Origin of the sequence: Catellatospora chokoriensis (assembly GCF_011297315.1) — a bacterium.
GTDB lineage: Bacteria > Actinomycetota > Actinomycetes > Mycobacteriales > Micromonosporaceae > Catellatospora > Catellatospora citrea.
Genome location: NZ_JAAOTI010000011.1, coordinates 1 through 54,500, shown reverse-complemented (window position 1 = coordinate 54,500; position 54,500 = coordinate 1). Strand labels below are relative to the sequence as shown.

The window sequence follows — 54,500 nt, the reverse complement described above, 5'->3', positions numbered from 1 at the left end:
GGCGCGCTGGATCCTCACCCAGGGCGCGGTGCCGATCTACCTGCACGACCCGGCGAACACCGCGTCGGACCGCACCGCGCGCAGCGCCGGCTTCCCGGACCTCGGCTGGCACATCATCGGCGTCGGCGGCCGCCCGCTGGGCGAACCCCGCGCGGCGCGGTCCACGCCCGACTAGGCCGTTTTTCACAAGTGAGTGGCCGGGCCGGTGTTAGTGGCTTTCGATCAGGTGCGGTGGGTGTTCGGGGTTCGTGCAGGTGGTGGGTTTGTGTCGGTGGTGTGTGGCAGGGTGTGCTGCCGTGGCCCGTTTCACCACGTTCCGGTTCACCGTGAACCCGACCGCCGAGCAGGAGACTGTGCTGCGCCGGCATGCGGGTGCGGCCCGGTTCGGCTACAACCAGTGCCTGCGGCTGGTCAAGCAGGCCCTGGACGGCAAGCAGTGCGGGGTGGGCGGCAAGGTTCCGTGGTCGGGCTTCGACCTGATCAACGCGTTCAACGCGTGGAAGCATTCGGCTGACGCGGGCAGGTTGATGGTCGCCAGCGCCGACGGGACGATCACGGTGGCCGTCACTGGTCTGGCGTGGCGGTCCCAGGTGCATCAGCAGGTGTTCGAAGAGGCCGCGGTCGATCTGGGCCGTGGACTGGCCGCTTACACGGCCTCGCGTAGCGGTGCCCGCAAGGGCCAGCGGGCGGGCTTTCCGAGGTTCAAATCGAAGAAGCGCGCACCGCTGTCGTTTCGTATCCGCTGCAAGACCTCGGCCACGGGCCGGGCCAACATCCGCGTCGGCGAACACACGCCGCGCACCGTGACCATGCCCGCCCTCGGCACCCTGGCGGTCCGTGAGGACACCCGCCGCCTACGGCGGATGCTCGCCAAAGGACGGGCGAAGATCGTATCGGCAACGGTCGGTCACCACGCCGGCCGGTGGGCGGTGTCGCTGACCTGCGAAGCCGCCGAGTTGAACGACGCCGCCCGTCACCAGCCCGCCACCAGCGGGACCGGCTGGGTCGGCATCGACCGCGGCCTGACGGCGTTCATCGTGGCCGCCCGCGCCGACGGCACCGAAGCCGGGCGAGTCGACGACTGGCCGCGGCCTTCCCGGGCGGGCATGGCACGGCAGCGGCGCCTGGCCCGTGACGTCACCCGCAAACAACGCGGCTCGAACAACCGCGCCAAGGCAGCAGCCCGGCTGGGCCGCCACCACGCCCGGGTCGCCGCGACCAGGCGCCGTTTCCTGCACAAGGTCTCCAACGAGCTGGTCAAGACCCACGACCGGCTCGCGATCGAGACCCTCACCATCACCGGCATGATGCGCAACCGGCGCCTGGCCGCGGCGGTCGCCGACGCCGCCTGGGGCGAACTCGGCCGACTATTGACGTACAAGCAGCAGTGGCGAGGCGGACACCTCACCCCGGTCGACCGCTGGTACCCGTCGACCAAGACCTGCGCCCGCTGCCGGACCGTGGCCCCGGCCATGCCCCTGGACCAGCGCACGTTCGTCTGCGGAGCGTGCGGGTATCAGGCCGACCGGGACCACAATGCCGCGGTCAACCTCGCCATCTGGGCCGAGCAGCACCACGCTCAGATCCGGGACCTCCACGCAGGGGGCCCGGTCATCAACGCCCGCCGAGGGGAAGGCTCTGGCCCGCGCACACGCGCAGGCGAAACCAGCCCCGATGACGCGGGAACCGCACCCAACCCACCCGGGGCCAGGCGCGGACGCCCGAGAAGGGCGCTGTCTCACAACTCCACCGAGTTATGAAACAGGCCGTAGAACGTCTTGACGTAGCGGGCGTAGCGGTGCTCGACGGTGAACCCGGCCGACTGGTACAACCCCAGCGCGCCGGTCGGGCCGGCCACGTCGACACCTAGTCCGGCCTGGGCGAACCCGGCCAGCTGGGCATGCCGCAGCGCCGACGCCAGCAGCGTGCCCGCGACACCGCGGCCGCGGTGCTCGCGACGGGTGCCGATGACGGCGATCCAGGCCTCGGCACGGCCGGTCGCCTGCGTGTCGGCCTCGTAGTGATGCGTCAGCAGGATCGCGGCCAGCGCGTCGCCCGCGCCTGTCACCGGGCTGTCGGCGCGGGCGACGAACGACAGGTCGGGGCGGAACGTGCGGGTGCCGGTGAACCAGTGCTGCCACGCGTCGGGCGTCTTCTCGGAGGCGCCCCAGTGGTCGGCGAACGCCGCGTTGCGGACCAGGCGTGCCGCCTCGTCGTGGCGATCCAGGTCGAACCGCTCGATGCGATACCCGTCAGGCACGGCGATCTCCGGCAGGTCGCCGGCCAGCGGGCGGCGCATCGCGAAGAACCAGCGCTGCGGCGCGAAACCCGCGCGGGTGAACAGGGCCTGCTTGCCCTCATTGGTGTCGCTGACGTCGGCATGCAGCTCGCACGGCGCGTCAGGGTGCCGGGCGGCGGCCACCGCCGCGGTCGCCTCGATCGCCCACTCCACGAGCTGCCCGCCCAGGCCCCGCCGCCGGTACGCCGGCCGTACGAAGCCGTCGAAGAAGACGCGGTGCACGGGCGCCGGTGAACCGTTGGACCCCAGCACGCCGTAGGCGGCCAAGCGGTCGCCGTCCCACACCCCGACGGACGCGGCGGCCAGGTCGAGGCCCGAGTCCGCCAGCTGCTCGGCGACGTCGTCGGCGTCGTAGTGCTCACCGATCTGGTCGGCCAGCTCCGCGTCGGCGATCACCTCGGCGCAGTCGGCGGCGTCGCTCACACGCAGCGGTTCCCATCGCATCGCGCGAGCCTACGAACGGGCCGGGGTCGTCGCGAGTGATTTTCGTACCACTTGCTCCCCAGGGCCGGAAGGCGCGTGGAATCATTCGAGCCGACCCGCAGGAGCAGACCATGACTTATGTCGTACGCAGGACCGAGCCGGGGGAGTGGCCGCAGCTGCGCGCCCTGCGCCTGGAGGCGCTGCAGGATTCGCCGGGTGCCTTCGGCACCACGTACGCCGACGCCGCCGCGCTCGCCGACGAGGCCTGGCAGCAGCAGGCGGAGCAGGACGCGAACTCGCCGACCTCGGCGACGTTCATCGCGGCCACCCCGGACGGCCACTGGGTGGGGATGGCCGGCTCGGCTCCGGTGGAGGTCGTCCCCGGCACCTACTGCATCCAGGGCGTCTACGTGACGCCCGCACACCGCGGCAGCCCGGGCGGACTGGCGGCCCGGCTGGTCGAGGTCGCCATCGCGTGGGCCCGCGACAACACCGACGCGTCCTGGCTCACGCTGGGTGTGCACGAGGACAACCAGCGAGCGCAGGCCTTCTACCGGCGGATCGGGTTCACCGAGACCGGCAAGGTCGTGCCCTGCCGCCTCGACCCGTGCCGGAAGGTCACCATCCTGGGCTACGAGAAGTTCCGCCCGATCACCGCCCGCTAGTCTGGCGATCATGGCAGATTGGGGTACCCGCCCGGCTTCGACGGCGGACGTCGAGCCGGTGGCGGAGTTGCGCGCCGTGGTGCTGCGGGCGGACCTGGAACGGCTCGGACGCTACGACGAGCACCGGGTGCGGCAGCGGCTGCGGGACAAGTTCGCCCCGGAGCACACCCGGGTGATCGAGGTCGGCGGCGAGTTCGCGGGCTGTGTCACGCTGCGCCCGGCCGACGACGCCCACTGGCTGGAGAACTTCCTGCTGGACCCGCAGCTGCACGGCGGCGGCATCGGCACGGCCGTGCTGGCCGGGCTGCTGGAGCAGTGCGACCGTGCCGGCACCCGGGTCCGGCTGCAGGTGCTGCAGGGTAGCGCGGCGCGGCGGCTGTACGAGCGGCACGGGTTCGCGGTCGAGACCGAGGACCCGGTGGACGTGTTCATGATCCGCGAGCCGGTCCCGGCCGACAGCGACGAATGACCGCCGACCGGGGTTCGGCCCGGTCACCGGGTCAGTGGTGCGGTGCGGCCGGACGGTCGGCATGCCGCAGGTGGGCCCGCACCGCGTCGAGGAAGGCCTCGGGGGCGTCGCGGTGGATGCAGTGGCCCACCGGGATCGTCACCAGGCGGCCGTGCGGGAAGCGAGCGGCCATCGCGGCGATGCGGTCCTGGGGCAGGAAGCTGCTCGGGCCGCCGCGCAGCGTCAGCACCGGGCAGGTGACCGCGTCGACCGCGTCCCACCAGGCCGGATCGGGTGCGTTGAGCTGGCCCACGATGTGCCGGCGGATCTCGTGGCGGGGCACTTTGAGACCCATCGGGTCCGGCGGCGGCGTCTCCTCCAGCACCAGGCCCGACACCCGCTCCGGCCGGGCGTACGCGACCAGGTAGGCCGCCACGCCGCCCATCGAGTGCCCGACGAGTGTCACGTCGCGCAGGTCGAGCACGTCCAGGAACCCGACGACGTCGTCACGCAGCAGCTCGAACGAATACCGGTCGGTCCGCTCGCTGGCCCCGTGCCCGCGCAGGTCCACGGCGTACACCCGGCGGTCCGCGGCGAGCGCCGGAGCGATGTCCGCCCACGCCGAGCTGTCGGCGCTGCCGCCGTGCAGCAGCACCACCGGCGGCGCGGCGGGCGGGCCGAGCACCCGGTAGGCCAGCCGCACACCGCCCACGTCGATGATCTGATCACCTGACATGGTGGCGAGCCTACCGGCGGCAGCGGATTGTCGACTTCGCGACCGAGCGGATGGTCACGCACCGCGTCGGCGCGAACGAATCGGCTGCTCATTCCTGATTGGGCATACCCTTTTCACAGGCCGCCGCACGGGTCGCGGCTCAGGGGAGGGATGTCTGTGTCCGCACCGTCCGATGCCGCCACCACGACCACTGCCGAGACGACACCCGCGACCGGCTCCGTGCTGCCGCAGATGCGGGTGATGTGGTGGGAGCACGGCGTGCGCGCCCGCGCCGACGCAGGGCTGCGCACCCTGGCCCAGGCGCTGCCGCGGCTGGTCGGCACCGCGCTGCGCATCGCCTGGCGCGCCGACCGGGCCCGCACCGCGATCGTGCTGTCCTGCACGGTGCTGGCCGGGGTCATGTCGACGGCGGGCCTGCTCGCCACGCAGCAGGTCCTGGTCGGCCTGTTCGCCGCCGCGCCGACCCCGGACCGGGTGGCCGCGGCGCTGCCCGCCCTGATCGTGCTGGCCGGGGCGGCGGCGCTGCGCGCGGGCATGGGCATCGCCACCGGGTACGCGCTCAACGGCCTGACGCCGCGGGTGGACCGGGCCGTGCAGCGGCAGCTGTTCGAGGCGACGACGGCCGTGCGGCTGGACGCGTTCGACGAGGACGCGTTCGCCGACGACATGGAACGCGCCGCGCGCGGCATGGAGTCGGTGATCGGGCTGGTCAACGCGATGATGGCGCTGGCCGCGGGCGCCATCGGGGTGCTGGCCGTCGCGGTGGCGCTGGTCGTCGTGCATCCCCTGCTGCTGGGCGCGATGCTGCTGGCCACGGTGCCCAACGCGTGGGCGGCGCTGAAGGCCGGGCACCTGGAGTACCAGACGTACCTGGCCGGGTCGGTGCGCCGCCGCCGCATGTGGATCCTGAACCGGTTGATGGCCGACCGGATGACCGCCGCGGAGCTGCGCGCCTACGGGCTGCGCGGGTTCCTGCTCGGCCAGTACGACACGGTGATGGAGACCGAGACCCGCATCCAGCTGGACCTGGCCCGCCGGGTCACCACGACCAACGCGCTGGGCGCGATGGCGGGCGGCGTCGCCACGGGCGCGGTGTACGGGCTGCTCGGCTGGCTGCTGCTGGACGGCGCGATCCCGCTGTCGGCCGCGGCGACCGCCGTGATCGCGCTGCAGGCGGCCCGCCATTCGCTGAGCACTGTCACCTACCAGGTCGACGCGCTGTACATGGAGGGCCGGCACTTCGACGACTACACCGAGTTCATGGAGCGGGCGAAGGCGCACGTGCCCGCCGCGGACGGCAGCCTGCCCGCGGCCGAGCTGGAGACGCTGCGGGTCGAGCAGGTGAGTCTGAGCTACCCCGACCGGGCGGCCCCGGCGGTAGACGGGGTGTCGCTGGTCGTGCACGCCGGGCAGACGGTGGCGTTCGTGGGGGAGAACGGCTCCGGCAAGACCACCCTGGCCGCGGTGATCGCCGCGCTGCGGGCCCCGTCGGCGGGCACGGTCTCGTGGAACGGCGTGCCGCTGGCCGAGCTGGACGCCGACCAGCTGCGGGCCAGGATCGCGGTGGTGTCGCAGGACTACTGGAAGTGGCCGTTCACCGCGGAGGTCAACATCCGGCTGGGCGAGGCGGGCGCGCCGGTGGCGCGCGAGCGCATCGAGGCGGCGGCGCTGCGCGCGGTGGCCCACGACATGATCATGCAGTTGCCGTTCGGGTACGACACGCTGCTGGACCGCACCTTCGCCGACGGGCAGGACCTGTCGGGCGGGCAGTGGCAGCGCATCACCGCGGCGCGCGGCTTCCTGCGCGACGCGGACCTGCTCATCATGGACGAGCCGTCGTCGGCGCTGGACCCGCGTGCCGAGGACGCCCTGTTCCAGGCGATCCGGGACCGGCAGGGCCGGCGGACCACCATCCTGATCACGCACCGGCTGGCCAATGTGCGCCACGCCGACGTCATCTACGTGCTGCACGAGGGCCGGCTGGTGCAGTCGGGCCGCCACGACGAGCTGATGGCGGCCGGCGGCCGGTATGCGGAGCTGTTCACGCTCCAGGCCCACGGTTACCTGGCCGCCGGCTGATCTCCTCATATCATGACAAGGTGGGCGAGGTGCCGGAGGAGACCGTGCGTGAGCTGTACACGGCCCTGCCCGAGCAGTTCACGGCCGCCCGCGACGCCGCGGCCGCGGCGGCCAAGGCGGCCGGGCACGGCGCGCAGGCCACCGCCATCAAGCGGCTGCGCCGGCCCACCCTCGCCGCGTGGCTGGTGAACCTGCTGGCACACCGCGCACCCGAGCGCATCGGCGAGCTGACCGCGCTGGCCGCCGAGCTGCGCGACGCTCAGCGGCAGCTGCGCGGCGCGGACCTGCGCACGCTGACCGTGCGGCGCCGCGAACTGCTCTCGGCGCTGGCCGGACAGGCCGCGGACCTGGCGGTGCAGGCCCAGCCCACGCTGAGCCCGTTGAAGCTGCCGCTCACCGAGGTCGAGCAGACCCTGGCCGCCGCGCTCGCCGACGACGACATCGCCGCGCAGGTCCGTGCCGGAGCGGTCGTGAAGGCCGTTTCCTACACCGGGTTCGGCGCGGCGCTGCCGTCCGGCGACGAACCCGATGACAATGAACCCTCAGGCGACGCCGAGACCGGCGGCCGCGCCGCAGCCAGGGGCACCGTGCGGGCGATCGGCGGCCGTGCGGCAACCAGGACCGCCACCCGGAAGGGCCCGGCCGCGGCGACCGGAGGCGGGACCGTGGCCCGGCAGGGCTCGGTCACGGCGATCGAGCCTGCGCGGGTCGCCCCGACGGCGGTTGCGGAGGTCGAGCCGCCGGTGCCGGTCGGGCTGCGGCGGGAGCTGGACGCGGCGCGTGACGCCGAGCGGCGGGCGCGGGGCGAGGTGGCGACGGCGCGGGCGGCCGAGGCGTCGGCTGTGGACGAGCTGGCACAGCTCAGGGACGCGCTGGCGGCGCTGGAGGAGCGGCGCGGCCGGGCACAGCAGGAGGCGAACGGGCGGCGGGCGGCCCGGACCGCGGCGGAACGGGCGCTGGCCGCGGCCGTGCGCCGCACCGCGAAGGCGCAGGCGGCGATCGACGTCGCGACGGCATGACAACGGCCCGGCGCGGGGCCGGACCGACACGGCAGGAGGAGCGGACCATGTTCGGCAGGACGCGAGCGTTCTCGGGGTTCTCGGTCGACGACATCGACCAGGCCAGGCGGTTCTACGGCGAGACGCTGGGCCTGGAGGTCACCGACCTCGGCGGCGGCCTGCTGCGGCTGGAACTGGCCGGGGGCGGCCAGGTGCTGATCTATCCGAAGCCGGATCACGAGCCGGCGACGTACACCATCCTGAACTTTCCGGTGACCCACCTCGAGGCCGCGATGGGGGAGCTGCGCGAACGCGGCGTCGAATTCGAGAAGTACGACACCGACGACCTGAAGACCGACCCCACGGGGGTGTCCGACGCCGACACGGGCCCCCGCATCGCCTGGTTCAAGGATCCGGCGGGCAACATCCTCTCGGTGCTGGAGGAGGACTGACCGCCGCCCTCCCTGGCGTGTCCGCCCGAGGAGACACTACGGTGACGGCCCAGGACGTGTCCGCCGGCGCGGGCGCCGGACGGGGAGAGTCGCATGGCCGGGGCAGGGCGGGGTGTGGGTCGGCGTTCGATCGTGCGAGGGCTCGTCCTTCTCCTGCTGCTGCCACTGGCTGCGTGCACCGGGGGCGGCCCGCGCGGCGACGGCGAGCAGCCCGCGTTGACGCCCGAGCAGACCGCGGCCGCGCTGGCCTCGCCGGATCCGGCGCAGCGCCGCCGCGGGGCCTGGTCGGTGCTGGTCAACCTGGGCGTGGCCGTCTACACGCCGACGGGTGAGCAGGTGCTGGCCGGGGTCCGGCCGGGCGCGGACGGGGTGCATGTGCTCCAGGCGCAGGTGGACACCCTCGCCGAGATGGCGGGCACGGCCCGGGAGCCGATGCTGGACTTCCTGCGGCGGCTGTCGGAGCTGGGCGTGCGGCGTGCGCCGGCCGAGCTGCTGGAGCTGTACCGGACGACATACTGGCAGGGGCGCGGCAGTTGGCTGGTGCGGCTGCTCCAGGCGCGCAAGGTGGACTTCTCCGGTGACGGGTCGGCCGGGCCCCCGGTCGACGCGCTGTCGGAGTGGCTGATGCTGCTGGACGGTTTCGTCGACCCGGCCGGGTCGGTCCGGGTGCCCGAGCGCGCGCCGATGGGCACGGGGCAGCGGTCCGCGCCGGAGACGGCCGGCTGGGGGCTGGTGTACGCGGCGGGCGGCCGGGACCTGGCGCTGGGTGACGCGCCCGCGATGGCGTACGCCCACGCGATGCTGCGCTGGCAGGACGTGCGGATCCGGATGTCGCCGCAGGGCGTGCGCCTCGCGCAGGGTCCGGGCGGGCCCGGTGACGCGCTGGACGTGGTGGCGACGGTGGACGTGGCGCAGGCGGCCGGATTCGGGCCCGCGCCGCTGCTGGTGGCGGACGCCGCGCCCGGCTCGGTGGACCTGGCCTGGTTGCCTCCGGCGGAGCTGGGCGGGCACGTGGAGCTGGGCGCGGGCGGGTTGGCGCCGCAGCGTGCCGTCACCGACGCCGCGGGCCGGGTGACGGTGCGGCTGCGGGCCGCGGTGGACCCGGGCGCGGCGACCGATCCCGCGCGGACCGTCACCGGGATGCTGCAGGCCGCGCCGATGGACAACCTGAAGCTGTTCCAGGCGGTGTTCGCCGGTGCGCCGGCGGGACTGGCCGGGTTCCTGGCGCCGATGCCGCGGCCCGTGGGGCAGCTGCCGGTGACCGTCACCTGGCACGGCAAGGAGGACTGCGCGACGTTCACCGACGGCGAGTGGACCGGCACCGCGACGGTGTCGGGCGGGGTCCGGGTGTCCGGCGCGACGTTGCGGCCCGACGGCGGCGAGATCACGTTCCGGCTGGTGGTGTCGGGTGGCAACGTGGTCGCAGGTGAGGTGGGTCAGCTGACCGAGCTGTCCGGTGCGGCCGGCGGCGGCCAGGTCACGGGCACGCTCGACAGCACGAGCCGGCCGGTGGGCGCCGCCGGTGCGGTGGCGTTCGCCAGCGCCGCGAGCACGCTGGAGTGGTCCGTCGGCGAGCAGCCGGCGAAGACGGCGCAGGTGTCGGTCGAGGGGCGGTTCGCGCCGCGGGAGGGCGACTGCTCGACGCTGATCGGTGACCTGGCGCTGACGGCGCGCGGCAAGAACGCCGCCGACGGGATCTCCGGCACCCTCACGGCGCGGTTCACGGCCACCAGCGCGGGATGAGGCCAGGCCGGGGCGCCGTCACCGGTGAGCTGCGTCGTCTCATGTGGACGGTTCTCGTACATGTGTTCTAAAACACACACCGTATATTAACCGACTACTGGTTGACACCAAAGTGATGTATTTAGATATCCTGCTAGTGCGCGGATAACCAGTGGTTTGATTGGCGGCCTTCGGGCAAACCGCTGGTTGTGCCGGTGTGTTCCACCACGTCCCGAACCGGGTGCGGGCCCGGACCGGGCGATCGCCGGCTCCGCGTGCTCATCACTGCGATGACGGAGGCGGAACATGTCAGACAGTCCAGGCGCGACCACCACGGTCGCCAGCGCGTACGACCTCATCGGCGGTGCGCCGTCGGTGCGCGAGGCGGTGGACCGGCTCTACACCTACCTGCTCGCCGACGAGCAGCTCGCCGACTACTTCGACGGGATCGACCTGCCCAGGCTCAAGAGCCACATGGTCGGGTTGCTCAGCCACGTGCTCGGCGGCCCCGGCGGATACCCGGTGGAGAACCTCGGCCCCGCGCACGCCCGGTTGAACATCAGCGCGGCGCACTACCAGCGGGTCGCGCAGTATGCCGCCGGAGTGCTGTTCGAACTGCACGTCCCGATGGACGTCATCCTCCAGGTGGGACAGGTGCTGGCCAGCGTGCAGCCCCTGATCGTGGCCGAGCCGGCGGCGGCCTGAGGATGGACGCCGCGCGCCTGCAGAGCAGCTTCGCCGTCGTGTCCGCACACGGCGACCGAGCCGCCCAGCACTTCTACGCCTTCCTCTTCGTGGCGTATCCGGAGCTGCGCGACCTGTTCCCGGTGTCCATGGCCGGCCAGCGGGACAAGCTGCTGCAGGCGTTGGGGCACGTCGTGTCGCACGTCGACCGGCTCGACCAGGCCGTGCCGTACCTGGAGGGCCTGGGCCGCGACCACCGCAAGTTCTCGGTCGTCGGGGCGCACTACGCACAGGTCGGGCAGGCACTGCTGGCCACCCTGGAGCACTTCCTGGGCGAGCAGTGGACCGACGACCTGGCCGCACAGTGGTCGGCGGCGTACGACCTGGTGTCGGGCACCATGCTGCGGGCGGCCGAGCACGCCGCCCGCAGCCAGCCCGCCTGGTGGACCGCGGACGTGCTCGAACACGAACGCCGCGGCCCGGACCTGGCCGTGTTCACGGTGCGTCCGACTATGCCGCTGACGTACCGGCCCGGACAGTCGGTGGCCCTGGAGTGCCCGTTGCGGCCCCGGGTCTGGCGTTTCCTGTCGCCCGCGAACACCCCGCGCGCCGACGGCACCATCGAGTTCCACGTCCGCGCCCAGTCCGGCGGCGAGCTCAGCCCGGCCCTGGTCCACCAGTTGCGGGAAGGCGACCAGGTGCGGCTGGGCGCACCCGTGGGGCGGCAGCTCACCCTCACCCCGGGCGGTGGCCGCGACCTGCTGCTGATCGCCGCGGGCACCGGCCTGGCCCCGATGCGGGCCCTGGTCGAGCAGGTCGAGGTCGAGACCGCCGCCGGCGTGCCGGCCCGGTCCGTGCAGCTGTTCACCGGCGCCCGCAGCGTCGGCGACCTCTACGACCTGCCGACCCTGCGCGGGCTGGAGGCGGCGCACCGCTGGCTGAGCGTGCTGCCGGTGACGCCGGAGGAGCGCGGCGGCGACGACGTGCTCGGCGCGGCGCTGCGCACCACCCGCCTGGCCGAGCGCGAGGTGTACGTGTGCGGGCCGCCCGCGATGGCCGGGCACGCGCGCGACGCGCTGGCGGCCGTGGGCGTGCCCGCCGCACAGATCCATCTGGAGGACCACGACGCCGGGCGGTACACGCCGTCCCCGGCGCCGGGCCCGATGACAGCCGCAGTCCGATGACACAGGGGGAGCAGTGACCACAGTCAGCGCGTACGAGCAGCCGGACCTGCGCAAGCGGGTGCCGCACACGCCGGAGTCGATCGTCCGCCACCACCTGCCCGACGCCGCCGGCCGGCGGCGCGGGTACGACAAGGAGGCCGTCGACCGGCTGCGGCGCACGCTCGCCGAGGACGTCGACGCGCTCAACGCCTACATCGTCGCCCAGCAGGCCGAACTGGACCGGGTCAAGCGGCTCGGCGACCGGCTGCAGCCCGTCGATCCGGCGGTGCGCGCCCGCCAGGTCGCCGCGGAGGCGGTCACCCTCACCGCCCGCGCGCAGGCCCAGGCCGACACCGTGATCGCGGCGGCGCAGCAGCAGAGCCGGCTGATCGTGGAGAGCGCCGAGAAGCAGGCCGCGCACATCCTGGAGGCCGCCCGCCGCGACGCCGACCGCGCCGCGGCCAGCTACCGCGCGAGCGCCGGGGGCACGTACAGCCCCGACCGGGAACGCCAGGCGCGCGACGTGGCCATGCTGGCGACCTGCCTGCGCTCGCTGGAGGCGGCACGGTCCAACCTGCCGGCCATCGAGGCCCAGTTCGACGCGGTGATCCTGGCGTTCGCACACCAGCTGCAGCACCTCACCCCGGCACCCGACTGAACCCGCGCGGACCGCCGACGATGTCGTGTCCAAAGTGGAGTGAACATGACCGGCCCGGCCTGCCCGTCAGATGATGTCCAGATGCGTGCGCGACCCGTGCTACCGCTGTTCGCGCTGCGATACAACCGGCTGCTGGAGGCGATCCAGCCCGATGGCGTGCGCCAGACCGACGAGATGGTCGCGCGCGCCGTCGACGTGTCCGCGCAGTACATCGGCATGCTGCGCACCGGCAAGCGCACCAACCCCGGCCACGAACTCGTCGGGCGGATCGCGGCACACTTCGGCGTCGACGTCGCCTACTTCCTCGACCCCGAACGGGCTGCCGCCGTCGACCGGGAGCTGGAACTGCTCGGCGCGCTGCGCGACACCAAGGTGCGCCGCCTGCTGCACCGGATGAGCGGCCTGTCCCCGGCCAGCCTCGACCTCGCGGCCGAGGTCGTCGAGCGGCTGCGGCAGATGGAGGGCATCAGCGACGACCAGTAAACGAACGGTAACCTGCCGGTGGCACACTTCGGCTCGCGCCGACCACCGGAGCCGGCGCGACGGCAGCGAATGAGGCGGTCACGTGGCGGATCACACGGCGCACCGGCTCTCCGCCCCGCTCGGACTGGCGGCGAACCTGACGATCGGCGCGCTCGTGCACGTCCTCGCCGCGCTCGTCTACGCAGGGGTGTCGCTGCTGCGGCTGGAGGGCTGCGACAGAGCAGACGGGCTGGCCGCGGGATGGGCCCTTGCCGTCCTGCTGGACCTGCTGCTGGGCGGGGTGCTGCTGGCCGGCGCGCTGCGCCGCACCGACGGCAACCGGTGGGCGGTGCTGGCCGGCTGGGCGCTGAGCCTCGTGCCGTTCGCCGCGCTGGCGGGCACGGCGATCAGCTATCTGGCGCTCCTGCCCGGCGGCTGCGCCTAGTGCCCGCGCAGGAGGACCGTGACTCGGCACCGGAGCGCGCGATGGGGCTCGTCGATCTGCCTCCGCGCCCGGTGGTGCCGGAGGTCTGCCATCAGAGGCCGGTGCCGGAGGTCTTCGGGCTGCGGCCGAGCGCGGTGCCGGAAGTCCGCCGGTGGCGTACGGCGAGCGTGCCGGAGGTGCGCAGGCTGGCGCGGGCGGCAGGCTACGCGGCGGAAGCGCCGCTGGTCGTGGGAACGTCGTGGCGGGACGCCCCGCCGATATTCGCCTGCGCGGGCCGCACCCCGGCCGGACGGCCGTTCGACGAGCACACCCTCGCCTACGCGGCCTCGCTGTCCAAACAGTTCGTCGCCGCGCTGACGGCACTGGTCATGCGCCGGGGCGGCCTGGCCGTGGACGAGCCGCTGTCGCGGCGGATGCCCGAACTGCCCGCCTGGGCGCAGTCGGTGCGCCTGCGCCACCTGCTGCACCACATCGGCGGCCTGCCCGGCGACGACCTGGTCGACCGCGCCCTGACCGGTGACCGCACCGGGTCCGGTGTGCTGGCCGCCCTGCGCGCGCTGCCCGAACCCGCTGCATCACCCGGCACCGAGTACGCCTACTCCAACGCCGGATACGTCTGCCTAGCCGAAGCCGTAAGCCGTGCGGCGGGTGCCGCACTGCCCGCGCTCGCCGACCAACTGCTGTTCGCGCCGCTCGGCCTGACGGCCACCCGGTTCTGGGACGGCCCCGAACCTGCCCCGCCGGGCGCGGCGGCACTGTCGCCGGGTGCCCCCGCGCCGCTGTCGCTGGGCGACGGCGGGCTCTGGAGCACCGCCGCGGATCTGCTGCGCTGGGCCGATGCGCTCAACGACAGCCGCCTCGGCGTCAGTGGGCTGCTGCAGGCGCCGGGCCGCCTCGACGACGGCACGACCCTCGACTACGCGTGGGGCATGGGCGTACGCCGCCGCCACGGGCTGACCGTGTACCGCCACGGCGGCGGCTGGCCCGGCGTGCGTACGCTGCTGGCCCGCGTGCCCGACCGGGGGCTCGGCGTGATCGTCACGGCGCTCGACGACGACACCGAGCGCACGGTCGCCCTGACCGACGGGCTGCTCGACCTGCTGCTGAGCTAATACCAGGTTTGACTTATATAAGCATCAGCTGTAATTTCGGTCCGTGCACGCCTTCGACGTACTCGGCGACCCGGTCCGGCGGCGGATCCTCGAACTGCTGGCCGGCGGCGAGCGGGCCTCCGGCGCGCTCAGCGAGGTCGTCCAGGCCGAGTTCGGCATCTCGCAGCCCGCGGTGTCGCAACACCTGAAGGTGCTGCGCGACAGCGGCTTCGCGACCGTGCGCGCCGAAGGCACCCGACGGCTGTACGCGGTTGACACCACCCCGTTACGGGAAGTGGACAACTGGCTGGACCACTTCCGTGGGTTCTGGAACCAGCGCCTCGACGCGCTGGGCACCGAACTCGCCCGGGGCCGCCGCGAACGCCGCCTGCTTGAACGACAGGACAAGGAGAAACCCGATGAAGGACATAACCGAGCAGCTTGAGGCGATCCGGCGCGAGGTCGCCCGGCGCGACGGCGAGCTGGGCGAGATGGTGGCCGTGCTGGTGCGGCGCACATACCAGGCCGACGTCGACGACGTCTGGGACGCGATCACCAGCAAGGAGCGCCTGCCGCGCTGGTTCGCCCCGGTCAGCGGCGACTTCCGCGAGGGCGGCAGCTTCCAGGTGGAGAACATGGCCTCCGGTGAGATCCTGCAGTGCCGGCCGCCGAAGCTGCTGCGCATGACGTACGGCGGCCCGACCAGCATCGTCGAGGTGCGGCTGACCTCGGCCGGTGCGGACAGCGCCGACCTTGAGGTCGAGCACACCGTGCCGATCGAGATGGCGGGCAGCGGCGCGGGCGCGCTCTACGTGGGCCCCGGCTGGGACCAGGGCCTGCTGATGCTGGCCCGCTACCTCGGCGGCGAGCCGAGCGACGACCCGCTCGCCGACCAGAACTCCCTGGCCGGGCAGGAGTTCTCCCGCCGCTCCATCCAGGCCTGGGCCGACGCGATCCGCGCCTCCGGCACCGCCACCGAGGACGAGATCACCGCCTCGGTCACCGCCGCCGCCACCCACTTCGCCCCCGACCTCTGACGCACCCACTCTTTGATTCGGAGGTTCAGGGTTCGGGTCCCTGGTGGCCTACTGGTTCGAGTCCCACCGGGTCCACCCGCAAATCGGATATGTCCGATTGACGAAAGCCCAGCTCATTCGTGAGCTGGGCTTTCGTCTGTCTGGGGCGGTTGGGTCGTCGATGGTGGATGTGGCGGTGCGCGAACGGCATTCGACGACCGTCAGCTCGGGCGTTAGGTGGGTTTGTCGTCGCCTTGGATCACGCGGACTCGCAGATGCAGAGTTGAAGCGGCGCATCGACGGCAAACGGTCGACCGGACCAGTCGCCGAAGCGCTCGACGAGCCGAAGGCCGCCGAGGGAGACGAGTAGCGGCAGCTCTTGCGGGAAGATGCTTCTGATTTCGAGCGGTGCGACGACGAAGTCGGGATCGGAGCTGGTCGAGAAGTAGTACGTCCCGCGTGTGACTTGCGCGGGCGCGTCGTAGATCTCAGCGACATCGACACTGACGTTGCCACGGTCAGGATCTGTGAACGACAACGACTCCCGGGTGCGCCGCACGCCATCGGCTTCGGCAAGGAGGCGCACGCTCGGGTTGAATACATCGAAGACGAACCGTGCTCCGGGTGCCAGGTGTCTGCGAACCGACCGGAAGCAGCGCACCAAATCCTCAACCTCATGCAGATGCAGGAGGGAATTGGCTGTGATGAACACGAAGTCGAACGTGCGGCCCAGATCGAAGGCCCGCATGTCGCCCTGCATCCATTCCACCGCTACACCGCGCTCGTTCGCCTTACGCTGGGCCTCGGCCAGCATGTCTGACGAGAAGTCCAGGCCGACGCACGGATGCCCGTCGGACGCGATCGGGATCAGCTTGTGCCCGGTGCCGCACCCGAGCTCCAGTACGCGCCCGCCTTGCCGATTGGCGTCGGCCCGGTAGAAGTCGACTGCAGGCCCGCCACCCGGCCACATCAGGTCGTACAGCCTCGCGTGGGAGTAGAACGCTTCACTCATCAAGCGCCTCCTCCTTTCCGACTCATCCGCAGTTGGCCGTGGTGGCCTGTTGATTCAAGCTTGTGCGCACGTGCCGTGTCTGCCGGTTTTTGCCAAACGGGATACGGGCCTTGGTGGTGCCGGTGGTTGCAGTAGCCGCGTCCGGCGCGCTCGACGTGCTCGGCCGATGGTCGAACCGTCACGCCCGCCGACGAACGGCCGTGACGACCACGGCAGACGAGCAGATCGCTCAGCTGATCCGATAGCCGCGGAGCCGCTGCTCCGCGTACGGCTCTTGCTGCCGACAGCGAGGCGCTTGACCCTCACGTGGCGTCAGGCGGCATAGTCGGTCGCGTGGAAGAGCACTGGACCGTAGGCCGCGTGGCCGAGCTGGGCGGCGTGAGTGTCCGCACGCTGCATCACTATGACGAGATCGGACTCGTGCAGCCGTCGGCTCGGACCGCGGCCGGGTACCGGGCCTACTCGGCGGGCGACGTGGAGCGGCTGCGCGAGGTGCTGGCCTACCGTCGGCTGGGGTTCGGGCTGCAGGAGGTCGCGGACTTGGTCGGCGACCCGTCCACCGACGCGGTAGCGCACCTGCACCGACTGCGCAGCCTGCTGTTGGAGCGGCGCGAACGCGCTGATGCCATGGTCGCCGCCATCGACAGGGAACTTGAGGCACGAGCGAAGGGACTGGCAGTGACACCGGAAGAACAACTGGAGGTGCTCGGTGCGCGGCTGTACGACGCGATCGGCGGTGCCTACACCGCGACACGGCGCACGGAGCCGCGGATCGCCGCGCAGATCTGGGACGCGCTCGGGGACGCGCAGACAGTGCTGAACGTCGGGGCCGGCACCGGCTCCTACGAGCCCTCCGATCGTGACGTGACCGCGGTGGAGCCGTCGGCGGTAATGCGGGCGCAGCGTCCGGCGGGCGCGGCTCCGTGCGTGGCAGCCGCCGCGGAAAGCCTGCCTTTCGAGAACCAGTCATTCGACGCCGCGATGGCCGTCTCCACCGTCCACCACTGGGGGGACCCGATCGCCGGGCTGCGCGAGATGCGGCGCGTCGCCCGTCGCGTGGTGGTGCTCACGTTCGACACCGACGAGCCCGGATGGCAGGACAGGTTCTGGCTGACCCGCGACTACTTGCCCGAGTTCACCACCGTCCTCGCAGATTTTCCCTCGCTTGCCGGGATGGCCGACGTGATCGGCGCCCGCGCGGAGCCGGTCCCCATTCCGTGGGACTGCGCCGACGGCCTGTTCGAGGCGTACTGGCGCCGACCGGGGGCGTATCTGGAGGATCACGTGCGCCGTGCGATGTCGGTGTGGACGACGGTCGGGCCGGAGGCCGAGCAGCGTGCGGTACGAAGCCTCGACGACGACCTCGCCTCCGGCCGGTGGGCCGAGCGCAACCGCGACCTCGCCGACCTTGACGCGGCAGATCTCGGCCTCCGCCTGCTCATAGCCTGAACTGCGTCGCAGCGTCAGCCTGATAGCGGTTTCCGGATGGCCCGCCGGCCATGCACATCGAGATGCGCGAGATGTTCGAGCAGCGGTGACCGGTGTTCGTCGGAGTCGGCCCCTGAACCGAGCCGACCCCGACGGGGCTGGCTCAGCGGATGACGTCGTAGGTCAGCTTCTGGATTCCGTTGGAGTAGGCCTTGCTCTCGATAAGCCTGAGGTTCTGCTTGTCCTTGTCGGTGCTGCTGAACAGCTGCTTGCCCGCGCCGAGCAGGACTGGGAAGACCAGCAGGTGGTAGCGGTCGATCAGGCGGGCATCGGACAGGCTGCGGTTCAGGGTGGCGCTGCCGTGGATGCTGATCGGCCCGCCCTCGGTCTCTTTGAGTGCGGCGACGTCGTCCAGTGAACGGAGGATGCTGATCTGGCCCCAGTTGGACACCAGGTCCTTCTCCTGCAGCGTGGTCGACACGACGTACTTCGGCATCGCGTTGTAGCCCGGAAACTCCGCGGTCATGGTCGGCCACACCGGCGAGAACGCCTGGTAGCTGACCCGGCCCAGCAGCATGGCCGTGGCCTCGTCCTGCTCACTGACCTTGGTCTCGTACGCGGCCTCGTCGAACGCGATATCGTTGAATGTCCATCCCGAGTTGCGGTAGCCCGGTTCTCCGCCGGGCGCCTCGATGACGCCGTCGAGCGAGACGAACGCGGTGGCGATCAGGGTGCGCATAGGTGGCTCCTTGGTTTGTCTGAAATGTTGTCGTCAGTGTCTTGAACGGCGGCTGCCGGGTCAGGCCGGTCGGGTGGCCTTGCCGTCCAGCCAGAGGGTGTCGGTGGCGTCGCGATGCGAGCCGTCTGCACCGACGTGCTTCGCGCTGATCTTCGACCCCTTCTTGATTACGTGGACCAGGGCCATCGCGTGCCCGCGCCCGAGGCCGTACTCGTCTTTCAGCCAGTCGGTGATCACGCTGGCCTTCACCTCGGCCGCGTTGTAGCCGTGTTGCTCGGCCTCCTCGACCAGTGCGCGCGGGGTCTTGCCGGTCTTGTCCTCGATCGAATCGAGGTATGCCTGGAAGGACATCTCCTCAGCCTCCGAGCCGGTAGTGCAGGTGGACGACGCCGGTGTCGTAGGTCCGGGTGTGTGCGAGGGTCATGTCGACGCGCTTGCCTTGCTCGGGGAACAGCCGGGTCCCGCCGCCGAGCACGATGGGGAACACCATCAGGTGCAGGTCGTCGATCAGACCGGCCTGCAGCAGGGTCTGGACGATGGAGATGCTGCCCGAGATGTTGATGTTGCGGCCGGGAGCGTCCTTGAGCGCGGCCAGCCGCTGTGCCAGGTCACCGTCGAGGATCTCGCTGTTGCTCCACCCGGCCGCGGTCAGGGTCGTGGACGCCACGAGTTTGCGGATGCCGTTGAGAGCGTCGGCCATCGGTCCGCTCTGCGTAGCCCAGTACCTGGCGAACTCCTCGTACGTCCGCCGGCCCAGCAGCAGCGTGTCAGCATCAGCGATCATCCCGGCGATGGCCGCCCCGGCCTCGTCGGTCATGTGCTGGAAGGTCCACTGCTCGGGGGTGCCCACGACGCCGTCGGCAGAGATGAACAGGCCGGTAACGATCTTGCGGTACGCCACTTTGGTGTCCTTTTCCTGGGGAAGGGGTGACACCAACCACCTTCGGCGAGCGGGAGATAATGATCAAGCAGGGTTCCGGCTACGGTCGTTGCGCTGGGCGCAACGACGGGGGCGGACATGCTGGAACGGGCCGAGGTCGAGGTGCTGCTCACCCTCGCCAAGGAGTTGCACTTCGGCCGAACCGCCGAGCAGATGCGGCTCACCACAGGCCAGGTCAGCCGGATCGTCAAGCGCCTGGAACGTCGGATCGGGGCCGACTTGTTCGTCCGCACCAGCCGCGCCGTCGCGCTGACGCCGATCGGCGCGAGCCTCGTCGGGGAGCTCACCCCGCACGTGGCAGGCATCGACAACGCGGTGCGCCGTGCCATCGAAGCCGCTCGCGGGATCAGCGGAATGCTGCGCGCGGGTTTCCTCGGTGCCGCCGCAGGCCAACTGCTTCTCAAGGCGGTCGCGCGGATGGGCGCCCGGTATCCCGATTGCGAGATCCACATCCACGAGGCCCAGGTCCATGACGCCTACGAGCGCGTCTTCGGCGGCACGGTCGACGTCCTGATCACCGCACTGCCCGTCCACGGTGTGCGCGTGGGCCCGGTGCTGCTGTCCGAGCCGCAACTACTGGCCGTCCCGCTCGACCACCCCCTGGTCGGTCAGGCCGAGGTCACCCGGGAGGTGCTGGCCGACCACCCGGTCGTCCAGATGCCCGATACCCTTCCCGAGGAGACCCGGCTCTACCGTATCCCCGCCACCACACCGAGCGGACGCCCCGTGCCCCTCGGCCCGAAAGCCGACACCTTTCCCGAAATCCTCGCCCTTGTCGCCACCGGCAAGGGCGTCTTCCCGGTCGGGGAGCACGCCGCACGTTTCTACCCCCGGCCCGACATCGTCTACCTGCCGATGCCCGATGCCCCGCCCGTACGATGGGCCCCGGTGTGGCTGGCGGCCAACGAGACGGCGCTGGTTCGCGCCTTCGCCGACTGCGCTGTCGAAGCAGCGGCGCCGGCACCGCCGCGACAAGAACACGTCGCCGATCCAGGTAACACCCGGGCGCGACCGCGGTAGTCCGCCCTGCGAGGCGGGTTGCGGGCGGAACTACGGTGACGGTCATGAACGGTGACGGCCCGACAACGACCCGGCTGGCTCTGGTGCGCTGGATAGCGGCTGTGGCCGCGGTGCTGGCGATCAGCATCAGCGCCGCCGTCTACTACTTCAGCAGGTCTGACACATTCGATGTCGTGGGACAACTTCAGATGCCGCTGCGCCCGGGCGCGACGGACGGCACATGTTCGCCTGCGGCTTTGCGGACCGTCGGCGCACTGTCAGATCTGATGCCCGGCACACCGGTGGTGATCGTTGACGAGCATGGCAGCTCCTTGGCGTCCGGCAGCCTCCAGGCGCCGAAGCGGGTGCCTTTGCACGAGGGAGTTGTGCTCTGCCATGTTCCTTTTGCCGTCCACGGGGTTCCTGAAGGCCTGCCACAGTATGGAGTGCGCATCGGTGACCGCCCCACCCGCATCCTTGCTGGCGAGGCGTTGCACAGCCCGATCTGGGTCCTTGTCACTGAGGAACGCGAGATCGGCACCGTGGGTCTCGGCATGTTCTTTCCCGGCGCGGGCAGCCTGATGCCGAACCAGTAACGCACCAGGTCGTGATCGTCGATCTCCACTGGCCGAGTATTCAGCTGTGTTCGTTGGTGCGCAGCTACCTTTCGCTCGGCGGCGACCAGAAGGGACTCACCGCAGCACAACCCGCTGTATCCGCCGGTCTGGGGGTTTCGGTGGGGCTCGTGACGCTGGCGGCGATCAGCCCCGCGTAAACCCGGGCGATGGAGATCCAGGTGAATGGCGTGGCGTGGCAGCTGCTGCTGAGCGCCGCGGCGGCGGCTGTGGTCATGGCCGCAGCCGGTGGCTGGGCGACCTGCCCACGCCCGGCACGTCTGGTACGGCGAACCGACTGACCATTTCGAGAGGGTCCCGTCGGGGCCACCTGCTACTCGGTGGGCAGCTTGGGCCAGGGGTGGCCCGGACTGATGATCTTCACGATCCCTTCCATCAACGCCCAGCTCCCCGGCACGTCGACGTTCGAGTTGAGCATCACGACCATGGTGGTCTGCTCATCGGGCAGGTAGTACGGATACGTCATGAAGCCGGAGATGTTGCCGTTGTGGCCGATCCAGCCGTTCTGGTTCTCGATCGCCAGGCCGTACTGAGCGCCCTGTCCCTCCTCGGGCGCGGGCAGGAACTGATCGCGCTGCTGCAGCATCTCGGGGGTGAGCAGCTTGCCCGTGGCCAGGTCTTGGGTCCAGACGCGGACGTCGTCGAGCGTCGACACCATCTGACCGGCCGCCCATCCCCATGAGGAGTTCCAGTTCGTGGCGTTCACGGTCGCACCGTCGGCGGCTTTCGCGTAGCCCTGGGAGTGGGGTGAGGGGAAGTCGGTGCCGGGCGGGAAGGCAGTGCTCCCCAGTCGTTCCGGCTTCAGGATATGTTGGTCGATGAATGCTTCGAGAGACTGGCCGGAGACCTTCTCGACGACGAGCCCCAGCAGCACGGTGTTGGTGTTGGAGTAGTCGAACTTCGTGCCCGGCTCGAAGAGCAGCGGACGGCTGAAGCTGACGGCGAGCAGCTCCTGCGGCGTCCACTGGCGATCGGGCTCGCTCGACAGGCTGGCTGTGGTCACGTCCGCGTAGTTGAACAGCCCGCTGCGCATCGCGGCCAACTGGCGCAACGTGATCACATCGCCGCTCGGGACACCGGGCACGTACCGGTCGATCGGATCGTCGAGTCCGAGTTTCCCCTGCTGTGCCAGCTGCAGCAGGGCAGTCACGGTGAACGTCTTGGTGAGGCTGCCGATACGCATGTGGAGATCCGTGGCCATGGGCTGTCCGGTGCTCGTGTCCTGGACACCGAACGCGCGTACGTATGGGGCCTTGGCCTCCTGCCAGACACCGACGATCGCCCCCGGAATCGAGGCCTGCCGCATCAGCTCGGGAATCGCGGCGGTGAGCTGGGCATCCCGGTCAGCCGAACGCCGGCCGTCCCGGTCGACCGGCGAAAGCGTCGACTGGGCGCATCCGACCAGGGCTGTCATGACGATCGCGGCTACCCCGACCGCGCTCTTCCGCCACATCGAGAATCTCCCTCCGGGACCGCGTTCCGATCGGCGCCACCATGCACGCCTCGCTGCCCGAACGGTCTGAATCTCATCAAATCATCACAGATGGCTCTCGGTCACCGGGTCACCGATTTTCCTGGGCAGTCAACGGCGACCGATGACGGCACACCATGCGAAGACGGTGGGCGCGCGCCAGTTCACGCTGCGAGATTGTCCTTGCGGCTCGGCCTTCTGCGGCGAACGATCAGCGCCGTGTCGATCGTGGGAATGGATGCCGAAATCCCGACCGGCAGGATCGTCGTCGTCATCGATGTCATCCGCGCTTTCACGACGGCTGCGGTTGCCTTTGAGCGTGGCGTGACAGAGATAGCCTGTGCGCCGTCCGCCGACGTCGGCCGAGGTCTCCGTGGGCTATACCCGGACCGTCTCCTGATCGGGGAGGTCAACGGGCTCAAGCCCGCGGATTTCGACTTCGGGAACTCGCCGTTCGAGATGTCGACGGCGCGGCTCGACGGCCGACGTCTGATCCAGGCGACATCGAACGGCACGCTCGGACTCTCCCGATGTCCGAACCCGGCGGCACTGCTGGCGGTGTCGGCGCTGAATGTCGGTGCCGCCGCCAGATGGATCGATAGCAATCACGCCGACACTCCGTACACCATCATCTGCACCGGCCGGACCACGGAGGACTGGGTCTGTGCGAGGTACCTGGCCGACCTTCTCGACGGGTCGGCACCGCGACGGGCAGACCTGGTCACGGGCATCATGGACGGCGCGGCCGAGCATGCTCGCCACTATGCGCGACTACCCGCGTCCGAACGCCCTGATACTTCCAGGGACCTCAGCTTCTGCTGCGATGTCGACCGGTCCGCGTTCGCGATGGTCGGCGAAGTCCGCAAAGATCACGTAGTCCTCACCAGAGTGCCCTGCTGAATCGGGGCACCTCTCGGCCTGTCATCAGCCACGTCGGCCCGGCGCGTGTGCGCATGCCTTCCCGGCCGGTCGGACAGAATGGCAACATGACCATTGTCAAGATCAATGCCATCACCGTGCCGGCCGACAGCGGCGACGAGCTGGCGCGCCGCTTCGCCGCGCGGGCCGGCGCCGTCGATGACCAGGACGGATTCGAAGGCTTCGAGCTGCTCCGCCCGAACGACGAGCGGACCACGTGGCTCGTCATCACCCGCTGGCGCGACGAGGGGGCATTCCAGGCGTGGGTCAGTTCACCCGCGTTCGCACACGGCCACCGGTCGGCGGCCGAGCGCTCGGGTGAGTCGGCGCCGCCACCGGTCGGGGTGCACAGCGAGGTCTGGTCGTACGTTCCCGCCGGCGGGTCGGGCCCGGCACGGCCCTGACCGGGCCGCGCCCGCAATCGCGAACCCGGCCGAACCTTCACCCCGCTACGGGCCGCCGGTGTCGTTCCCGTCTTCTTCGGGAGGACGCCGGCCGTTGCGCGGGTGCCGTGCGCCAAGCGCTCGCACCGCGTGAAGACCGGAGTTCGATCACAAGACTGAGGAGGGTGCCGGCAGCAGCGACGCACGTGACCGCCGATGTCACATGCTGGCAACCACCACTACGGTAAGTAGGGTCCATCCGATCAGCACGGCACCTACGCCCGCGTGGACACCCGAGCGCACTCCGGCCGACGCCATCACCACCAGGGTGATGAGTTGCGCGCCAATGCTCAGGACCAGCGCCGGGCCACCCACGGACACGCCGCCGACAAACGTGCTCTCCTGCATGTCAGGACCGCACTCGAAGCCGATCCCGTCGCAGTAGTCGGGCGTGTTGCTCGGAATGATGACAGCGAAGGCGCTGAAGCCGCAGACGAGCAGGGCTGTGCCGGCCGCGATGATGGAGAGCCCGGTGGACCAATACGAGCGCGGTTGCGGCACGTCTCGTTCCTCGGCTGATGGCGCGGACATCAGTGACATGGAGCGAGCCTATGCGGTTGCTGTACGGCAGTGGAGCACGACAACCATCACCCAGCACTGGCGCTAATCGGGTGCGCCCGAACGCCTGACCTCGTAGGAGGCTTTTCATGTCCTCCGATTACTTTCTTGACGTGTGACGGATGATGAGCCGGTGATCGCTGACCTGACGATGCGGGCGCTGGCCGAGCCGGACCTGCTGACGATCCCAGCGGCGTTCGCCGAACTCGGGTGGCCGGGTAAGGACGTGCAGCAGTTCCGGCGCTACCTGGCCGAGCAAGCTGCTGGCGACCGGGACGTCATCGTCGCTGAGCTGGGTGGGCGGTTCGCGGGCTACGTCACCGTCGCGTGGAATAGCGGCTATCGGCCGTTTCGGGTCGCGGGGATCCCGGAGATCCAGGATTTCAACGTGCTCCCGGCGTGCTGCCGGCGGCGAGTCGGCAACTCGTTGATGGACGCGGCCGAACGGCTGGTGGCCATGCGGACTTCGATAGTGGGTCTCGGGGTGGGCCTGTATGGCGATTACGGTGCGGCGCAACGGATGTACGCCAAACGTGGTCACCTCCCGGACGGGCGCGGGATCATGTACGCAGCTGAGCCGGTGCCGCCGGGAGAGTTGGTCGTGATCGACGACGATGCGTGCCTGATGTATACGCGCGAGCTGAATCAGACCCTGCATCCCGTGCTGTGAAGTCCGGTAGATCTCCAGCTCGGTGATGGCGTCGAGGTACATCGGGAACCGGTCGAGCAGGCCGCGGTGGCCGGTGGCCGGCAGCCGCACTCACGCCAGGGCTTCGCGTCGTGCATCGCGCCTGGCCGCGGTGCGCCGGTGAGCACGAGCCTGCCGGGGAACGAGCCGACGACCGGACCAGCGCCGTGGTGACGACCGGCGAATGGGCGAACTCGATCAACCATGCCGCGCGCGCCACTCGTCATACGCCGCCTTCTGCCGCGCATCAAAGTTCTCGACCGGCCGCGTGCGAGGGTCGCGCAAGCCGAAACTGACTGTGCTCCACAGCGGGGTGCTCCTCCAGAGAGCCTGCAGCGTCGGCAGGTGCTCCACCTCCCACAAGACCTCACGCAAGGCATCGGCCATCCCAGGACCTGTCCGCCCGTGATAGACGCCGCTGCCCTGGGTGTTCAACTTGCCGACGTCGGCGAACGCGGCTCGGTTTCGGAACACCATGTCAAGGCTGAGCTTCCAATGGTCGGGTGCGTATCCTGTCGGCGCGGGCCAGGTGGCGGAAGCGTCCACGGTCAGATGCCTGCAGAACGACAGGTTCGGCAGTCCGTCACTCCACCTCGGGCGGCCCCACGACACCTCGAACCCGTCTTCGAGCCCTGCCTGGTTCGGCTCCAGCCCGTCGATGTCGATCGCCAGGAACGCCCAGAAGACCCTCCATGCCAACTCCGGACTCTCCACCCGATTCGGGTCCGAACCCTGGTCGCGGATCATGTCCCGCAGGACCTCCGCTGCATCCGGCCACAACACGAGCACGCCACAAACTAGCAGTTCACCCGTGACTTCTCAGAGCAGAGTGTGCGGCCGAAGCTCACCGACATTGCGCATTGCCGCCGATGGACACGGAGCCGGAATTCGCCGACATCTGACGTCCGTTCTCGGCCGTCGAGATCAGTCTCTACGTCGCGTCCGGCTGCCGCGGAGCACTCGCAGGCCCGATCACGGGGCCGCTCATGTTCACCACCGGATACCAGACTCCCCGCCACGCCGGGTTGCCCAGCGGACCGCGCCAGTTCAGGTCGATGGGCGGGTTGCGCAGGGCGGGGACTTCGAGGGGCGGCAGCGGCTCGCCGGCCGCATCCTCGAGCAGGCGCAGGCAGTCCTGCTCGTCGTAGCCGGTCACGCCCGCTCCCCGTTCGAGGATCCGGTACAGGAGCGTGCCCCCGTCGACGCGAACCTGACCAGGTCCCAGCGGCGGGGGCCGGTGATCGGCGAGGTCGAAGACGAACCAGTAACGCACCAGGTCGGGATCGTCGATCTCCACTGGCCGAGTATCCCGCTGTGTTCGTTCGTGCGCAGCTACCTTTCGCTCGGCGGCGACAAAAAGGACTCGCCGCAGCACGACCCGCCGTACCTGCCGACGGGCTGGGCGACGTCGGTCAGAGCAGCCGCCAGCGCCAGCAGTACGGCCCCGACGTCGACGCCGGCCGGAAGGTCGTCCCGTCCAGCCGGTCGATGGCCGGCTCATCGCCGTCGAACCACAGCGTCTCGCCCGCGCGGATGAGCACGGCGCGCTCGAAGGTGACGAACCAGCTGCCCCGGATCTCGTCGTCGATCATGACGTCGTCGACGAGCATTGCCCGCGACATCGTGACCCTGTCCCCGAACAGCCGCATGGCGTACACGATGCCGCAGGCTGAGCGCGGGTTCAAGGGAGTTCGTGGCGGGGCGGTCGCGCAGGGTCGGGGAGCCGCAGCAGGCCGCGAGCGCGGCCGGGCTAGCGTGGTGCCCATGCCGGAACGCCACTCCCACTGCTCCTACTGCGGCACCGCCTACGCCGCCGATCTGGCGTGGCCACGCCGGTGTGCGACCTGCGAGCAGGTCAGTTACGTGAATCCGGTGCCGGTCGCCGTGGCGGTGCTGCCGGTCGGGGACGGGCTGCTCGGCGTGCGGCGCATCATCCCGCCCGGTGCGGGCCGGGTGGCGCTGCCGGGAGGTTTCATCGATCTCGGTGAGTCATGGCAGGCGGCGGTGGTCCGGGAGCTGTGGGAGGAGACCGGGATCCGCGCCGACGAAGCCGATGTGAGCCTGTACGACACGCTCAGCGCGCCCGACGGCACCTTGCTCGTGTTCGGACTGCTGCCGCACCGCGACGTCGCCGACCTGCCCGCGCCGGTCGCCAACGAGGAGTCGGCCGGCTGGGAGCTGGTCACCCCGGCCACCCCGCTCGCCTTCAGCCTGCACACCGCCGTCGCGGCCCGCTATTTCGCCTCGCTGAACGCTTGAGCCGTACGCCGCCCGCGGCCGGGTCGTCCGACCACGAGCCGCAGCGGCCGCGCTCGCGGGCTGTTCGGGCGGTCTAGTACGCCGACCTGTCCACCGGCCGCTTCGCGGAGTTGTTCGGCACGTCCTGACTCCGCGAGGCGATCGCGGACGGCGCGCGCCGGCCATGAGCTTGCGTGGCCGACGGCCGCACCTGCCGGGCGGTCACGCGGGGGTGGGGACACCTCCGGTGACCGTACCGGTGGTGCGAGCCTGCTCGGCGGCCCAGACCACGCGGTGGCTGGCCAGGCTCGCGGCGGCGTCGGAGTGCAGCGCGGACGCGTCGCCGCAGGCGACAGCCTTGAGGAAGGCGTCCATGATGGCGTCGTCGCCGCCGCCGTGGCCGTCGCCCGCGCTGTCGCCGTCGAGCGTGCCGGTGTCGATGGTGTGCTGCTCGCCGGTGCGGAAGTCGGTGACGTGCAGCAGGCGGCCGTCGCCGTCGACGTAGCCGTGGGTGCCGAACAGCCGGGTGCGCCGGTGTTCCATGGGCGTGAACGCGGTCATGGTGAACGTGCAGGTCGCGCCGTCGGGGAACTCCATCGCGACGACCTGGTGGTCGACGACGTTGTTGTCGCTGCCGTAGACGCAGCGCCCGTACGGGCCGGTGCGCAGGGCGGCGTCGATGCCGGCCTCGGTGTGGTCGGTGGTGACGGCTGACAGTGGCCAGAACTCGCGGGCCGGGTCGCCCAGGCAGGAGCGGTAGAGGCGCGGCGCGGAGTAGGGGCAGCTCCGTTCGAGCGGGCAGTCCAGGCAGTTGTCGGCGGCTTCGGCCGGGCGCTGCTCGGGCCGGAAGTGGGCGAGCCCGCCGAACGAGCTGACCCGGCTGGGGGCCGCGCCGATCAGGTAGAGCAGCCAGTCGATGTCGTGGCAGGACTTGGTGAGCAGCAGGGGCGCGGACGTCTCGGAGTTGTTCCAGTGTCCGCGCACGAACGAGTGCGCGAAGTGCCACCAGCCGATCGGCTCCAGGTGCTGCACGTTGACGAGCTTGCCGATCGCGTCGCCGTCGAGCAGGCCTTTCAGCGCCCGGGTGTAGGGCGTGTAGCGCAGCACGTGGCAGACGGCGAGCATGACCCCGGCCGCGTCGACGGCGGCGGCGATGCGCAGCGCGTCGGGCTCGGTGGTGGCCATCGGCTTTTCCAGGAGTATGTGATAACCGAGCCCGGCGAAGGCGACGGCCGCGTCGGCGTGCATGCGGTCCTGGGTGGCGATCACGGCGGCGTCGCCGAGCCGTCCGGCGGCGGCGAGGTCGGCCCAGCCGGCGAACACCTGGTCGGCGGGCACGCCGAACTCGGCGGCGAAGGCCGCGCGGCGGGCGGGGTCCGGTTCGGCGACCGCCACCACCCGGGCCGTTCCGCCGGCGGCCGCGCGTCGGGCGTATCCGATGCCGCGCAGTCCGGCACCTGCCACGACCAGCCGCACCCCGTCTACAGTCATCTCAGCCATCCCGTGGAGGAGTTACTTTTGAAGGTCTCCATAATTAGTAACATGGCAGCGCGGTGTGCAAAAGGGGGCCGGTCGTGACCGAACAGCTCGCAGGTGGGGATCTCTCGCGGTTGCGGCAGCTCAACGCCCTCGCGGTGGTGCATGTGCTGCGCGGCCGACCGGCGCTGACGCTGACCGAGTTGTCGCGCGACACCGGTTTGTCCCGGCCCTCCACCGAGGACGTGGTGCTGCAGCTGCAGAACCAGGGCTGGCTGGAGGAGGTGCAGCCCGCGGCAGGCGGGATGGGCCGCCCGGCCCGCCGCTACCGGTTCCGGTCCGACGCCGGCTGGGTGCTTGGCGTGGACATCGGCGGGCACACCATCCGGGTGCTGGCCGCCGACCTGGACGGCGAGGTCAGGCACACCGTGCGCACGCCGGTGGCGATCACCGCGGGCCGGGCCGAGCGCCTCGGCGCGGTCGACGCCGCGGTCGCCGAGTGCCTGGCCGCGGCCGGGCTGACCGGCGCGGACATCTGGGCGACCACGGTCGGCACCAGCGGCCTGGTCGACGCGGGCGGCCGGGTCGTGCTGTCGGTGGCGTTCCCCGAGTGGACCGGGGTGCACCTGGCCCAGCACGTGGGCCGCCTGGTCGGCGGCACGGTGCTGGTGGAGAACGACAGCCGGCTGGCCGCCCTGGCCGAGACCTGGCGGGGCGTGGCCCGGTATGCCCAGCACGTGGTCTACCTGCTGGCGGGCCTGCGCACGGGCACCGGCCTGATCATCGACGGCAAGCTGCACCGCGGCTTCGCGCAGGCCGCGGGCGAGATCGGGGCGCTGCCCGAGCTGGGCTGGATCCGCGCGCAGGAGCACCTGCGCTCATGGACCGGTGCGCCCGCCGGCACCGACCCCGACGACCTGGCCGGATACGTCTTCGCCAGCGCCCGCGAGGGCGACCGCAAGGCGGTGGCCGTGGTGCGCCGCTATGCCAAGGAGCTGGCGCTCGGCGCGTCGGCGCTGGTCCTGGCGCTGGACCCGCAGCTGGTGGTGCTCGGCGGCGGCTTCTCCCGCTCCGCCGACGTGCTGCTCGACCCGCTGCGCCGGGAGATCGAGAAGCGTTGCGTACGCATCCCGGAGATCCTCACCTCGACGCTCGGCGACGAGTCGGTGGCGCTCGGCGCGGTGAAACTCTCGCTCGAACATCTGCAGGAGCATCTGTTCGACGTGCGCACCGGAGTGGCAGCACCGCTGCGACCTGCACGTTGATACTTCGGCATGCCGCGGTCCGGGTTCGGGTCTTGACAAACTTATTCAGGACTCCATTAATACTGGGCTAGCACATGTGACACGGGTCTCGGCGGCGCCGGATGGTGCCACGCCACCGTCCGTCCCCACCGCGGCCCGGTGAATCCCCGATGACGGCTTTGCGAGAAGGGTTCCTCAGATGTGGAAAGCAGTGCGGGTTGGCGCCGCCGCGGTTCTGGCCGCAGCGCTCGCCGTGACCGCCGCGGGTTGCGGGAGCGACGAGCCCGCCGCCAGTGACGAGAAGGTCACCCTGTCGTATGCGGTGTGGGACAAGAACCAGGTCCCGGTGATGGAGGAGATCGCCGCCGCCTTCACCAAGGACCACCCGAACATCACGATCAACGTCCAGCTCACCCCGTGGGCCGACTACTGGACCAAGCTGCGGGCCGCCGTCACCGGCGGCGCGGCGCCGGACGTCTTCTGGATGAACGGCGTCAACTTCCAGCTCTACGCCGACAACGGCGTGATCATGCCGCTGGCCGACAAGATCGACCAGGCCAAGCTCGACCTGACCGTCTACCCGAAGGCGCTGGTCGACCTCTACACCTTCGAGGGCAAGGTCTACGGGCTGCCGAAGGACTTCGACACCGTCGGGGTCTGGTACAACAAGGAACTCTTCGACGCCGCCGGGGTGAAGTACCCCGCCGACGGCTGGACCTGGGTCGACTTCAAGGCCGCCGCGGCGAAGCTGAGCAACCCGGCCAAGGGCGTCTACGCCGTCGGCGCCAACCTCGCCGGCCAGGAGTACTACTACAACACCATCTACCAGGCCGGCGGCAACGTGATCTCCGCCGACGGCAGGAAGTCCGGCTTCGACGACCCGGCCACCATCGAGGGCCTGCGCTTCTGGACCGACCTCATCAAGAACAAGCAGTCGCCGGACCTCAAGACGATGACCGACACCGCCCCGCTGAACCTCTTCGAGTCGGGCAAGCTCGCCATGTACTGGGGCGGCTCCTGGAACGTGTCCGAGTTCGGCAAGAACGAGTACACCAAGACCCGGGTCGACGCGGCCCCGCTGCCGACCGGCGTCAAGCAGGCCACCATCATCCACGGCCTGGCCAACGTGGTCTCGGCCAAGACGAAGGCCCCCGCGCAGGCGTGGGAGTTCGTGAAGTTCCTCGGTTCCAAGCCGGCCGCCGACATCCTCGGCAAGAAGGGCCCCATCCCGGCGTACACCGGCACCCAGGACGCCTGGCTGGCCGCGAACGCCCAGTTCAAGGGCAAGGTCTTCCTCGACGCGGTGAGCTACGCGGTGCCCTACCCGGTGTCGCGCAACACCGCGGCCTGGAACGACGAGGAGTTCAAGCAGCTCACCAAGGCGTACACCGGTGAGGTGACCGTCGAGGCGGCCGCCAAGGAACTCGCCACGCAGATGAACGCCCTGCTGGCGAAGGAGTAGCACCGCATGACAGCAACCGTGACGGGCACCGCGGACGACGTCCGCACCGCGGTGCCCGCCCCGGTGCCCGCCCGGCGGCGACGTCGCCGGCGGCACCGGGGAGCCGAAGCCGCCTGGGCCTACCTGCTCATCGCGCCGACCGGGCTCGGCCTGGCCGTGTTCTACCTGTGGCCGGTGCTGCAGACCGGCTACTTCTCCTTCACCGAGTGGGGCCCGTTCGGCGGGCACGAATGGGTCGGGCTGGACAACTACCGCACCCTGGCCGCCGACGACGAGGTGCTGACCTCGCTGCGCAACACCGTCGCGTACACGCTGCTCGGGCTGCTCGGCATCCCGCTGGCGGTGATGTTCGCGGCCCTGCTCAACCGGCCCCGGCTGCGCGGCGTGTCGGCGTACCGGGCGCTGTTCTTCCTGCCCGTGGTCACCATGCCGGTGGCCGTGGCGATGGTCTGGCGCTGGCTCTACAACGGCGACTACGGCCTGATCAACTACCTGCTGTCGCTGGTCGGCGTCGAGGGCCCGCACTGGATCGCCGACCCCGCGACCGCCCTGTACGCGCTGGTCGCCGTCGGGATCTGGACCAGCCTCGGCTACAACATCGTCATCTTCCTGGCCGGCATGCAGGCGATCCCGCGCGAGTACTACGAGGCCGCGTCGATCGACGGGGCCGGGGCGCTGGCGCAGTTCCGCCGGATCACGCTGCCGCTGCTGTCGCCGTCGCTGTTCTTCGTGTCGGTGCTGTCGGTCATCGGCTCGCTGCAGCTGTTCGACCTGGTGTACGTGATGGGCGGCAGCGGCCAGTCGGCACGGGCCAACCCGGCCTTCCCGCGTATCCAGACCGTCGTGCACCTGTTCTACGACAAGGCGTTCTACACCAACGACCGGGGCTACGCCGCCGCCATCGTGATGGCGCTGCTGGTGCTCATCGTGATCCTGACGGCGATCCAGTTCCGGCTGCAGAAACGGTGGGTGCACTATGGCTGAGCGTCCCGCGGCGGCCCGTGGCGGCCGCACCGCGACCCACGTCACGCTGCTGATCGGCGCGGCGGTCATGGTCGGCCCGTTCCTGTGGCAGTTCCTGACCTCGCTGAAGACCCTCAGCAACGCCACGAAGGTGCCGCCCACCTTCACCCCCGACTGGCGCTGGTCCAACTACGGCGACGTGTTCGAGCTGCTGCCCTTCGGCCACCAGATCCTCAACACCGTGCTGATGACCGCCGCCCGCACCGCCGGGCAGCTGCTGTTCTGCTCCATGGCCGCGTACGCGTTCGCTCGGCTGCGCTTCCCCGGCCGCGGCCTGCTGTTCGGGATCTTCCTGTCGGTGCTGATGGTGCCGCCGCCGCTGTTCGTCATCCCGCAGTACGAGATCATGGCCGACCTGGGCTGGCTCAACAGCCTGACCGCGCTCATCGTGCCCGGCCTGTTCTCCGCGTTCGGCGTGTTCCTGCTCCGGCAGTTCTTCCTCGGCCTGCCCAAGGAACTCGACGAGGCGGCCCGCCTCGACGGCGCCGGACCGCTGCGCATCTACTGGTCGGTCATGCTGCCGCTGGCCAAACCCGGCCTGCTCGCACTCGGCATCCTGACCGTGCTGTGGTCCTGGAACGACCTGTTCTGGCCGCTGATCGTCAACACCGACCCCGAGCAGATGACCCTGTCGGCGGGCCTGGCCTCGCTGCAGGGCCAGTTCCAGACCGACTACCCGGTGCTCATGGCCGGATCCCTGCTCGCCTCGCTGCCCGTCATCGTGCTGTTCACCGTGATGCAGCGCCACTTCATCCAAGGCATCGCCTTCAGCGGCAACAAGGGCTGAACCTACGACCCCAGATCGGAGACACGACCATGCTGCACCGGCATGGCCGCGGACGCCTGCACCTCCGGGCGGCGGCCGTACTCGTCACACTGCTCACCGTCGCCTCAGCCGCGGCACCAGCGCAGGCCGCCGTCAGCCCGCCGGACGGCATCGCGCAGCAGCTCGCGGTGCCCGCGTACTTCTACCCGGGCGGCGACGGCGCCGCCCTCTGGCAGCAGCTGAACACCCCGGGCGTCGGGATCGCGGTCGCGAACCCGTTCTCCGGCCCCGGCAAGACCCGCGACCCCAACTACGCCGCCGCCATAAGCGCCGCCAAGACCGCGGGCGTACGCGTGCTCGGCTACGTCGCCACGGGCTATCTCGGCACCACCGGCCGCGCGACCAGGCTCAACGAGACCACCCCGGCCGCCTGGGCGGCACAGGTCCAGCAGGACATCGCCACCTGGTACCGCCTCTACGGCGCCGACGGGCTCGGCGGGATCTTCTTCGACGAGGTGCAGAACGTCTGCGGCCCGCAGGACACCTACGTCGACACCTACCGGATGCTCGACCGGCACGCCAAGCGCGCCAACTCCGGCGCGTTCACCGTCATCAACCCCGGTATCGACACCGAGCCCTGCTACGCCGACGCCGCCGACGTGATCCTCACCTTCGAGGGCACCTACGAGACCTACCTCGGCTGGCAGCCGCCGACCTGGCACCGCGCGCTCGACCCGCGCAGGCTGTGGCACCTGGTGCACGCCACCGACACCACCGCCCGGCTCGCCGACGCGGTCGCGCTGAGCAAGCAACGCAACGCCGGCTACCTGTACGTCACCCCGGACGTGCTGGCCAACCCGTGGGATTCGCTGCCACCGCAGGACTACTGGACGCAGCAGCTCGCCGACGCGTCCGCCGATGGCGGCGACACGGCCGCGCCGCGCGTGTTCGGCACGCCGTTCCCGGTCCGGACCGGTTCGACCGACGCCGTCGTCGCGTGGCTGCCCGCCGCCGACCCGCACGGCCGGGTCACCGGCTACGACGTGCATGTCGACGGCGTGCGGGTGGCGGGGTCGGCCGGTGCGCTGCCGGTCGCCACGCTGCACGGACTCAGCCCGAACCGGACCTACCGGATCACGGTCACCGCGCACGACGCGGCGGGCAACGTCTCCGCGCCGGGCCGCGCGCTGAGCCTGACCACGGCGCGAGCCGACGCGTCAGCGCCTGCCGCGCCCGCGGGGCTGCACGCCGCCGAGACCAAGGTCGCCAGCGTGCGGCTGGCCTGGGCCGCCTCGGCGGAGCCGGACCTCGCAAGCTATGACGTGGAGGTCGACGGGCAGCCGCTGCTGTCGCTGCCGTCGTCGCTGGTCACGCAGGGGACCACGGTCACCGTGCCGGTCAGCGGGCTGGAGCCGGGCACGGCGTACACGTTCACGGCGTACGCCCGCGATCGCAGCGGGAACCGCTCGGCCGCCGCCGGGCCGCTGACCGTCAGCACGACGGCGCCCTCCGGCGACCCGATCAGCGACGCGTCCGGCGCCATCGGCACCGCCGACGTCACCTACCAGGCGCAGTACAACCTGCCGTTCGACTTCCACCACCTGTTCATCGACGTCGACAACGACGCGAGCACCGGCTTCGCGACCGCGGGCATCGGCGCGGACCTGCTCATCGAGAACGCCTGGTTCTACCGCCACACCGGCACCGGCTGGAGCTGGGCTCCCGTCGACGGGCCGAGCCCGCTCGTGTCCAGCGACGACGACCGCTACGTCTGGCGGGTGCCCGCCGACGTGCTCGGCGGCCTGCCCGTCGGGCCGCACCGGGTGGTGTTCCACGGCTCCGGCAGCTCGCCGGAGACCTACACCGCAGTGATCACCGTCAGCTGATCCCTTTCCCCCGAAGCGAGGTGCACATGAACGACACAGCTCATCCGCACCGCACCACTTCATCGACGCGCCGCGTCCGGGCCAGGCTGCTGGCCGGGGCCTTGGCCGCCGCCACCGCGCTGACCGCCGGGATCGTCGCCGTCACGGCGGCCCCGGCGGCCGCGGCCGGCTTCGAGATCGGCCGGACCCCGTTCTACGGCAAGGTCCCCACGCTCGGCGCGAACAGCCGCACCGCGTTCTGGTACGGCGCGCTCGACCAGACGAAAGTCAACCAGCTCAAGGCGTACGACCTGGTGGTCCTGGAACCCACCCTGCGCGTGCTGAACGTGACCGCCGACCACTTCTACTTCGAGTCGGTCACCTCCGCGCAGGTCCAGGAGATCAAACGCGGCGTCGACGGGGTGCTCGGCAGCGCAGACGACGCGATCGTGCTCGGCTACCTGTCGGTCGGCGAGATGCTGCCGACGATCATCCCCGGGCACAGCGGGCACATGACCATCCAGAAGGGCATCGACCTGGGCCTGCTCCCGGCGGGCTACAGCGGCCCGTCGGGTCCGCTGCACGGCCCGAACCCGTGGAACTACAACGCCTCCGGCTCCTACCTCAACGTCGAGGGCGGCGCGACCCCGGACGGCACCTACGAGGACGGCTACGCCAACTACGCGGGAACCTCCGTCGGTGCCAACTACTCCTCCTGGGGCAACCGCCTGACCTGGCGCAACAACGGCGTCATGCCCTGGTATCTCGACCAGCAGGGCACCTGGGTCAACGACAGCCGCTACCTGTACGGCGGCTACTGGAAGGACGGCGACGGCACCGTAGACGTCAACCCGACCTACGGCGGCGGCTACATCAACGGCGGCGACCCGGCCTGGCAGAAGTTCGTCACGTACCAGGTCGACAAGATCGTGCACGACGGCGACTACGACGGGGTCTTCCTGGACACCGTGGACACCCCCGACCCGGTCGGGGGCGCGGGTCCGGGCATCTCCTGGGGACCGCGCGGCAACTTCGGCTTCACCGCGGGCGGCATGGTTGACCTGGTGGAGAAGATCAAGGCGGTCGACCCGAGCAAGGTCGTCGCGTCGAACCGGGGCTACTGGTACTTCAACCCCGACGAGGGCACCTCGCAGTTCGCCTCCCGGTACCGGCACGCGATCAACATCTTCGTGACCGAGTCCTGGTACTACAACACGTACATCCCGGGCTTCTACGACACCAGCCCCGGGTTCGAGGCCAACTGGAACACCAACCCGGCCTCGCCGACCTACCGCAGCCGCGACAACTTCGGCGGCTTCTGGAAGGAGTACGTCAACGCCCAGGCCAACCAGGCCGACGGCTTCAACGTCGCGATCATCGACTTCCGGGTGCCGACCGCGAGCACCCAGAAGTGGATGAACGAGGTCGTCGTCAACGCCGGGTACCTCGGCTACGACGTCTCCGGCGCGAACCACTTCAACTCCGCGGTCTACGACGACGCCAAGAACTGGCTCGACGCCCAGGGCCGGGCCGCGCCCAGCCAGACCGGAGCCCACCCGACGGACCTCTACGGCGGTTTCGTCGCCGACGGGACCGTGGGGGAGTGGTCCGCCGAGACGCCGATCTTCAGCGATCCGGCGGGCGCGAACGCCAAGGGCATCACCAAGGTGTACGTGAAGTTCGTCGGCGACCGGTTCTTCATGATGGTCGAGGCGAAGCAGACGATCAGCCTCGCCCAGGAGATGATCTACTTCGACTACGACAAGGACGGGCCGTCCGGCTGGCAGCCGTCCTGGCCGACCTCACCCGACTCGCGCCTCTACCTGGAGAACCTGAACCAGGCCTACCTGCTGCCGCACGGCGGGGCGGGCCAGGGCGACGTGTTCAAGTTCAGCAGCCCCAGCTCACCGACCAACCGCGGCTGGCCGGTGCGGGTCGTGCAGTCGGGCACCCGGGCCGAGTTCGAGTTCGACCGCGACTACGTCTTCCCGGCCTCGATGGCGGGCACCGAGGTGTGGACGTGGCTGCGGGTGGCCAACTTCGGCGGGTCGTCGGTGAGGTTCACCGTGCCCGGCGGCGGCACGCCACCGTCGCCGTCCCCGGCACCGTCCAGCTCGCCGCCCCCGGCGCAGCCGCCGGTGCTCTCGAACGTGCAGTACGCGAACGTGACCAGCACCGGCGCGACGGTCACCTGGACCACGGACGTGGCGTCCACGTCGGTCGTGGATTACGGCACGACGACGTCCTACGGGTCGACGGCGACGGGTGCGAGCAACGTGACCAGCCACTCGGTGACGTTGTCGGGGCTGTCGCCGGGCACGGCGTACCAGTTCCGGGCCCGTTCGGTCTCGGCCGGGGGCACCACGAACAGCGCCAACGGCACGTTCACCACGGCCTCGTCCGGCGGCGGTTCCTACCCGGCGATCACCGTCGACGGGTCCGTCGGCGACTGGGGGAGCATCACTCCGGCGATGACCGGCAGCACCACCGTGCAGTCGGTGTCGGTGGCCAACAACGCCACCAACCTCTACCTGCTCACCCGGGGCACCGGGCTCAACGTGTTCGGGCAGTTCTTCCTGAACACCGACAACGACCCCGCCACCGGGTACAACGCCACCGGCTGGAGCAACCCGTCCGGCGCGGACCACATGCTGGAGAACGGCAACCTGTACCGGCACGCCGGCGGTGGCTGGGCCTGGACGTCGCTCGGCGCGGTCACCTTCGTGCGCAACGACACCGCCGTCGAGGCGGCGATCCCGCTGTCCACGCTCGGCTTGACCCCCGGCGGGCAGCTGCGGGCGGGCTACCTGAAGAACAACTCCAGCACCGACCGGCTCCCCGCCGCGAGTGGCACGTTCCCGGTGGTGACCCTGCTCAACGGGTCCGACGGCGGGGGCGGCGCGCCGGTGATCTCGAACGTGCAGTACGCCAACGTGACCAGCACCGGCGCGACGGTCACCTGGACGACGGACGTGGCGTCGACGTCGGTGGTGGAGTACGGCGCTTCCACCGCCTACGGCTCGACGGCGACGGGTGCGAGCAATGTGACCAGCCACTCGGTGACGTTGTCGGGGCTGTCGCCGGGCACGGCGTACCAGTTCCGGGTCCGCTCGGTCTCGGCCGGTGGCACCACCAACGGCTCCAACGGCACGTTCACCACGGCGTCGTCCGGTGGCGGTTATCCGGCGATCACGGTCGACGGCTCGGCCGGTGACTGGGCGAGCGTGACGCCGGTGCTGTCCGGCGGCACCGGCGTGCAGTCGGTGTCGGTCACCAACAACGGCACCACGCTCTACCTGTGCGTCAAGGGCACCGGCCTGAACGTGCTCGGCCAGTTCTTCCTCAACACCGACAACAACACCGGCACCGGCTACAACGCCGCCGGCTGGACCAACCCGTCCGGCGGCGACTACATGCTGGAGAACGCCAACCTGTACGACCACGGCGGCAGTGGCTGGTCCTGGACCCCGCTGGGCGCGATGACCTTCATCCGCAACGACACCGTCATCGAGGCCGCCGTCCCCCTGTCCACCCTGGGCCTCGCCCCTGGCGCCCAGTTCCGCCTGGGCTATATCAAGAACAACACCACCGACCGCCTCCCCGCGGCAAGCGGCACCTTCCCTGCCGCCACGCTGCTGAGCTGACCTCGGAACAGCGGGTGCCGATCTGATCGGCACCCGCTGTGGGGACCCCAACCTCTCGTGAGGCGGCTGCGTTCTGGTGGTTGGAGGTGTCCCTTGAACAGGTACGAGGGTTTTCAGGAGTTCGTCGTCGCGCGGGGCGGCGCTCTGTCGCGCACGGCTTTCCTGCTGACCGGCGAGCATCACGCGGCCGAGGATCTGGTGCAGTCCGCACTGGCCAAGGCCGCGACCCGGTGGCGGCAGATCCGCGACGGCGGCCAGCCGGAAGCCTATGTGCGCCGCATCATGATCAATGAGCAGATCTCCTGGTGGCGCCGCCGGCCCGCCCGGCCGGTCGCGGAGGTCCCCGACCGGGCCGGTCCGGACAGTGGGCAGCGGGTGCTGGACCGGATGGTGCTCGATCGCGCGCTGGACCAGCTGTCGCCGCGCCAGCGCGCCACGGTGGTGCTGCGCTTCTACGAGGATCTGTCCGAAGCCGACACCGCTTCGGCGCTGGACTGCTCGGTCGGTGCGGTCAAGCGCTACACCCACGACGCCCTGGCCAGGCTGCGCGAATCCCTGCCCATGCTGGCCGAACACGCCGGGCAGTACGCCGACGCCGGCGCGGCGGTCGCGAAGGCCAAGCGCCGCCGGACCAGCCGGATCGCCGCCACGGCGGCAGCGAGCCTGGCGCTGGTGGCGGCAGTGCTGGCAGTCCTCGTGCCGGGCTCGTCCGGATCGGGTCCCGTGCCGCCGTTGAACACCCCGTCGCCGTCGCCGTCGCCATACGTCCCGTCGGAGCCGGCGCCGCTGCCCGTCGGTCTCACCGACCGCAGCGCGCAGGCCCAGCCGCTGCCGCGCGACCGGGCCATCGGCCGCGCGATGCTGCTGCTGGAGGTGCACGAAGGCGGCGACGGCTACATCGTGGCGGTCGACGGCACCTGGTGGCGGAGCCCGAAGGCGGACTCCGGCGCGTACACCCTGTCGCCGGACGGGCGCTGGCTGGCCCGCAAGGACAAGGACCGGGTCGTGGTGCGCGACCTGACCGGCACCACCGAGCACGCGCTGCCCGCGGCGACCGGGCTCATGTGGGCGCCTTCCGGCGGCTGGCTGTACGGGATGAACCAGCACGGCGCCGGGTGGTTGGTGTCGCCGGGAACCTGGTCACCGCGAGAGGTCGCCGAGGACAGGGGGTCCGTCCTGGCGGTGACCGACGCGGGCGAGCTGCTGTGCACCGACGTCGGCACCGGCCGGACCCGGTTGACGCTGCGGATCGTCTCGCCGGCGACCGGCGGGGTGCGGCACATCGCCGTCGACACGGCCGCTCAGCTCGGGGTGAACGAGAGGCTGGCCCAGGTGCCTGTGGCCGACGTCCTGGGCGGGTTCGTGACCGAGATCGAGGCGGCGGCCGGCGGGATCGCCGCAGTCGAGTTCCTCCGCCACGACCCACGGCAGGACTGGGTCAGGCAGGCCACGGGAATCATCGAGTTCTCCCTGGCCGACGGGCGCGTGCTGCGGCGCGTCGACCTGATCGGCGAGGACGGGCGCCAGGGTGACGTGCTGTGCTACCGCGACGGCGGCATGCTCTGGACCGATCGCCGCACGCTCCACGGAGTACGGGCCGGAACCACGAAGCCGTACGCGATCATGCCGCTGTCGTACCCGCAATGGGTTTACGAATTCGCCGGGTGCGGGGCCATCGCCGTGCCCGCCCGACACCGGTGACCTCAGGCCGGGCCGCCCGCTCGGGTGGCCCGGCCGCTGACCGGGTGACCTGCGACAAATCGGTTTGCGCCGTCGGCGCGGTCATGTGACCGTATGCCGCATGGCCCAACCGATCTTGCGCACCGAGCGTCTGCTGCTGGTCCCCCTCGCGGACCGGCACCTCGAACGGGAAGTCCAGCTCGACGCCGACCCGGAGGTGCTTCGCTACATCTTCGGCCGGGCGCGGTCCAGGGACGAGGTGGTCGCCTCCCATGCGCAGCGGATGGCCCTGGCCGGAAAGGTGGACGGCCTGGGCTACTGGATGGCGTTCGGGTCTGCCGACGCCGCGCGCGGCTCGACGCCACCGGCAAGTGAGGACGAGGGCGAGTTCATCGGGCTCATGATGCTCCCGCCGGCGCACGGCCCCGACCAGCCCGACGACCCGACCGTCACCGACCTGGGTTACCGCCTCGTCCGTCGGCACTGGAGGAAAGGCCTGGCCAGCGAGGCATCCCGCGCCCTGCTGCGGCACGCCTTCGACGACATCGGGCAGAGCCGGGTGATCGCGCAGACCATGGCCGTGAACGCCGGGTCCCGGGGCGTGATGCAGGCCGTCGGCATGCGCTACGTGCGCACCTTCTTCCCGTCCTGGGACGACCCGCTGCCGGGAGCGGACCTGGGTGAGGTCGAGTACGAGATGACCCGCGAGATGTGGGCGGCGCGTTCGGCAACTGTGCTCCGCACCGACTGAGTGGGTCAGCGCGGGCCGACACCCAGTTCGCCGAGCCGTGCGGTCAGGTCGTCGACCCACCGGGCAGGTGTACGGCCGTCCGGCAGCGCGACCCCGGCCGCACACCGCCACAGCGCGTCGCCGAGCACGCTGCGCACGTGCCACGCCATCACCCGTTCGAGGTCGAGCAGGCGTCCCGACTCGCGCTCGTAGTGCGCAGCGGTTGCACGCAGCAGTTCGACGCCCGGACCGAGGCCGGGTAGCAGCCGCAGGTCGTACTCGGGCTCGGCCCACCCGGCGGTCTCGAAGTCGACCACCAGCCGCAGGTCACCGCCGGCCCAGACCTGGTTGTCACCGTGCAGGTCGCTGTGACAGGGCACCGGCGGCCGTGGCGAGGCGAGGGTGGCGTCGATCCAGCCGTACCAGCGCGTGTCGACCGGCATCCAGTGGCCGAGCCGCTCCCGCAGGACCGCCGTCGGTGCCGGGTGCTGCGGTCCGTCGTACGCGTCGAGCAGGCCTGGTACGCGTACGTGGTGCAGGGCCGCGAGAAACGCGGCGAGCTGCGCACCGGTCCGGTCGACGTCCATGGTGTCGGCGACGGCGAACAGGGAGTCGCCGCCCTCCTTCCGGGTGACGAGCAGGACGGGGTCGACGCTCGCCACGACGACCTGCGGGATACACGGCACCTCACCGGTCAGCGCGGCCAGGATCTCCATTTCGTACCCCACCCGCCGCGCGGCCGGCTCGGACCATGCGAACTTCACGACGTAGGCGTCGTCCAGCAACGCGCTCGACGCCTGCCACAACGGCTCGTCCCGGCCGGCGACATCGCGCATGGACAGCGGCAGGCCGGCGAGGTCGGGGGCCGCCGCACGCAACGCGTCACGCAACGCGGCCGACGAAGGGTCGGACAACCAGCGCATGGTCGCCATGAGACCACACCGACTGCTCGCCCAGGGGGTGCCACCGGGGTCGCCGAGCCGCTCGGCGCCTTGGAGGTGGGCGAGCATGAGTCCGGTGACTATTAGCCCTTGATTGCGTATCGTGCCCGAATGATCTATGAGCGGGGGCAGACGATCGTCCGCCGGCACCTGCACCCGGACGGCCGGGTCGGCTCGGTGCTGTGCGGCCGGGTCGTCAGCGACGACGAACACGGGCTGGCGCTGTGGATCGAGACGGGCTCACAGACCATGCGCCGGCTTGACAGTGCCGGCCGACCGACCCGGGAGTTGTCGCTGCTCACGTCGCTGCGGATGACGACGATGCTCAGCCTGGGCACTTGGCAGCCTTTCCGGACTCTGATGTTGATGCCGCCCGGCGCGGCCCACTCCATCTGGTGGGGCTGGCGACCCGACGGCGGTTTCGAGGGCTGGTATGTCAACCTGGAGCGTCCGATCACCCGGTGGGCCGGCGGGGTCGACGTCCACGACCAGGAACTCGACTTGCTGGTCTATCCGGACGGCAGGTGGTCCTGGAAGGACGAGGACGCCTTCGCCGAATGCACCGGCGATCCGGCGTTCTGGGATGAAGTCGAGGCCGCCGGTGTCCGGGTCGAGGGTGAACGGCTGCTTGCTCTGGCCCGTGCCGGGGCCGCGCCCTTCGACGGCCGCTGGGTGGACTTCGAGCCGGATCCGGCGTGGCGACCGACGCCGATGCCGCACTGGTGGGACCTGCCCGCGGACGCGACCTGCTGGGGTCCGGAGTACTTCCAGCCGGGAGAGTGTGCTTGAGCAGGGTCACCCAGCCGCCATGCAGGCGATCATGGTTCATGCCCGCGAGTCGGAGTCAGTCGTCGAGCACGTGATATCTCTCCAGTTCGTTGGCGAGCTGCTGTGCGTGCTGATAACGCACCGCAGATAGTCCCGCCTGGAGCGCGCCGGCGACGTTGGTGTCCGAGTCGTCGATGAAGAGCACCTGGGAGGGTTCGGCCTTCATGATCGACAGAGCCTTGCGGAATGACTCCGCCGCCGGTTTGACGGCGTGGATCTCAGCGGAGAACACGATGTCGTCGAAGCGGTCGGCGAAGTCCGGGCGGGCACTGAGCAGCGCCTCGCGCAGGAGCAGGTCGTTGTTGGTGAGTATGGCGGTGCGGTGACGCACCGCTGTGCGGCCGACCAGTTCGAGAACCTCCTCGTCCACCGGGAAGGAGGCGAGCCAGGCGGGCTCCAGTTCGGATCTGTCCATCGGTCGGCCCAGCCTTGCGCCGATCTCGGAGACGATTTCCTCGGCGTTCCGTTGCCCCAGCTCGGTCTCGCCGATGAAGCCGCTTCCATAGAGGATCCGGTGAACGTCCGCGGGTGTCCGGCCGCTGATCCGTGAGAGTTCCTGGAGCCGCCGTTCCGGCCGGTAGCGGCAGACCACGCCGCCGAGGTCGAAGACTACGGTGCTCATGGCCATGGGCTAGGACGATAACACCGTCCCCGTTCGTGGTACGCCTCCTTCAAGGCATTCGCCGAGAATGCGCGGTCTGGATCCCGCCAGACGTACACCGCCGGGTGCTTCAGGCTTGCTTCATGAACAGAGTTCTTGACGGAAAAGTGGCACTGGTGACGGGTGGCAGTCGGGGCATCGGCGCGGCGGTCGCCTTGCGCCTCGCCGGGGACGGCGCTGATGTGGCGCTGACGTACCAGCAGAATGCCGACCGGGCGGCCCAGGTGGTCGAGCAGGTCAAGGCTGCGGGCCGCCGCGCGCTGGCCGTCCGCGCCGACAGCGCCGACGCGGCCGCGCTGACGGCGGCGGTGGACCGGGTCGTCGCCGAGTTCGGGCGGCTCGACATCCTCGTCAACAACGCCGGGATCTACCTCACCGGGCCGGTCGAGGACCTCGGACTGGCCGAGTTCGACCGCACCGTCGCCGTCAACGTCCGCGCGCCGTTCGTCGCGGCGAAGGCGGCGGCCGGCCACATGGTCGACGGCGGCCGGATCATCAACATCGGCAGCAACATGGCGCAGCGGGCGGCGTTTCCCGGCCACTGCCTGTATGCGATGAGCAAGACGGCCCTCATCGGCCTCACCAAGGGACTCGGCCGCGACCTGGGGCCACGCGGTATCACCGTGAACCTGGTCCACCCCGGTCCGACCGACACCGACGCGAATCCCGCCGACGGCCCGTACGCCGAAACGATCAGGGGTTTCACCGCCCTCGGACGCTACGGCGCGCCCGCCGACATCGCGGCGGCGGTCGCCTTCCTCGCCCGCGCGGACAGCGGCTACGTCACCGGCGCGACGATCGACGCCGACGGCGGTTTCGCGATCTGACACGGGTCACCGCCGGGGTGACGGGTCGACAGCGCTGGCTGCGGCCAAGCCGCGTTCGGCCGCCCATCCCATCACCGCGACGCCGAGGACGGCATCATGACCGAACCATGGTTGCGACGCGTCGCTCGGCGCACGCTCATCCTCGGGGTACGCGGACGCGGCGCACGCGGCAGCGAATGGGGCGAGGCGGTCATCGGCGAGTTCGAGGAGACCACGGGCTCGTGGGATGCGGTGCGATGGACGCTGAGTGGCCTGCGGGCGACCCGGCGTGCGACGCACGTCCCCGAGTGGGTCCGTATCCGGCGACGTGCTGTCGTGGCCGTGGTCGCGCTCGCGGTCATCGGTGTGCCGGTCAACGCCTATGCGGCGGGCGTCGCCTTGAACCCGTCGGGGGCGATGGCTCCCGCCCTGCAGCCTGGGGACCGCATTCTCGTGGACAAGCTGAGCTTCCGCTGGACCGGCCTCGACCATGGCGACATCGTGGTGATCACTGTCGAGGACGACACGTGGATCAAGCGGGTCATCGGGTTGCCCGGTGACGTGGTCGAGTGCCGCGCCGGTGCCGTCTTTCGCAACGGGTCCAAGATCGATGAGGATTACCTGCACGTTCGCGGTCTCCGCGGTGACCGGTCGCGCGCTGACCCGCATGTGGCCCGTCTGGCCGACGGACTGAGCACAGTCGAGGGCAGCATTCGTGGCCGGCGTGGGACATGCTCCGCGCCGGTCTCGCCTTGTCCAGGACGGCAGCCGTGACCGTGCAGACCCGCCGGGGCTGGTCCTGCGTCGGATCGGCCGCCACGACCTACCGGATCGGCTGCTCCTTGCCGTGATCCTCGGGCGGCCGCGGCCCGAAGATGGTCCGCTCCGACTCGGCGATCGGAACGTCGTTGATGCTGGCCTCGCGGCGGCGCATCAGGCCGTGTTCGTCGAACTCCCACAGCTCGTTGCCGTAGCTGCGCCACCACTGCCCGGCGGCATCGTGGCACTCGTACTGGAAGCGCACCGCGATCCGGTCGCCGTCGAACGTCCACAGGTTCTTGCGCAGCGCGTAGTCCAGCTCGCGGGCCCACTTGCCGGTCAGGAACTCGATGATCGCCGGGCGCCCGGTGAGGAACATGTCCCGGTTGCGCCACACGGAGTCCTCGGTGTACGCCAGCGCGACACGTTCCGGGTCGCGGGTGTTCCAGGCGTCCTCAGCCGCCTGCACCTTCGTCAGCGCGCTGGCGCGGTCGAACGGCGGCAGCGGCGGCTTGTCTGCCATGGTGAGCCTCCTGAACACGGCACGCGGCGAGTGCGGGTCCGTCGCCGCCAGCCGTCGTCGCTGCTCACGGCGCTTCCGAACCACTGTGGCACGGCGACCGGTCCGCCGGAGCCGTTCCGGCGTGATCGACGCGTCACGGCACTCTCGCGCGGTCAGTGCGCGGCGCTCGCAGTGGGAACCGTGGCGCGCAGCGCGGTGATCCCGGCCAGCAGCTCGTCGCGCCGGTCGAGCGGCATCATCCAGTCCGGCAGGTCGACCTGGTACGCGGGCAGGTAGGCCCCGCCGTCGGCCAGGCGTACGCGGGCACGCAGGTGCTGCTCGATCGCGTCCAGGTGGCCGGGGCCGTACGCCCACAGCCGGCCACCGGCGCAGGGCTGCTGCAGCCACAGCGGCAGGCGGAACACCGGATCGTGCACCTCGCTGCCGTCGCGGCGGTTGCCGTGCAGGAACTCGGGCCGCAGCGCCGCCGTGTACGGGCAGTGCGCGCAGGTCACCCGCCACACCTGCCGGTTGTCGTCGGGCGCGGGGCACCCGGCTTCCGCCGGTCCGGCGCACCGGGGGCAGCGCACCAGGGTCGGCACGCGCCCTTCGCGGACCAGGGGCAGGATCGCGGGGGACCGTTCCGCCGGCTCCTCGACCAGCCCGAGCTCCTGCAGGTAGTCCCGCCACTGGCACGGCTTCGGCTCCGGCAGGATCCGCTTGCCGACCACCCAGGTCAGGTAGCCGGCGCGCAGGCGTACCCCCTCGTCGGCGTGCTCGCCCAGCTCCCGCAGCCCGTCGCGCAGCCGGTCGTCGACCAGCACCCGGGCCAGCCGGGCGTACCGCTCGTCGCCGAGCCGGTGCGGCCGGGCCGCCACCAGCAGCACGAGGTCGGCCAGCACCGTCCGGATCCAGCCGGGCAACTCGTCGACGTGCTGGTGGAAGGTCCGCAGCAGGCTCTTCTTCGTGGGCCAGGACTTGGCGTGCCAGGCCCACTCGTGCGGGAACCGCACCTCCCAGTCCAGGTAGAGCAGCCGGTAGCGCACGGCACGCGGTAGTCGTGCCAGCCCCGGGCGGGACCCGATCCACAGCCCGTCGGGCAGCAGCCTGCGGCTCGCCTCCTCGTGCTGCTGCCGGGTGCCGGCGGCGGCACGAGCCAGGCGGAGCCCGTCCAGTCGCAGGTGCGCGGCATCGCGCCGGGCGGGGTCCTCGCTGATCAGGTCCCAGGCCCAGCCGAACCGCTCATCCCAGTCGTCGGCCACCCGGGCACTCGACCATGGAATGCCCTGTCAGGCAAGGGACAGCCGGGTGGCATCCGGATGCCTCCGCCGGGTGGTCCTTCTGTCGCACAGGCGATGGATGGTGCGCGGATCGGCCGTCGACCGCACACCATGTGCGTACACCTGACCGGCGGGAGTGCGGCATGGATCTGGTCAACAGCAAGCGGGTGCTGCTCACCGCGAGCTACGTCACCGTCGAGCTGACCGAGCAGGAGCGCGGTCACGCCGCCCGCGTGCCTGGCCGCGCCCTGGAGAAGCTCAGCTTCGTACGCCAGCTCAAGGCTTCGCCCGAGGACGTCGCGTGGCTGGAGGGCATGGCCGAGTCGCACGGCGAGCAGTCCGTACGGGACGGGATGGCGTCGCTGGCCCGCCTCCTGCGCGGCCTGGACGACGACGGCCGCCGGTTCGGCATCGCGCGCGAGGCGGCGACGGTGCCGGCCGCGGCGATCGAACGGTTTGCCGAGCAGCTGGTCGAGCGGCGCGGCGGCGGGTTCACCTCCCTGGTGGCGCGGGTGTTCGCGCGCCGGGTGAGCGCGTCGCCGGTCGGCACGCTGCACCTGGAGCGGCTGGAGATGTACCCGGCCGGCATCGAACAGGGTGAGCTGGTCTTCACCGTGCCGATGACGCCCATGGAGACGGTGACCATCTCCCACAAGGAGTGGTCGACCTCCAGCGAGGAGTACGAGAACATCGTCTCGGACTACTTCGAGACGTACAGCGAGCGCGGCGTCGCCGAGAAGACCGACGCGTCGATGTCGGCGGAGAACGAGCGGCGGCATTCGAGCGCGTTCGACTTCGGCGCCTCGTACACGGGTTCGGGCGCGGGCGTGTCGATGACCGTCGCCGTGGGGTTGAAGAACGCGACGGAGACCCGCGAGTCCGTCAAGCAGAGCGCGCAGCGTTCCCGGGAGATCACCGAGAAGGCGTCGGCGCGGGCACGGCAGGAGCACAAGGTCTCGGTGAAGCTCGCGACCCGGCAGGGGGTCGAGGACAGTTCGCTGCGCACGCTGACGAACCCGTACGAGGACCGCGCGATCCGGGTCGACTACTTCCGCATGATGCGCAAGTGGCGCACCGACCTGTTCCGGTACGGGATGCGGCTGACGTTCGACCTCGCGGTGCCCAATCCCGGCGCGCGGCTGTGGGCGCAGTACCGCCGGCTGGCCGAGCTGGACCGCCAGATCGCCGAGCCGTTCGTCGTCAAGCTCGCGCCGTACGAGATCACCGACAAGACCTGGCGCAACCTCGAACGCACCCACCAGATCACGCTCGACCCTCCGCCGAAGCCGGAGGAGCCGAAGACCGTCAAGGTGGACCTCGAAGCGGGCAAGGGCGCGATCATCGAGTTCGTGCCACCACCGGGCTACCGGGTCCAGCCGACGGTCACCTGCATCCTGAGCTACTGGGGCGGCTTCGACAGCGAGCCGCTGCTCAACATCTCCGACGAGAACTGGCGCGCCAAGCGCAGGAAGCTCCCGAACGCCGGCAGCGGTTCCGGCGACGGCGTGTACGAGATCAGCCTGGACACCTTCGGTGGCGACGACCGCCGCACCCTCCAGCTGATCGCCGGCGCGGGCACTGAGCTCAAGGCCAGCTTCCGCTACACGGTGAAGCTCTCCCCGGAGCACTTCGAGGCGTGGCAGCACCAGTGCTGGACCGCGCTGCGGGAGGCGCAGGCCGTGGCGCACCGGGAGCGGGCGGCCCGGCTGCAGGAGGAACGGGACCGGCTGTGGCGCCGGCTCGCCGGCTCCGACACGCTGTCGCTGCGCCGGCTGGAGCGCGAGGAGCTCGTGCGATGCACGCTGCTGTGGCTGCTCGGCGCGGACTTCGACGCGGCGCCCGACGACGTCGGCGAGGTGGTGCAGCGGCTGCTGCGCTTCGAGACGGACGACCTGGCCGACGACGGGCTGTTCGGTGTCGCGGGCGGCGCGGCGACGCGGCGGCTGAGCCAGTCCGAGTGGCTGACCGCGTCCGGCTTCGGCGACCTGGTGAAGTTCCTGCACCATGCCGTCGAGTGGGAGAACCTGCTCCACTTCCTGTACCCGTACTTCTGGGGCTCCGACGACCTCGGCCGCGAGAAGATGCTGTTCGACCACCCCGATCCGGCGCACCGCGACTTCCTGCGGGCCGGCTACGTCCGCGTGGTGATCCCGGTGCGGCCGGGTTTCGAGCACGACCTGATCCAGCTGCTCGACACCGGCGTGTTCGGGGGCGCCGGCAACTCGCCGTACCTGACCCTCGGCGAGGAGGTCGCGGCATTCGGGCGCACCAACTACACCGGCATCCCGCCGGCCAATCCCGAGCTGCATGCGCGTCCGCTGCTGTACCCGCAGCAGCGCCAGACGTGGGACACGATGCAGCGGGTGGTGCGCGAAGTCGAGGCCTATCACGAGGCGAACGGCCGGTACCCGGCGCAGCTGTCGGAGCTGCCGATTCCCGGGCCGTTCACCGACGCCTGGGGCCGCGAGCTGGTGTACCGGCTGCCGGGTTCCGGCAACGACTACGACCTCGTCTCGTACGGCGCCGACGGGCAGGAGGGCGGCACGGGCCTGGACGCGGACATCTCCGCGGCGGCGGGCGCCTCGCTCGTGGCGAGCTGGTTCGACTACTCGCCGACGAGTGGGCTGGACATCAGCATCGACGTCAAACCAGCGGCTGCCTGACGGCGCACGACGAAGATGGCCGAGTTCGAGTTCCTGCACACCCCGGGCGAGCTGGTGGAGCGCTACGGAGCGATGCTGCTCGGCTTCGAGGTCGAGTGGCCCATCATCGAGGACTACCTCGAAGTCACCGGCGGCGCGTTGGAGTTCCATCCGAAGCGCGGCTACCGCAGCGACTGGTCCGACGAGCTGAGCCGGCGAAGCTACATCGAGATCCTGGTCGAGTGGCTCGGCATCAGCGAGAGCCGGTTGCAGGCCGACGCCAGGGTCAAGGGGAGGCTGCGCTGGCCCGACATCCTGACCTTCAAGGGTGCGCGGGTGCCGCCCGCTGTCGTCAACGGGGTGGACAAGCGCGACAGGTTCGAGTTCTACGACATCAAGCCCTGCAGTGACACCGGCCGCATCGCCGGCGACGAGAAGATAGCCGACTGCGGCAGGACCTACGCCAGCTACAAGATGCCGTTCAAGCCGGGGACCGTGTACCCCGACCGGAACCCCAAGATCCTCAAGCTGCGCTGGAGCCGGGCCTTCGAGGCGGTGCTGCGCATCGGGATGGCCAGGAACGGCCTCAAGACCGCCAAGGTCGAGCTGGAGGTGTCGCGGGAGAAGCCCGGCATCCTGCTGTACCGGTTCAAGTTCACGTTCGAGTCGTACTCGGCGAAGAGGCTCACCCGGCAGATGGCGGAGAAGCTGGCCGAAGGCCTGATGATGGCGCTCATGGGCTGCGCCGCCGAGGAGGCGCTCGAACTGGGGCTCGGCGTGGCCGTGGCGGCCGTGGGCACCGCGGCGGCGGCCGGCAGCGCCGCCCTGGGCACCGCCATGACCGTGGCGGAGGCCGCGTCGGAGGCGGCCGCGGCGGCGAGAGCGGCGGGGGAGGCCGCGGCGGAGGCGGCCAGGGCCGCGAAGGCGGCGGCCGAGTACGCGGCGGAGACCGCGCGGGCGGCGCGGGCGGCCGCGGAGGCGTTCCTGGACCGTATGCCGGAGTCGTCGATCCCGCACGTCCGGGTGGATGTCCCGGACGGCTTGCCGGAACTGTTGGAGCTGTCCGGCTCCTTCGAGGACGCGATGATCAGCCGCGGCCAGGGCATACCCGGCGAGGAGTACCTGGTCTGCTGCGACGAGGCGTATTTCCAGAACGTGGTGCTCGACCGGCGCTTCGCCGCGCAGGCCGCGGAGTTGCTGAAGGTGCAGGGCTACCAGCAGTGGAAGACGTACTCCGCGTACGCGGCGGGCCGGGCGGCCTGGAAGGCGCTGCCGGACCGCATCGAGCAGGTCGGTTGGCTGTTCGACCAGCACCGGGACCTGTTCCCGGCGCATGCGGCCATCGTCGACGTGCTGCGCAGGCTGGTCCGCGCCGACCCGTCGCAGAAGGTCTCCGTCACCAACGTCGTACTCGTCGCGAACGCCGCGCTCGTCGGCTACGCCGCGCCCGAACTCATCCGGAACACGTTCGTCCGCCAGCCGCGCGGCGGCCGGCACCCTGAGGAGCAGAACGGGATGTTCGCGATGCCCGAACGCCTGCTGTCGAAGAAGACCGGCGGGGCGAACGCGGCGGGCGCGGGCGCGCGCAGCGGGCAGCCGACCCGGGCCGACATCCTCAAGCGGCTGCTCACCGTGCCGGTCGAGCCGTCGCGGGTCCGGCAGCTCAACGACGCGCTGGGCGACGTCGCGCAGCTGCGGCGGGGCCTGCTCACCGGGACCGGCTTCACCCTCGCGACGGCGGTGCACGGCATCTACCGCGCCGGCCTGCCGACCCGGCCCGATGACAGGGACTTCGCCAGACCGCTGGTGCTGGAGGCGTCGCGCATGTTCGCGGTGCCGGCCGGGGCGAGGAGTTCGGGACTGAACAAGCTCGATCGGATCGACGTGGCGACGCACGTGGCCGGCACGCCCGGCACGACGCCCGTCCTGTGCCGGTATCTGGGCCGCCTGCGGGTCAGTTGAACGGGGCTGCCCGCTTCTGCGTGCGTATGGCCCACGCCGCAGACACCTCCTTCGGTAATCTGAGTCCATGACCACGGTCACGTCGAACGATGTGCGCGTGCTCGCCCGGTCCCGAGACGTCGATCCCGTCCTCGCCCTGGTCGGCGGCGAGATCGTGGTGGTCCCCAGGGCCGAGCTGGGGGAGGGCGGCAGGGTGCTGTGCACCCAGGAGACGCTGATTCGCGAGCTGGGCGGCGAGGTCGACGACATCGAGGCGCAGCTGTTCGCGGGGCGCTTGACCAGCCTGATCGGCGAGTGACGTCTGCCGCGGATCCGGTCGGGGTCACGCCTCGAAGTCGATGTGTCCGTACCCGAGGTTGCCGGCCTCGTCCGGCGCCTGCTCGGCGTCGGTGACCAGCGGCCGTCAGCGACGCCGGCTTCTTCGTCGGAGCTGAAGTCGTGCCCGACGGGCCTGCCCGGTCCGGCGAACGTGATCCGGGGATATCCCTCGACCTCGATGGCCAGGAACGGGTGCAGGTCGATCGACCGGGTGAGGCAGCCGTGCTGGTATATGTCGAGCGCCAGGTCCGCGCCGTACCAGCAGAGCAGGTACACGCGGGCGTGCGCACCGTCATGCTCACCGGCGACCAGCGCTCCACCGCCGAAGCCGTCGCCCGGCAGCTGGGCATCGACACTGTCATCGCCGAGGTTCTGCCCGCCGACAAAGCCGGTCACATCGCCGCCCTGCAGCAGGCCGGCGCGAAGGTCGCCATGGTCGGCGACGGTGTCAACGACGCACCCGCCCTGGCGCAGGCCGACATCGGCATCGCCATCGGCGCCGGCACCGACATCGCCGTCGAGACCGCCGACGTCGTGCTCATCCGCGACAACCCGGCCGACGTCGGCTACGCCCTGTCCATCGCCCGCGCCGTCCGCACCAAGATCAAGCAGAACCTGTTCTGGGCCGCGATCTACAACGTGCTGGCCATCCCGGTCGCGGCCGGGGTGCTCTACCCGAGCCTGGGGCTGGTGCTGCAGCCGCAGTGGGCCGCGCTGCTGATGGGCGCCTCAACGATCATCGTCACGTTCAACGCCCTGCTGCTGCGCCGCCACACCCCGCACCACCCTGGCGCGCCTTCCTAGGTATTAAGTGTTGCTAGGTACCGGTAGCTAGTGTTACGTTGTACCGGTACCTAGCAACACCGAGTAGCGAGTGGCGAAGGAGGGTCGCTTTGGACAATCTGACAGAGATGCTGAAGGGCACGCTGGAGGGTTGCGTTCTCGAAATCATCGGCGGCGAGGAGACCTACGGGTACGCCATCACGCGCCGGCTGAACGACCTGGGCTTCGCCGATGTCGTCGAGGGGACGGTCTACACCATCTTGCTCCGACTGGAGAAGAACGGGCTCGTCCAGGTGACGAAACGACCGTCGGAGGTGGGCCCGCCGCGCAAGTTCTACACGCTCAACGACGCCGGCCGCGAAGAGCTCGCGTCGTTCTGGGCGAAATGGAAATACGTCTCGTCACGCATCGACAGTCTTAAGGAGGGCGGCAGATGAGTTTCTGGGAGACCATCACCGGCAGCGATCTCACCAGAGAGTGGAAGGCGTTCGAGGTCCGGGCGCAAGCATTGCCGGCCGACTACCGGGCGGCGTGGGAACAGATCAAGGGCCACCTCTTCCCGTACGGCGATTTCACGGGTCGCAACCTGATGCCGATCCTCGACTCCGCCCTCGGGCTGCTGGAGGAGACGTCGGCGGACGGACAGAGCGTCCATGAGGTGCTCGGCGACGACATCCCCGGCTTCTGTGTGGCGCTGGCCGGCGGGGAGGGCGCCCGCACCTATCGGGACCGGTGGCGCGAGCAGTTGAACAGGAACGTCGCTAGGAAATTGGGCCGGCTAGGAGGCTGACGTGGGTATCCAGGACATCATCGAGGGCAAGAAGCAGTGGCGGGCGCACGTGGCCCGGGTCAAGGCACTCCCGCCGGACTACCAGATCGTCTACAAGGAGATGCAGAAGTACCTGTTCAAGGTCGGTCCGATCGACCTTGCTGACGGGCGTCTGCTGCCCGGAATCGTCGACTTCTTCGAAGGGGGCGCCGCCGACGGCAAGGGAGTGCTGGAGCTGATAGGCCCCGACGTCGCGGCCTTCTGCGACGACCTGATCAAGGACTCGCGCACCTACGCGGACGTCTACCAGGAGTCCATCGGCGTGAACCCCGGCGCGAACGGGAAGTAGCTTCCGCCCCGGTACTTCGAGCGAGTGCTCACACAGGCCGCCGGTCTGTTCCTAGGTGTCGGCGTCGAGTTCGGCCAGGATGTCCGCGGCATCCTGGTTGCCGGCCGCCGCCAAGCGCCGCAGTTCGTCGTAGTTCTCCTGCTCCGTTGCCGACTCGACCAGCTGGTCGAGTGCATCGGTGCTGCCCGCGTCGGCCAGCCGCCGCAGCAGGGCAAGGTCGCCGGTCTCCGCGGCCTGCTCGATCAACTGTGCGAGGTCGTCCGGACTGAGTGGGCTCTCCATGGCCTGACCTCCTGTTGGTGTGCCGGTCTGAGACGTCTGCGCGTCGTTTCCCTCGTTCATCAACTTACCACGACTACCCAACTACCTTGACAGCCACAGTAGTGCGACCTACGGTGTAACTCGTTACACGAGGTATGAGCGCGAACACGGTCCTGACCGTCGAATAAGGAGTGACCACCCCCATGAGCACGCCACCCCCCGCGATCCACGTCAGTGGACTGCGCAAGTCGTACGGCAAGCTGGAAGTCCTCAAGGGTGTGGACTTCAGCGTCGCGCCGGGCAGTATCTTCGCGTTGCTGGGTTCCAACGGCGCCGGTA

Annotated in this window: 59 protein-coding genes and 2 pseudogenes (1 of these 61 running past the window's edge); 44 read left to right on the top strand and 17 right to left on the bottom strand. The window is 70.5% G+C overall.

Going from position 1 to position 54,500, the window contains the following annotated elements:
• Together HAV39_RS17885 and HAV39_RS17880 are read left to right on the top strand one after the other, a co-directional pair.
• Positions 1-175, top strand: partial view of a GNAT family N-acetyltransferase gene (locus HAV39_RS17885; protein WP_191840352.1) — the final stretch only. 542 nt of this gene lie to the left of the window's left edge; 175 of the gene's 717 nt are visible here — the last part of the coding sequence; its start codon lies off the left edge, out of view; its stop codon occupies positions 173-175.
• Positions 176-296: 121 nt separating this feature from the next.
• Positions 297-1,760, top strand: coding sequence for an RNA-guided endonuclease InsQ/TnpB family protein (locus HAV39_RS17880; protein ID WP_191840351.1), 1,464 nt, complete (start codon positions 297-299; stop codon positions 1,758-1,760).
• On the opposite strand, the gene HAV39_RS17875 is transcribed toward HAV39_RS17880, so the two are convergent.
• A complete protein-coding gene (locus tag HAV39_RS17875; RefSeq protein ID WP_191840350.1) occupies positions 1,739-2,743 on the bottom strand; it encodes a GNAT family N-acetyltransferase in 1,005 nt (334 codons plus the stop codon). The genes HAV39_RS17880 and HAV39_RS17875 overlap by 22 nt on opposite strands.
• A gap of 110 nt (positions 2,744-2,853) precedes the next feature.
• Between HAV39_RS17875 and HAV39_RS17870 the strand changes: the two genes are divergently transcribed.
• Together HAV39_RS17870 and HAV39_RS17865 are read left to right on the top strand one after the other, a co-directional pair.
• On the top strand, positions 2,854-3,387 hold the full coding sequence (locus HAV39_RS17870) for a GNAT family N-acetyltransferase (RefSeq protein WP_191840349.1): 534 nt from the start codon (positions 2,854-2,856) through the stop codon (positions 3,385-3,387).
• Between the two features lie 10 nt (positions 3,388-3,397).
• Complete coding sequence (locus HAV39_RS17865) at positions 3,398-3,856, top strand: GNAT family N-acetyltransferase (RefSeq protein ID WP_191840348.1); 459 nt, start codon at positions 3,398-3,400, stop codon at positions 3,854-3,856.
• A 31-nt stretch (positions 3,857-3,887) separates the two neighbouring features.
• Here HAV39_RS17865 and HAV39_RS17860 read toward each other — a convergent pair whose 3' ends face one another.
• Positions 3,888-4,571, bottom strand: a complete 684-nt coding sequence (locus HAV39_RS17860) for an alpha/beta fold hydrolase (protein WP_191840347.1) — start codon at positions 4,569-4,571, stop codon at positions 3,888-3,890.
• A 231-nt stretch (positions 4,572-4,802) separates the two neighbouring features.
• On the opposite strand from HAV39_RS17860, the gene HAV39_RS17855 reads away from it, so the two are divergent.
• The 12 genes from HAV39_RS17855 (at position 4,803) to HAV39_RS17800 (ending at position 15,362) form a co-directional block, all read left to right on the top strand.
• Positions 4,803-6,650: an ABC transporter ATP-binding protein gene (locus HAV39_RS17855; RefSeq protein WP_239120755.1), complete on the top strand. Its 1,848-nt coding sequence runs from the start codon at positions 4,803-4,805 to the stop codon at positions 6,648-6,650.
• Positions 6,651-6,670: 20 nt separating this feature from the next.
• Positions 6,671-7,669, top strand: coding sequence for a serine/threonine-protein kinase (locus HAV39_RS17850; RefSeq protein ID WP_191840345.1), 999 nt, complete (start codon positions 6,671-6,673; stop codon positions 7,667-7,669).
• 47 nt (positions 7,670-7,716) lie between these two features.
• The gene (locus HAV39_RS17845) at positions 7,717-8,100 is read left to right on the top strand and encodes a VOC family protein (RefSeq protein ID WP_191840344.1); all 384 of its coding nucleotides are present in this window, start codon (positions 7,717-7,719) and stop codon (positions 8,098-8,100) included.
• 132 nt (positions 8,101-8,232) lie between these two features.
• Positions 8,233-9,843: a hypothetical protein gene (locus tag HAV39_RS17840; protein WP_191840343.1), complete on the top strand. Its 1,611-nt coding sequence runs from the start codon at positions 8,233-8,235 to the stop codon at positions 9,841-9,843.
• Positions 9,844-10,128: 285 nt separating this feature from the next.
• Complete coding sequence (locus HAV39_RS17835; protein WP_191840342.1) at positions 10,129-10,527, top strand: group I truncated hemoglobin; 399 nt, start codon at positions 10,129-10,131, stop codon at positions 10,525-10,527.
• 2 nt (positions 10,528-10,529) lie between these two features.
• On the top strand, positions 10,530-11,690 hold the full coding sequence (locus HAV39_RS17830; protein ID WP_191840341.1) for a globin domain-containing protein: 1,161 nt from the start codon (positions 10,530-10,532) through the stop codon (positions 11,688-11,690).
• 13 nt (positions 11,691-11,703) lie between these two features.
• On the top strand, positions 11,704-12,327 hold the full coding sequence (locus tag HAV39_RS17825; RefSeq protein WP_191840340.1) for a hypothetical protein: 624 nt from the start codon (positions 11,704-11,706) through the stop codon (positions 12,325-12,327).
• Between the two features lie 81 nt (positions 12,328-12,408).
• Positions 12,409-12,810 (top strand): helix-turn-helix domain-containing protein, encoded by a 402-nt coding sequence (locus HAV39_RS17820; protein ID WP_191840339.1) that lies wholly within the window; start codon positions 12,409-12,411, stop codon positions 12,808-12,810.
• A gap of 82 nt (positions 12,811-12,892) precedes the next feature.
• Positions 12,893-13,234: a hypothetical protein gene (locus tag HAV39_RS17815; RefSeq protein WP_191840338.1), complete on the top strand. Its 342-nt coding sequence runs from the start codon at positions 12,893-12,895 to the stop codon at positions 13,232-13,234.
• A 41-nt stretch (positions 13,235-13,275) separates the two neighbouring features.
• Entirely contained in the window at positions 13,276-14,346 is a 1,071-nt protein-coding gene (locus tag HAV39_RS17810; RefSeq protein ID WP_191840337.1) for a serine hydrolase domain-containing protein, read from the top strand.
• Between the two features lie 43 nt (positions 14,347-14,389).
• Positions 14,390-14,770, top strand: a complete 381-nt coding sequence (locus HAV39_RS17805) for an ArsR/SmtB family transcription factor (RefSeq protein WP_191840336.1) — start codon at positions 14,390-14,392, stop codon at positions 14,768-14,770.
• On the top strand, positions 14,745-15,362 hold the full coding sequence (locus tag HAV39_RS17800) for an SRPBCC domain-containing protein (protein ID WP_191840335.1): 618 nt from the start codon (positions 14,745-14,747) through the stop codon (positions 15,360-15,362). Before HAV39_RS17805 ends, HAV39_RS17800 begins: the two co-directional genes overlap by 26 nt.
• Positions 15,363-15,600: 238 nt before the next feature.
• On the opposite strand, the gene HAV39_RS17795 is transcribed toward HAV39_RS17800, so the two are convergent.
• Positions 15,601-16,353, bottom strand: coding sequence for a class I SAM-dependent methyltransferase (locus HAV39_RS17795; RefSeq protein WP_191840334.1), 753 nt, complete (start codon positions 16,351-16,353; stop codon positions 15,601-15,603).
• 333 nt (positions 16,354-16,686) lie between these two features.
• Between HAV39_RS17795 and HAV39_RS17790 the strand changes: the two genes are divergently transcribed.
• Positions 16,687-17,802 carry a MerR family transcriptional regulator gene (locus tag HAV39_RS17790; protein WP_203736398.1) on the top strand — a complete coding sequence of 372 codons (1,116 nt, stop codon included), beginning with the start codon at positions 16,687-16,689 and terminating at the stop codon, positions 17,800-17,802.
• Between the two features lie 142 nt (positions 17,803-17,944).
• Here the strand turns inward: HAV39_RS17790 and HAV39_RS17785 are convergent, their stop codons facing one another.
• The 3 genes from HAV39_RS17785 to HAV39_RS17775 are packed head-to-tail and all read right to left on the bottom strand — an operon-like array spanning position 17,945 to position 19,454.
• Positions 17,945-18,520, bottom strand: coding sequence for a dihydrofolate reductase family protein (locus HAV39_RS17785; protein WP_191840332.1), 576 nt, complete (start codon positions 18,518-18,520; stop codon positions 17,945-17,947).
• A 60-nt stretch (positions 18,521-18,580) separates the two neighbouring features.
• A complete protein-coding gene (locus HAV39_RS17780) occupies positions 18,581-18,871 on the bottom strand; it encodes a DUF4287 domain-containing protein (protein WP_191840331.1) in 291 nt (96 codons plus the stop codon).
• A 4-nt stretch (positions 18,872-18,875) separates the two neighbouring features.
• Positions 18,876-19,454, bottom strand: coding sequence for a dihydrofolate reductase family protein (locus HAV39_RS17775; protein WP_244958823.1), 579 nt, complete (start codon positions 19,452-19,454; stop codon positions 18,876-18,878).
• Positions 19,455-19,538: 84 nt separating this feature from the next.
• Between HAV39_RS17775 and HAV39_RS17770 the strand changes: the two genes are divergently transcribed.
• The 4 genes from HAV39_RS17770 to HAV39_RS43275 are packed head-to-tail and all read left to right on the top strand — an operon-like array spanning position 19,539 to position 21,375.
• Positions 19,539-20,480: a LysR family transcriptional regulator gene (locus HAV39_RS17770; protein ID WP_191840330.1), complete on the top strand. Its 942-nt coding sequence runs from the start codon at positions 19,539-19,541 to the stop codon at positions 20,478-20,480.
• A 44-nt stretch (positions 20,481-20,524) separates the two neighbouring features.
• Positions 20,525-21,055: a hypothetical protein gene (locus HAV39_RS17765; protein ID WP_191840329.1), complete on the top strand. Its 531-nt coding sequence runs from the start codon at positions 20,525-20,527 to the stop codon at positions 21,053-21,055.
• A gap of 11 nt (positions 21,056-21,066) precedes the next feature.
• Positions 21,067-21,234: a hypothetical protein gene (locus HAV39_RS17760; RefSeq protein ID WP_191840328.1), complete on the top strand. Its 168-nt coding sequence runs from the start codon at positions 21,067-21,069 to the stop codon at positions 21,232-21,234.
• Positions 21,235-21,243: 9 nt separating this feature from the next.
• Complete coding sequence (locus HAV39_RS43275; RefSeq protein ID WP_275413947.1) at positions 21,244-21,375, top strand: hypothetical protein; 132 nt, start codon at positions 21,244-21,246, stop codon at positions 21,373-21,375.
• A 32-nt stretch (positions 21,376-21,407) separates the two neighbouring features.
• On the opposite strand, the gene HAV39_RS17755 is transcribed toward HAV39_RS43275, so the two are convergent.
• The gene (locus HAV39_RS17755; RefSeq protein ID WP_191840327.1) at positions 21,408-22,547 is read right to left on the bottom strand and encodes a serine hydrolase domain-containing protein; all 1,140 of its coding nucleotides are present in this window, start codon (positions 22,545-22,547) and stop codon (positions 21,408-21,410) included.
• Between the two features lie 237 nt (positions 22,548-22,784).
• On the opposite strand from HAV39_RS17755, the gene HAV39_RS17750 reads away from it, so the two are divergent.
• Both HAV39_RS17750 and HAV39_RS17745 read left to right on the top strand, forming a co-directional pair.
• Complete coding sequence (locus HAV39_RS17750; protein WP_191840326.1) at positions 22,785-23,465, top strand: 2-phosphosulfolactate phosphatase; 681 nt, start codon at positions 22,785-22,787, stop codon at positions 23,463-23,465.
• An 86-nt stretch (positions 23,466-23,551) separates the two neighbouring features.
• Complete coding sequence (locus tag HAV39_RS17745; RefSeq protein WP_191840325.1) at positions 23,552-23,887, top strand: antibiotic biosynthesis monooxygenase family protein; 336 nt, start codon at positions 23,552-23,554, stop codon at positions 23,885-23,887.
• A 198-nt stretch (positions 23,888-24,085) separates the two neighbouring features.
• On the opposite strand, the gene HAV39_RS17740 is transcribed toward HAV39_RS17745, so the two are convergent.
• Positions 24,086-24,466, bottom strand: coding sequence for a hypothetical protein (locus HAV39_RS17740; RefSeq protein ID WP_191840324.1), 381 nt, complete (start codon positions 24,464-24,466; stop codon positions 24,086-24,088).
• A 151-nt stretch (positions 24,467-24,617) separates the two neighbouring features.
• On the opposite strand from HAV39_RS17740, the gene HAV39_RS17735 reads away from it, so the two are divergent.
• Entirely contained in the window at positions 24,618-25,154 is a 537-nt protein-coding gene (locus HAV39_RS17735) for a GNAT family N-acetyltransferase (protein ID WP_203736394.1), read from the top strand.
• A gap of 216 nt (positions 25,155-25,370) precedes the next feature.
• On the opposite strand, the gene HAV39_RS17730 is transcribed toward HAV39_RS17735, so the two are convergent.
• The 3 genes from HAV39_RS17730 to HAV39_RS17720 all read right to left on the bottom strand — a co-directional run bounded on the left by HAV39_RS17730 (position 25,371) and on the right by HAV39_RS17720 (position 26,821).
• Positions 25,371-25,919: a hypothetical protein gene (locus HAV39_RS17730; protein WP_191840323.1), complete on the bottom strand. Its 549-nt coding sequence runs from the start codon at positions 25,917-25,919 to the stop codon at positions 25,371-25,373.
• 184 nt (positions 25,920-26,103) lie between these two features.
• Positions 26,104-26,469, bottom strand: a complete 366-nt coding sequence (locus HAV39_RS17725) for a hypothetical protein (RefSeq protein WP_191840322.1) — start codon at positions 26,467-26,469, stop codon at positions 26,104-26,106.
• A gap of 115 nt (positions 26,470-26,584) precedes the next feature.
• On the bottom strand, positions 26,585-26,821 hold the full coding sequence (locus HAV39_RS17720) for a hypothetical protein (RefSeq protein ID WP_191840321.1): 237 nt from the start codon (positions 26,819-26,821) through the stop codon (positions 26,585-26,587).
• A gap of 115 nt (positions 26,822-26,936) precedes the next feature.
• Between HAV39_RS17720 and HAV39_RS17715 the strand changes: the two genes are divergently transcribed.
• Positions 26,937-27,431 (top strand): NUDIX domain-containing protein, encoded by a 495-nt coding sequence (locus HAV39_RS17715; RefSeq protein ID WP_191840320.1) that lies wholly within the window; start codon positions 26,937-26,939, stop codon positions 27,429-27,431.
• A gap of 201 nt (positions 27,432-27,632) precedes the next feature.
• On the opposite strand, the gene HAV39_RS17710 is transcribed toward HAV39_RS17715, so the two are convergent.
• Entirely contained in the window at positions 27,633-28,901 is a 1,269-nt protein-coding gene (locus HAV39_RS17710; RefSeq protein WP_191840319.1) for a Gfo/Idh/MocA family protein, read from the bottom strand.
• Positions 28,902-28,984: 83 nt separating this feature from the next.
• Between HAV39_RS17710 and HAV39_RS17705 the strand changes: the two genes are divergently transcribed.
• The 8 genes and pseudogenes from HAV39_RS17705 to HAV39_RS17670 all read left to right on the top strand — a co-directional run bounded on the left by HAV39_RS17705 (position 28,985) and on the right by HAV39_RS17670 (position 41,321).
• A complete protein-coding gene (locus HAV39_RS17705) occupies positions 28,985-30,151 on the top strand; it encodes an ROK family transcriptional regulator (RefSeq protein ID WP_191840318.1) in 1,167 nt (388 codons plus the stop codon).
• Between the two features lie 178 nt (positions 30,152-30,329).
• Positions 30,330-31,592: an ABC transporter substrate-binding protein gene (locus HAV39_RS17700; RefSeq protein ID WP_191840317.1), complete on the top strand. Its 1,263-nt coding sequence runs from the start codon at positions 30,330-30,332 to the stop codon at positions 31,590-31,592.
• Positions 31,593-31,598: 6 nt separating this feature from the next.
• Complete coding sequence (locus HAV39_RS17695) at positions 31,599-32,576, top strand: carbohydrate ABC transporter permease (RefSeq protein ID WP_191840316.1); 978 nt, start codon at positions 31,599-31,601, stop codon at positions 32,574-32,576.
• Positions 32,569-33,402, top strand: a complete 834-nt coding sequence (locus tag HAV39_RS17690) for a carbohydrate ABC transporter permease (RefSeq protein WP_191840315.1) — start codon at positions 32,569-32,571, stop codon at positions 33,400-33,402. The genes HAV39_RS17695 and HAV39_RS17690 overlap by 8 nt, the downstream gene beginning before the upstream one ends.
• Positions 33,403-33,431: 29 nt before the next feature.
• A complete protein-coding gene (locus HAV39_RS17685) occupies positions 33,432-35,267 on the top strand; it encodes a spherulation-specific family 4 protein (protein WP_191840314.1) in 1,836 nt (611 codons plus the stop codon).
• 26 nt (positions 35,268-35,293) lie between these two features.
• The gene (locus HAV39_RS17680) at positions 35,294-38,890 is read left to right on the top strand and encodes a fibronectin type III domain-containing protein (protein ID WP_191840313.1); all 3,597 of its coding nucleotides are present in this window, start codon (positions 35,294-35,296) and stop codon (positions 38,888-38,890) included.
• Positions 38,891-38,956: 66 nt separating this feature from the next.
• Positions 38,957-39,442, top strand: a pseudogene (locus HAV39_RS42720) (SigE family RNA polymerase sigma factor); the annotation flags it as partial.
• A gap of 1,249 nt (positions 39,443-40,691) precedes the next feature.
• Entirely contained in the window at positions 40,692-41,321 is a 630-nt protein-coding gene (locus HAV39_RS17670; protein ID WP_191840312.1) for a GNAT family N-acetyltransferase, read from the top strand.
• Positions 41,322-41,326: 5 nt separating this feature from the next.
• Here the strand turns inward: HAV39_RS17670 and HAV39_RS17665 are convergent, their stop codons facing one another.
• Positions 41,327-42,223 (bottom strand): phosphotransferase, encoded by an 897-nt coding sequence (locus HAV39_RS17665; protein WP_191840311.1) that lies wholly within the window; start codon positions 42,221-42,223, stop codon positions 41,327-41,329.
• Between the two features lie 129 nt (positions 42,224-42,352).
• Between HAV39_RS17665 and HAV39_RS17660 the strand changes: the two genes are divergently transcribed.
• Entirely contained in the window at positions 42,353-43,030 is a 678-nt protein-coding gene (locus HAV39_RS17660) for a ribonuclease FAU-1 family protein (protein WP_191840310.1), read from the top strand.
• Between the two features lie 55 nt (positions 43,031-43,085).
• Here HAV39_RS17660 and HAV39_RS17655 read toward each other — a convergent pair whose 3' ends face one another.
• Positions 43,086-43,697 (bottom strand): HAD family hydrolase, encoded by a 612-nt coding sequence (locus HAV39_RS17655; protein WP_191840309.1) that lies wholly within the window; start codon positions 43,695-43,697, stop codon positions 43,086-43,088.
• 116 nt (positions 43,698-43,813) lie between these two features.
• On the opposite strand from HAV39_RS17655, the gene HAV39_RS17650 reads away from it, so the two are divergent.
• Positions 43,814-44,557, top strand: a complete 744-nt coding sequence (locus HAV39_RS17650; protein WP_191840308.1) for an SDR family oxidoreductase — start codon at positions 43,814-43,816, stop codon at positions 44,555-44,557.
• 96 nt (positions 44,558-44,653) lie between these two features.
• Complete coding sequence (gene lepB, locus HAV39_RS17645; protein ID WP_191840307.1) at positions 44,654-45,310, top strand: signal peptidase I; 657 nt, start codon at positions 44,654-44,656, stop codon at positions 45,308-45,310.
• Between the two features lie 49 nt (positions 45,311-45,359).
• On the opposite strand, the gene HAV39_RS17640 is transcribed toward lepB, so the two are convergent.
• Together HAV39_RS17640 and HAV39_RS17635 are read right to left on the bottom strand one after the other, a co-directional pair.
• On the bottom strand, positions 45,360-45,818 hold the full coding sequence (locus tag HAV39_RS17640; protein WP_191840306.1) for a nuclear transport factor 2 family protein: 459 nt from the start codon (positions 45,816-45,818) through the stop codon (positions 45,360-45,362).
• A 152-nt stretch (positions 45,819-45,970) separates the two neighbouring features.
• Positions 45,971-47,059 carry a hypothetical protein gene (locus tag HAV39_RS17635; RefSeq protein WP_191840305.1) on the bottom strand — a complete coding sequence of 363 codons (1,089 nt, stop codon included), beginning with the start codon at positions 47,057-47,059 and terminating at the stop codon, positions 45,971-45,973.
• A 161-nt stretch (positions 47,060-47,220) separates the two neighbouring features.
• On the opposite strand from HAV39_RS17635, the gene HAV39_RS42250 reads away from it, so the two are divergent.
• The 7 genes from HAV39_RS42250 to HAV39_RS17600 all read left to right on the top strand — a co-directional run bounded on the left by HAV39_RS42250 (position 47,221) and on the right by HAV39_RS17600 (position 53,900).
• Complete coding sequence (locus tag HAV39_RS42250) at positions 47,221-49,740, top strand: type II secretion system protein GspG (RefSeq protein WP_203736391.1); 2,520 nt, start codon at positions 47,221-47,223, stop codon at positions 49,738-49,740.
• A 15-nt stretch (positions 49,741-49,755) separates the two neighbouring features.
• Positions 49,756-51,681 (top strand): hypothetical protein, encoded by a 1,926-nt coding sequence (locus HAV39_RS17625; RefSeq protein ID WP_191840304.1) that lies wholly within the window; start codon positions 49,756-49,758, stop codon positions 51,679-51,681.
• Between the two features lie 67 nt (positions 51,682-51,748).
• Positions 51,749-51,979: a hypothetical protein gene (locus tag HAV39_RS17620; protein WP_191840303.1), complete on the top strand. Its 231-nt coding sequence runs from the start codon at positions 51,749-51,751 to the stop codon at positions 51,977-51,979.
• A 242-nt stretch (positions 51,980-52,221) separates the two neighbouring features.
• Positions 52,222-52,803, top strand: a complete 582-nt coding sequence (locus HAV39_RS17615) for an HAD-IC family P-type ATPase (protein WP_239120750.1) — start codon at positions 52,222-52,224, stop codon at positions 52,801-52,803.
• Between the two features lie 89 nt (positions 52,804-52,892).
• Entirely contained in the window at positions 52,893-53,219 is a 327-nt protein-coding gene (locus HAV39_RS17610) for a PadR family transcriptional regulator (protein ID WP_191840302.1), read from the top strand.
• Complete coding sequence (locus HAV39_RS17605; RefSeq protein ID WP_191840301.1) at positions 53,216-53,572, top strand: DUF1048 domain-containing protein; 357 nt, start codon at positions 53,216-53,218, stop codon at positions 53,570-53,572. The genes HAV39_RS17610 and HAV39_RS17605 overlap by 4 nt, the downstream gene beginning before the upstream one ends.
• 1 nt (position 53,573) lies before the next feature.
• Complete coding sequence (locus tag HAV39_RS17600) at positions 53,574-53,900, top strand: DUF1048 domain-containing protein (RefSeq protein ID WP_191840300.1); 327 nt, start codon at positions 53,574-53,576, stop codon at positions 53,898-53,900.
• Positions 53,901-53,951: 51 nt separating this feature from the next.
• Here HAV39_RS17600 and HAV39_RS17595 read toward each other — a convergent pair whose 3' ends face one another.
• Complete coding sequence (locus HAV39_RS17595; protein WP_191840299.1) at positions 53,952-54,182, bottom strand: hypothetical protein; 231 nt, start codon at positions 54,180-54,182, stop codon at positions 53,952-53,954.
• Between the two features lie 182 nt (positions 54,183-54,364).
• On the opposite strand from HAV39_RS17595, the pseudogene HAV39_RS17590 reads away from it, so the two are divergent.
• Positions 54,365-54,500: pseudogene (locus HAV39_RS17590) on the top strand (ABC transporter ATP-binding protein); the annotation flags it as partial.

Excerpts from the sequence above, each read along its gene's own strand:
- HAV39_RS17695 (WP_191840316.1), top strand. The coding sequence starts at position 31,599 with ATGACAGCAACCGTGACGGGCACCGCGGACGACGTCCGCACCGCGGTG.
- HAV39_RS42250 (WP_203736391.1), top strand. The coding sequence starts at position 47,221 with ATGGATCTGGTCAACAGCAAGCGGGTGCTGCTCACCGCGAGCTACGTC.
- HAV39_RS17605 (WP_191840301.1), top strand. The coding sequence starts at position 53,216 with ATGAGTTTCTGGGAGACCATCACCGGCAGCGATCTCACCAGAGAGTGG.
- HAV39_RS17660 (WP_191840310.1), top strand. The coding sequence starts at position 42,353 with ATGATCTATGAGCGGGGGCAGACGATCGTCCGCCGGCACCTGCACCCG.
- HAV39_RS17670 (WP_191840312.1), top strand. The coding sequence starts at position 40,692 with ATGGCCCAACCGATCTTGCGCACCGAGCGTCTGCTGCTGGTCCCCCTC.
- HAV39_RS17700 (WP_191840317.1), top strand. The coding sequence starts at position 30,330 with ATGTGGAAAGCAGTGCGGGTTGGCGCCGCCGCGGTTCTGGCCGCAGCG.
- HAV39_RS17730 (WP_191840323.1), bottom strand. The coding sequence starts at position 25,919 with ATGATCCGCGACCAGGGTTCGGACCCGAATCGGGTGGAGAGTCCGGAG.
- HAV39_RS17720 (WP_191840321.1), bottom strand. The coding sequence starts at position 26,821 with ATGCGGCTGTTCGGGGACAGGGTCACGATGTCGCGGGCAATGCTCGTC.
- HAV39_RS17640 (WP_191840306.1), bottom strand. The coding sequence starts at position 45,818 with ATGGCAGACAAGCCGCCGCTGCCGCCGTTCGACCGCGCCAGCGCGCTG.
- HAV39_RS17755 (WP_191840327.1), bottom strand. The coding sequence starts at position 22,547 with ATGTGGCGGAAGAGCGCGGTCGGGGTAGCCGCGATCGTCATGACAGCC.
- HAV39_RS17680 (WP_191840313.1), top strand. The coding sequence starts at position 35,294 with ATGAACGACACAGCTCATCCGCACCGCACCACTTCATCGACGCGCCGC.
- HAV39_RS17855 (WP_239120755.1), top strand. The coding sequence starts at position 4,803 with ATGCGGGTGATGTGGTGGGAGCACGGCGTGCGCGCCCGCGCCGACGCA.
- HAV39_RS17845 (WP_191840344.1), top strand. The coding sequence starts at position 7,717 with ATGTTCGGCAGGACGCGAGCGTTCTCGGGGTTCTCGGTCGACGACATC.
- HAV39_RS17745 (WP_191840325.1), top strand. The coding sequence starts at position 23,552 with ATGACCATTGTCAAGATCAATGCCATCACCGTGCCGGCCGACAGCGGC.
- HAV39_RS17620 (WP_191840303.1), top strand. The coding sequence starts at position 51,749 with ATGACCACGGTCACGTCGAACGATGTGCGCGTGCTCGCCCGGTCCCGA.
- HAV39_RS17715 (WP_191840320.1), top strand. The coding sequence starts at position 26,937 with ATGCCGGAACGCCACTCCCACTGCTCCTACTGCGGCACCGCCTACGCC.
- HAV39_RS17685 (WP_191840314.1), top strand. The coding sequence starts at position 33,432 with ATGCTGCACCGGCATGGCCGCGGACGCCTGCACCTCCGGGCGGCGGCC.
- HAV39_RS17595 (WP_191840299.1), bottom strand. The coding sequence starts at position 54,182 with ATGGAGAGCCCACTCAGTCCGGACGACCTCGCACAGTTGATCGAGCAG.
- HAV39_RS17800 (WP_191840335.1), top strand. The coding sequence starts at position 14,745 with ATGAAGGACATAACCGAGCAGCTTGAGGCGATCCGGCGCGAGGTCGCC.
- HAV39_RS17780 (WP_191840331.1), bottom strand. The coding sequence starts at position 18,871 with ATGTCCTTCCAGGCATACCTCGATTCGATCGAGGACAAGACCGGCAAG.
- HAV39_RS17810 (WP_191840337.1), top strand. The coding sequence starts at position 13,276 with ATGGGGCTCGTCGATCTGCCTCCGCGCCCGGTGGTGCCGGAGGTCTGC.
- HAV39_RS17665 (WP_191840311.1), bottom strand. The coding sequence starts at position 42,223 with ATGCGCTGGTTGTCCGACCCTTCGTCGGCCGCGTTGCGTGACGCGTTG.
- HAV39_RS17650 (WP_191840308.1), top strand. The coding sequence starts at position 43,814 with ATGAACAGAGTTCTTGACGGAAAAGTGGCACTGGTGACGGGTGGCAGT.
- HAV39_RS17740 (WP_191840324.1), bottom strand. The coding sequence starts at position 24,466 with ATGTCACTGATGTCCGCGCCATCAGCCGAGGAACGAGACGTGCCGCAA.
- HAV39_RS17860 (WP_191840347.1), bottom strand. The coding sequence starts at position 4,571 with ATGTCAGGTGATCAGATCATCGACGTGGGCGGTGTGCGGCTGGCCTAC.
- HAV39_RS17765 (WP_191840329.1), top strand. The coding sequence starts at position 20,525 with ATGAACGGTGACGGCCCGACAACGACCCGGCTGGCTCTGGTGCGCTGG.
- HAV39_RS17795 (WP_191840334.1), bottom strand. The coding sequence starts at position 16,353 with ATGAGTGAAGCGTTCTACTCCCACGCGAGGCTGTACGACCTGATGTGG.
- HAV39_RS43275 (WP_275413947.1), top strand. The coding sequence starts at position 21,244 with ATGGAGATCCAGGTGAATGGCGTGGCGTGGCAGCTGCTGCTGAGCGCC.
- HAV39_RS17770 (WP_191840330.1), top strand. The coding sequence starts at position 19,539 with ATGCTGGAACGGGCCGAGGTCGAGGTGCTGCTCACCCTCGCCAAGGAG.
- HAV39_RS17785 (WP_191840332.1), bottom strand. The coding sequence starts at position 18,520 with ATGCGCACCCTGATCGCCACCGCGTTCGTCTCGCTCGACGGCGTCATC.
- HAV39_RS17870 (WP_191840349.1), top strand. The coding sequence starts at position 2,854 with ATGACTTATGTCGTACGCAGGACCGAGCCGGGGGAGTGGCCGCAGCTG.
- HAV39_RS17830 (WP_191840341.1), top strand. The coding sequence starts at position 10,530 with ATGGACGCCGCGCGCCTGCAGAGCAGCTTCGCCGTCGTGTCCGCACAC.
- HAV39_RS17835 (WP_191840342.1), top strand. The coding sequence starts at position 10,129 with ATGTCAGACAGTCCAGGCGCGACCACCACGGTCGCCAGCGCGTACGAC.
- HAV39_RS17710 (WP_191840319.1), bottom strand. The coding sequence starts at position 28,901 with ATGACTGTAGACGGGGTGCGGCTGGTCGTGGCAGGTGCCGGACTGCGC.
- HAV39_RS17655 (WP_191840309.1), bottom strand. The coding sequence starts at position 43,697 with ATGGCCATGAGCACCGTAGTCTTCGACCTCGGCGGCGTGGTCTGCCGC.
- HAV39_RS17625 (WP_191840304.1), top strand. The coding sequence starts at position 49,756 with ATGGCCGAGTTCGAGTTCCTGCACACCCCGGGCGAGCTGGTGGAGCGC.
- lepB (WP_191840307.1), top strand. The coding sequence starts at position 44,654 with ATGACCGAACCATGGTTGCGACGCGTCGCTCGGCGCACGCTCATCCTC.
- HAV39_RS17820 (WP_191840339.1), top strand. The coding sequence starts at position 12,409 with ATGCGTGCGCGACCCGTGCTACCGCTGTTCGCGCTGCGATACAACCGG.
- HAV39_RS17875 (WP_191840350.1), bottom strand. The coding sequence starts at position 2,743 with ATGCGATGGGAACCGCTGCGTGTGAGCGACGCCGCCGACTGCGCCGAG.
- HAV39_RS17865 (WP_191840348.1), top strand. The coding sequence starts at position 3,398 with ATGGCAGATTGGGGTACCCGCCCGGCTTCGACGGCGGACGTCGAGCCG.
- HAV39_RS17690 (WP_191840315.1), top strand. The coding sequence starts at position 32,569 with ATGGCTGAGCGTCCCGCGGCGGCCCGTGGCGGCCGCACCGCGACCCAC.